The following is a 56,723-nucleotide window of genomic DNA, read 5'->3' as shown; positions in this document are numbered from 1 at the left end:
CCGGGCGTACGGCTGGCCGGCTGTGGCTTCGTCGCGGTGTCGCTGCTGCCGGGGCTGAAGTATCCGGCGAACCCGCCCGGGGTGGGCGAGCCGGCGACGGTGGGGAGCCGGACCTGGCAGTACAGCACCCTGCTGGTCGCGGCGATCGCGGTGACCGCCCTGCTCTTCCTGGTGCGCAACGGGCTGCTCCGCCGGGGCGTTCCGGCGCCGTACGCCGCCGCCGGGACCGCCGTGGCGGCGGTGGCCGGGTACACGCTGCTGCTGGCGCTCTGGCCGGGTAATCCGGACCCGGTGCCCGGTGACGTACCGGCGCAGCTGCTCTGGGAGTTCCGGCTCGCCTCGCTGGCGGAGCTGGCCGCGCTCTGGGCCACCCTGGGGCTGGCCTTCGGCCTGCTGCTCACCGCCGGCCGGACCCGGGCCCGGCTCCCCGACGCGACCGTGCACTGAGGTGTCCGCGACGGTGCCCGGTGCAGGTGTGGACCGGGCACCGGACCGGCTCGGCTGCTCCGTGACGCTCTGCCGGGGATGCTGCTGCGGCACGGTCCGGAAACATCCCGACGTGGACCATCCGGGGCAGCTCGCCCGGCTGCGCGCCGCACTCGGCCCGGCCAACCGGGTCCGGGTCAGTGACTGTCTCAATGTCTGTGACCGGTCCAATGTGCTGGTGGTGCAGCCCGCTCCGGCGGCACGCCGGGCCGGGGCCCGGCCGGTGTGGCTGGCCGAGATGCTGACCGGCGAGCTGCTCGACGACCTGGTCGACTGGGTCGACGCGGGCGGCCCCGGCCGGGCGCGCCTGCCCGACGCCCTGGCCGAGCGGGCCATGCCGGCTCCCCGGTGGGGGCACGCCCGCCGCTGAGCCCGCGGGCGCGGCCGGGGCGGGCGCTGGCTCGGTTGGCCGCCGCCGGGGCCGCCCGTCGGGCATCCACGGTCCGCGCGCGGCCCGACGTCGCGGCCTCCCGGCCTTCGCCAGGCGACATCCGGCACCTCCCGGCGGCGCGGATCTTGCCGGCCGGTTACCTCCGGGCGGCCGCCTGTTGAAGCCAGGCTCTGGTTGTTGCCATACTTTTGCAACTCTGTCAGCATGATCCACCATGAACACCGACCCGGCGCCGGTGCGTGCCGCGCTGCCGGCCGTTCCCCGGCCGGGTCGGCTGTGCCCAGCTCGTGTCAGGTGGGAGGCCCCCGTGATCCACTCGGCCCGGTTGTCGCGTCGGCCGTCGCGGCGCCTCGTCGCCGGATTCGCCGTCGGCGCCCTGCTGGTCCTGGCCGGCTGTGCACCGTCACCGCCGGCGGACGCCCCGGCCGCCGCCGACACCTTCGTGGTGGCCACCGGCACCGAGCCGGACACCCTGAATCCGGTGCTCAACTACGGCGTCGACGGCGCATCGCTGATCTTCGACGGGCTCGTCGCCCGGGACGCGGAGAACCGGCTGGTGCCGGGGCTCGCGACGGCACTGCCGACCGTCTCGGCGGACGGCCGCACCGTGACGGCCCGGCTCCGCGCGGGGGTGCTGTTCCACGACGGCACCCCGCTCACCGCCGCCGACGTGGTATTCACCTACCGGGCGGTGCTGGATCCGAAGGTCGACTCCACGCTCCGTTCCGACCTGGACATGCTGGCCTCGGTCGAGGCCCCCGACGACGCCACCGTGGTGTTCCGGCTCCGGTACGCGTACGCGCCGTTCCCGCAGCGCCTCGCCCTCGGCATCGTGCCGGCGAAGGCCCTGGCCGGGCAGGACGTCAACACGGCCGGGTTCAACCGCGCCCCGATCGGCACCGGCCCGTACCGGCTGGAGTCCTGGACCCCCGGCGACCGGCTGGTGCTGGCCGCCAACGACGCCTACTTCGGCGGTCGGCCGGCGAACCGCCGGGTGGTGGTGGCCTTCGTCGCCGATGACAACGTCCGGGCACAGCGGAGCCGCGCCGGGGAGTTCGACGCCGTCGAGCTGGCGCCGAAGCTCGCCGCCGGGTTCGACAACGACGCCGGGTACCGGGTGGAGCGGGTGCCGACCGCGGACTACCGCGGCGTGATGCTGCCGATGGGCAACCCGGTGACCGCCGACCCGGCGATCCGCCGGGCCCTCAACGTCGCCGTGGACCGGCAGGCGATGGTACGGGGGGTGCTCGGCGGTGCCGGCGAACCCGCGTACGGGCCGGTGCCGCCCGGCTCGGAGTACGCCGAACCGGCCGTCGCCGGAAAGCCCGGTGCCGACCCGGCCGCGGCGACCGCGCTGCTCGACGCCGCCGGTTGGACCCCGGGGGCGGGCGGAATACGGGTGCGGGACGGCCGGCCGGCCCGGTTCACCCTGATGTACCCGGCCGGGGACAGCCTGCGCAAGGAACTGGCCCTGGCGGTGACCGCCGACGCGAAGAAGGTCGGCATCGAGATCACCCCCGCCGGCCTGACCTGGGACGCGATCGACACCCGGCTCGGCGCGGACGCCCTGATCATGGGGTACGGCACGCCGTACGATCCGGACTTCGTCTCGTACAAGCTGTTCGGGTCGCGGTTCGCCGGGCAGGGCTACTTCAACCCGGGGCGCTACCGCTCCGAGGTGGTGGACCGGGCGTTGCAGCAGGGGCGGGACCAGGCGGACCCGGCCCGGCGCCGGGCGGCGTACTCGGCGTTCCAGAAGCAGCTCGCCGCCGACGTACCGTGGGTGTTCCTCAGCTATCTCCGGCACACCTACGTGGTGCGGGCCTCGGTCGCCGGGGTGACCCCGCGGGTCGAGCCGCACGAGCACGACGTGGCCAACAGTCTCTGGTGGAACATCCACACCTGGACCCGCCGGTGAGGCGGCGCCGGCCGCCCACCCGGCGCGGGCGGCTGGCCGGGGCCGGCGCGGTGGTACGCCGCCGGCTGCTGGTCGCGGTGCCGGTCCTCCTCGCCACCAGCGTCGGGATGTTCGCCCTCGGGGCGGCGTCGCCGATCGACCCGGCGAAGCAGTACGCCGGTGCGGCGGCGGCCACCGCGACCGAGGAGAACCTGGCGCAGATCCGTGCCAACTGGGGGATCGACGACCCGCTCCCGGTGCAGTACCTGCGCTGGATCGGCAACCTGTTCCGTGGCGATCTCGGCTGGTCCACCAGCCGGCACGAGCCGGTCGCCTCGGTGATCGCCGCCCGGGCCGGCTGGACGCTGCTGCTGGTCAGCGCGGCGCTCGCCGTCGTACTGGTGACCAGCCTGCTGCTCGGCGCGCTGGCCGCGTACCGCCGGGGTGGGCTGCTCGACCGGGGCCTGCGGGCGGCGGCCTACGCGGTCCAGGCGATGCCGGTGTTCTGGCTCGGCCTGGCCGCCATCGCCGTCTTCGCCCTGGCCCTGGGCTGGTTTCCCGCCGGCGGCCTGACCGACGTGACCGCCACCGGTACCTCCTGGGCCGACGTGGCACATCACCTGGTGCTGCCGGTGGCGGTGCTCGCGGTGGCGCAGGCACCGTGGTTCCTGCTCTTCGTCCGCGACGCGGTCGTCGACAGCCTGCGCGAGGACCACGTGCTCGCCGCCCGGGCCCGCGGGCTGCCCGGCCGCACGGTGCTGTTCGGACACGCGCTGCGCACCGCACTGCTGCCGTTCCTGACCCTGATCGGCACCCACCTGCCCGAGCTGGTCGGCGGTGCGGTGCTGGTCGAGACGGTCTTCTCGCTGCCCGGCCTCGGCGCGGTCACCGTGCAGGCGGCGCTCGGCGGCGACTTCCCGCTGCTGGCCGCGACCACCCTGCTCACCGCGGCGGTGGTGCTCACCGGCAACCTCGCCGCCGACCTCGGCTACGCCGCCGCCGATCCCCGGGTGCGACTCGATGCCTGACTCCGCCCCGCCCCGGACTCCCGCGCCGCCCCGGACTCCCGCCCCGCCCCAGCGGTCCGCTCCGGCCCGGCCGCCCGCCTCCGCCGGGCCGCCCGTCTCGACCCGGCCCCGACCGCTGTTCCGGCCCGCCCGGCTCCGGCTCCGGCCGGGACGGGGCGGCGCGGCGATCGCCGGCACGGTGCTGCTGCTCGCCGTCGCCGCCTGCCTGCTGGCGCCGTGGCTGTGGCCGCTGGACCAGAGTGCCGTCGCGCTGGACCAGACCCGGTTGGCGCCGTCGTGGACCCATCCCGCCGGCACCGACGACCTGGGCCGGGACGTCGCACACCGGGCCCTCTACGGGTTGCGGGTGTCGCTGCTGGTGGGGGCGGTCGCGGCGCTGGTCGCCACGGTGATCGGCGGGGTGGTCGGTGGCATCGCCGGTACCGTCGGCGGGCGGCTCGACCGGGCCCTGATGCGGATCGTGGACACCGTCGCCGCCCTGCCGCACCTGCTCCTGGGCATCTTCATCGTGGCCATGCTGCGCCCCAGCCTCGGTGCGGTGGTCGCCTCGGTCGGGCTCACCCACTGGCTCTCCACCGCCCGCATCGTCCGCAGCGAGCTGCTCAGCCTGCGTACCCGGCCGTTCGTGGATGCGGCGATCTCCGGGGGCGCCGGCCGGTTCCGGGTGCTGACCCGGCACCTGCTGCCGCACGTACTGCCCCGGCTGGCGCTGGCCACCACGCTGATGATCCCGCACGCGGTCTGGCACGAGACCGCCCTGTCGTTCCTGGGTCTCGGGCTGCCCCCGCACCTCGCCTCGCTCGGCAACATGATCAACGACGGCCAGGGGTCGCTGCTCGCCGGTGCCTGGTGGTCGAGCCTCGCCCCCGGGGCGGTCATCGTGGTGGTCACCCTGGCCATCGCGGTCCTCGCGGCGCGCTGGCGGGACCGGCTCGATCCTCGCGTCCGGGCGGAGCTGGAGCTGTGAGCGCCGGCCGGACGACCACGAGCGGCGTCGGGAGCGCGGCCGGTGAGGCCGCTTTGTCCGGCGAGGCCGCTGTTTCGGGCAAGCCCGCTGTGTCGGGCGAAGCCGGCCGGGCCGGCCCGGGGGGTGCGGCCGGCGCTTCCGCCGCGGCCGGTGCGGGAAGCGCTTCCGGTGTGGTCGGCGGGACCGGCGGGGGCGGTCCGGCTCCGCTGCTCTCCGTCGCCGGGCTCACCGTCGAGTTCCGGCTCCGCGACGCGCCCGTGCGGGCCGTCACCGACCTGGACCTGACCGTCCGGCCAGGAGAGCTGCTGGCGGTCGTCGGCGAGTCGGGATGCGGCAAGTCGGTGCTCGCCCACGCGCTGCTCGGGCTGCTGCCCGGCAATGCCGTGGTGACCGGGCGGGCCCTGCTGGACCAGCCCGACGCCGCCCCGGTCGACCTGCTCGGCTGCGGTGAGCGGCACCTCGCGACCCGGGTACGCGGTCGCCGGGTCGGGCTGGTCCCGCAGAGCCCGGCCACCGCGCTGAACCCGGTCCGCACCGGCCGGCGGCTGCTGGCGGAGACCCTGCGCGCGCACGGCCACCACCGGGCCCGGGCCGGCGCCGAGGCGGAACGGCTCGCCGCCGACGTCGGCCTCGATCCGGCCGACCTGGACCGCTACCCGTACGAGCTGTCGGGCGGGATGGCGCAGCGGCTGGTCACCGCCCTCGCCCTGGCGCCCGACCCGGCGCTGCTGATCGCCGACGAGCCCACCAGCGGGCTCGACCGTCCCCTGGTGGACCACACCCTGGATCTGTTGCGGCGCAGGTGCGAGGCGGGAGGTGCGGTGGTGCTGATCACCCACGACCTTGCCGCCGCCCGACGGGTCGCCGACACCGTGGCGGTGATGTACGCCAGCCGCCTCGTCGAGGTGCGGCCCGCCGACCGGTTCTTCGGCGCACCCGGGCACCCGTACGGGGCGGCGCTGCTCGACGCGCTGCCGGATCGGGCGTTCCGGGCGGTGCCGGGCCACCCGCCGATGCTCACCGCGCTGCCGGCCGGTTGCGCCTTCGCGCCCCGGTGTCCCCGCGCCACCGACGCCTGCGCCGACCAGCCGGCCCCGGCGGCGTACGGCGCCGGGACCGTCCGCTGCCACCATCCGTTGCCCATCGGAGGGACGCCGTGACCGGGTCCGCAGAGCGCGTGGCGGAGCAGCCTGTGGTGCCCGGGGCCGCGACGGGTGCCCTCGTCGCGGACGAGGTGACCGTCGCGTATGGCCGCCAGGTCGTGCTGGACCGGGTCAGCCTGAGCGTCGGCCGGGGCGAGACGGTCGGCCTGCGCGGGCCGTCCGGCGGGGGCAAGTCCACCCTGGTCCGGGTGCTCGCGCTGCTGCACCGGCCGAGCGCCGGCCGGGTTCGCCTGGACGGTACGCCGGTGAGCGGCGTCCGGTACGCCGTGCCGGTGGCGGTGCGAATCCGGGTCGCCGTCCTGTTCCAGAGCCCTCGCGCGGCCGCCGATCCGCGCCTGAGCCTCGCCGACCTGATCGCGGAGCCGTTGCGCGCCACCGGCCACCCCGCCGCGCGGGTACGCCCGCGCGTGGACGAACTCGCCGAACTCGTCGGGCTGACCCCGGACCTGCTCATCCGCCGCCCGCACGCGGTCAGCGACGGGCAGCTCCAGCGCGCGTGCCTGGCCCGCGCCCTCGTACACCGCCCCGACTACCTGCTCTGCGACGAGGCCACCGCGATGCTCGACGCCTCCACCCAGGCGCACGTCGCCGCCGTCGTCGGGGACTACCAGCGGGTGCACCGTGCCGGTGTACTGGTCGTCTCGCACGATCCCGCCCTGCTGAGCCGTTGGGCGGATCGGGTGGTTGACCTGCCGGTCGCCTGATCCACCCGGGCCGGCGCCTCAATCTATCCTGGACTCTTCCGCTGCGGCTCAGCTAATCGGTCCCCACCGGTGCGTGTCCCGTGCTGTGGAAACCTTCGGATCAGGTGTATTACATGAACCCTGTATTACATGAACCCTGCTGCCGTTTCCTCGACGTCGGCGAGGAACTCTTCGAGTTGCGGCTCGGTGAGGTTCGCGTCCTGCAGGAGTTTGCCGATGATGGCGATCTGGATCTTCAGAGCAGTGGCGGGTTGGATACTGTCGGCTAACTCGACCTCGCCGAGGGCTGCTCTGATCAAGCCTTCTGTCTCAAGGGCGGGAAGCTGATCGCCCTCCTCGTACTGGGAGCGGGTCTGGGCAACGAACCGCGCGACCTCGCGGGCGTCACTGGTCGAGTCGAACTTCCGGTTGACGGCGATAGCGAACGCGGCACCGATGACCTGCGGGCCACCCTGCCATCCCAGCTTGTCTAGCTCGATTATGAGGCGGTCGGCGGTACCCCAGTCACGACGAGCCATCGCGCGAATCAGGTCGCTGAGTTCGGTCCTCGTGCCCACGCTTCTTCATCCTCGCTATCGTGTCGCTGACTGTTTGGCTGAATCGTTGAATCGCAATCCCGGATATCAGAGCGACGACGACGATGTTTCCCGCCGCTTCGGGCGCGTCGATCTTCGGTCTGGAGGCCGGAACTGGCGCGCTCGGTGTGCCGGTCCCAGCCTGCTGGAGCCCTGGTGGGCTCGGACTATGACGGACGATGTTGACACCCTGCTGGACAGCCTCTGTCGAGGTCTTCGCGGTGTCCTGCAGGTTCTCCGCATCGCGCGCCATCCTACTCAAGTAGCTGGCGATGTTGCGTCGCGCGTTTGATCGTTCGACAGTGTCCGTGACCAGTTGCTCACCTGACGGCGCTGCGGAGTCGGCGGCTTGGTGGGTGGGGATTGAGCCGGGGGCGATCTTGTTGATGTAGGCGGTCAGGCTTTCGTTCGCCGTGGCGAGGAGTCGGGCGTACCGGGCAGCCTTCTCGCTGGCGGTGTGGCTGGCCGTGATGGCCTGGCGGATCGCGGGGTGGTCGGTGCCCTTGGCTGCCTCGGTGAAGTGTGCTTCGGCCTGGTCGGCGTCGGCCTGGGCGCGCAGGGCGGTGACGGCGGCGGCGTCCAGGCTTTCGAGTACGGCACGCAACTGGGCGACGACATCACCGACGCTGCCGGTCATCCGAGGCTCGTGAGGTAGGACTCGGCGCGCTCTTTGGCGGCGGCGAATCGCCCGACGGTCGCTTTGACCTCGTCCGCTGCCTGGGTCAGGCTCTCCCGCACCTTTTCGACATCGTCGTCTTGAGTGTCGTGTAGAAGTTGATGGGCCCGTGCGGTGGCTTCGGTCGCGTCAGCGGCAGCCTGCTCGAATGTGGAGCGGCCGTGCTCGATCGCCTCGATGCCGGGGCGGAGGGTGGCCTTGACCTCGTTGATCGTCACTGCCTGACCCGGATCAGCCGAGGATCTGGTTCACGGTGCTGGCCACGCTGGTCCTCCGGATCGCCGTCGTCGCATGGCTACTCATACGCGTCACCGGGACACAACCCGAGCAGGTATAACGTCCGATCGATGGCGGAACATTATCGGATGTCGTCAGCCCGCCGCAGTCCCGAGGCCGACAGCCCGAGCTGGTGACGGCGACAGCCCGCGCAGGCGTAGCGCGGATCCGGAGTGGTGCAGAGAATCGGCTGGAGCGGGTCGGTCAGCGGACCAGAGCGGCGGCTTTGACTCCGCGAACGAAGGCGGACCAGGTGTACGGGCGGAAGGCGAGGGCCGGTCCGGCCTGGTCTTTGCTGTCGCGTACGGCGACGATGTCGGTCAGGTTGTCGGCGACCTCGACGCACTCGCCGCCGTTGTCGCCGCTGCGGGTGCTCTTGCGCCACTGGGCGCCGGTCAGGTTAACCATGATGGACCTCCCCGACGATCTTTTCGATCATGTGCCTCGATTGTCCCTCATCCAAGGCGAGGGTGTTCAGCCCAGCCCACACGGATTCGTAGGCAGCCAGCTCGTTCGGGCGGTCGAGGTAGAGCGCCCCGGTCAGCGACTCGCAGTAGACGATGGGCGGCTCCGGCGTGCTCCGGTTGCCGGGTGGGAAGTTGAGCATGACGAAGGTCCCGGCGACCGCGCCATAGTGCAGCCCGGCGGCCAGTGGCAGCACCCGGATCGAGACATTGGGTCGCGCGCCTACTTCCAGCAGGTGGCAAAGCTGAGCGGCCATCGTTTCGCGGCTGCCCACGATCCGCAGCAAAGCCGCCTCGTGGATGATCAGTTCAAGCCTGGGCGCGGATGGCAGGCGCCGGGTCAGCAGAGACTGTCGTTGCAGTCGAACCTCAACCAGCCGGTCGCGCTCCTCCTCGGTCATCGGTGACCGGTGCTGGTAGACCGCCAGCGCGTAGTCCCTGGTCTGGAGCAGACCAGGCACCATCGCGTCGTAGAAGAACCGCAGGCGGGAGGCGGCCGCTTCGAGCCCGACGTACAGCTCGAACCACTCGGGGATGGCGTCGCCGTACGCGTGCCACCAGCCCTTGGCCCTGGTCTGGGTGGCCAGCCCGACCAGCGCGGTGACCAGCTCCGGGTTGACGTCGTAGAGCGCGCACATGGCCTTGACGTCGAGCGAGCGGACCACGCCGAGTCCACTCTCGATCCGCCAGACCTTCTGCCGGCTGCACTCCAGCGCGTCGGCCGCCGCGTCCAGGGTCACCCCGGCCTCGGTGCGTAGCTGCCTGAGCGTCCGGCCGAGTTGCCGGCGCGGCACGGTCGAGCCCATCTCCTCCGTCATGTGATCACTCCCCGCGTTCGATTCTGCAACATCCTGCCGCCCCCGATGAAACGTCTATCTGTTAGCCAAAAATAAGTCAATAGTCGGGGGTAATTTCCCGCGAGAATTCGTTGCCACCCACCCGTCATACGCTACAAGATGCGTTCCAGAGGTGACCGTCCAAACAGTTCTCGACCGGGTCGCCGCGCTGATCAACAATCCTCGGCGAAAGGACGCTGCTGTCGTGCGCGCACATGTCTGTCGTATTCTTTCCGGCTACTCATTCGATCACGATCGGCGAGACAACCAGCCGTACTGGGTCGAGCAGCGGTGAGCGGACCGATGACCGGCCGGGCCGTGGTCGCCGCCTGCCCGAGCTGCGACGGGCTGACCTTCACGCTGAGCGCCTGCGCCTGCGTCGGATACGGCAACCGGGTCCTGATCACCGACGATCCGGCGCCCCGGGAGCCGTACCAGGAATGCCGGGTGTGTCACGGCGTCGGCCGGGTCGCGAAGGCATGCCAGCGGTGCGGGCAGCGGGGTCAGCGGCGGGCACAGCTCGTGCTGACCGTGGCCAACGTGGACACCGGCGCGGTCGCCTCGGTGAACGTCGAGCCGGGCACCGTGCCGCCCCGGCCGGCGCCGGACGGCGGTTGGCACCTGCCGCTGGCGCCGCTGATCGACGAGCTGGCCGCGACCGTCGGCGCGGCCACCTGGTCGGATGCCTACGGGCGGTCGGATGCCGAGTCGGCGGTGCGGCTGCCCCGCGAGTGGAGTCCCGAGCTGCCCCACGACGAACGGCTCGCGCTGGAGACCCGGGCCCTCGCCGGGCATCCGGGCGAGAGCTGGCAGGTGTTCCTCGGCCGCAGCGTCGCGCCGCAGCCAATCGACCCGGAGCAGCGGCTCGGCCAGCTCTGCGCCCTCGCCGACCGGCTCTGCCTCGACCTGGTGCTGGAGGCCCGCCGACTGCACCACGACGACCTGCTCTGGGACATCCGCTTCGACGTGCCCGGGGCGGCGGTGCCGGCGAGCAGGCGCGGCACCGCGTACGGCCTGGCCGAGGCACTCGGCGCCGTCACCGTGCCGTACGCGATCTCCGGCATCTCGGCGCGCGGGATGACCGCGCCCGCCCGGTACCTCGTCCCGTCGGGCGCCCCGGCCCCCGGCCCGGCGCAGCCCGCCCGGGACCTGGACCAGGTCGAGCGTCGGGTGGTCGCCGACTGCACCGACCTGCGCACCGGAGAGCCGCTGCCCGGCGCCTGCGCGATCTGGCGGGACGGACACTGGTGGTACAGCAGTCTGCGGGCCACCGGTCAGACCGAACGGTTGATCGAGCGGGACACCGGCCAGACGGTGCGACGCCGCACCGACGTGCTGCGGCGCGGCTGGGAACCGCCGGATCCGGGCTGGCTCGGCGCCCCGATCGCCCACACCCCGTGCCCGGACTGCGATCCGGACAGCGGACTACGCGCCTGTGTCTGCACCATCGGTGCCCCCACGGTCGACCCCGACTGCGCCAGGTGTGGCGGCACCGGCCTGCGCGCCGGGGCGATGGCCTGCCACACCTGCCTGGACAGCCACCGGCTCTACCAGGCTCTGGTCGTCACCATCACCGACCTGGACCACCGGGTCGTACACCTCAACTGGCGGGCCGGCGACGCGGCGCCCGCACCGCTGGTCGCCACCCAACCGGGCGGCAAGCCGGTGGTCCAGCTACCCGACCAGTTCCGGCTGAGTTCCTACGCCGGCACCCTCGGCGTACGACCGGAGGACCTCACCGAGGCCGACGGCGGCTGGTCGGTCGACCAGGACCTGCGCGAGGGGTACGTCACGCTGCACGTCACCGACGTCGACCCGCTGACCCAGCACCTTGCCCACGCCGGCCGGGGCAGACCCGGCGCCCGGCTGATCGTGCTGGCCACCCCACCCGAGGTGCCGTCGCTGGCCCAGGTGATCCGGCTCGCCCTCGGCCTCGGCCTGACCGTCGACGTCTCGGTACGCGACGACCGGCACCACGCCGACGACCCGCTACGCGTGCAGGGCCTCTCCTGGCACGTCGAGATCACCGCCGCCGCTCCGGTCTGGGCGGCGGCGGAGGTCGCGCCGTCGAGCCGGCCGACCCTGGCCGGGGCGATCGCCTTCGCCCTCGACTACCTGGCGAGCGTGCTGGCCGAGGCGGTACCGGACGAGCCCGCGCAACCGATCGCGGTGCCGCGGGCGCCGGCAGCGGACCCGATCGCCGACCCGGAGCCGATGCTGCGCCGGCTCGGCGCTCACCAACCCGGGCAGTGGGTAACCGTCCACTTCTGGGCCACCGGCTGCCGGATCGATCTGCGTGAGCAGGGAACGCTCCGCCATCTGGCCACCGCCGCCGACCTGACCGGCGGTCTCGCCGCCCTCGGACTGGTAACCGGCTGAACCCTCCGGTGGCTGCCCCGGGAGCGCGGCGTACCGGGGGTGTCGCCGGCCGGCGCACCGACGGCGCGCCGGCCGGCGTCCGTTCACCGCGACGTGCCGCCGCGGCCCGTCCGTTCCTGTAGCTCCTCGATCTTCTTCGCCGCCTCGGCCTTGGTCAGGCCGTCCGGAATCTCCTCGCCCGCCTCCCGGGCCAGCGTGCCCAGGTACGACTCCTGGGCGGCGGTGGTCGGCTCGTCGCCGGTGACCCACTCGTCGGGGTCCTTTATCGCCGCTTCCGGGTTCTGTCGCTCGCTCATGATCACGATCACCTCTCCTCGAACGTGTGTGCCATACCCCGTCGGGCGGGACGTCATGCCTCGGCGGGACGCCGATCGGGATCGACGGCCCGGGACCGGTCGCCGTCAATGGCCTCAGGACGTGGTGAGAACCACCCGCTGGGCCACTTGCCCGCCATCCGCGCGTGCTGAACGCTGAACCCGCCGTACGGCCGCAGCGGCCACCCGGTGCGGTGGTACGTCGTCCGGGTCGAGCCGACGGGGAGCGTGATGGGCGGGAACGCGGCGCTCGCGGAGCTGTCCACACACTTCACCGGCGCCTCCGCGATCTTCACCACCTCGCCGCTCTACCGGGCGCTCTGCCCGGTGGTCGCCGCCGACACCACGACGATCGAACTGCTCACCCACCGGCGCCCGGGACAGCAGGCGTCCTACCTCTTCTTCGGCGCCGTGCACTACCTGCTGCTCGGCGGCGTCGGCCACGAACTCCGCACCTTCTACCCCTCGGTGGTGGGGCCGGCGGCGCGGGCCCCGGAGGCGGCCGGACCGGCCCTGGTCGACTTCTGCCGGACCTACCGGGCCGAGCTGACCGAACTCGTCCGCACCCGGCTCGTCCAGTCGAACGTCGTACGGCGGGCGGCCGGGCTGCGGTTCGCGCTGGCGGCGCTCCGGCGACGCATCCCGGGGCCGGTGCACTTGGTCGAGGTGGGGGCCAGCGCGGGCATCCACCTGCGGGTGGACCGCTACCGGTACCTCATCGGCGGACACCCGTTCGGCCCGCCGGACGCCGCGGTGACCATCCAGAGCGACTGGCTGGGCGCCGGCGTGCCACCGGACCTCGACGACGTTCCGGCGATCGCGAGCCGGATCGGGGTGGACCTGAACCCGGTACACGCCACGGACGAGGCGGACCGGCGCTGGCTGCGGGCGCTGGTGTGGCCGGAGGACCGGGCCGGGGCCGACCTGCTGGCGGCGGCCCTCGACGAGGTGGTGCGGGACCCGCCCCGGATCATCGCCGGGGACGCCGTCGACGTCTGCCCCGGCCTCGGCGCGGGCCTGCCGCCCGGCGAGCCCCGGGTGGTCTTCCACGCGGCGACCCGGATGCACGTGCCGGCCGCGCGGCGGGCCGCCTTCGACCGGGCGATCGACGCCATCGGCGAGGGTGGGCCGCTGTTCCACGTCTGGCAGGAGCCGGCGTCGGCGCCGCACCACGGCGAGGTGGCGGACGGGCGGGACGTCATCGCATTCCACGGGCCGGGCGACACCACCCCGGTCTCGCTGGTCCGGATCGACGGGCACCTACGCTGGTTGGCGCCGCTGAACGGCACGACCTAGTCGTACGGCGCCGGTACCGGCCCGCTCGTCGAGCGGCGCCGGTGCAGCGGGGTCGGTCGACGCGCGGGCCGGCGTACGGTGGTGCCCCGCCGAGCCCCAGGAGGAAGCTTCCGATGTCGTCCGACCCCGACGCCCTGATCAGGCAGCACCGGACCGCCGACGCCACCGTGACGGTGACCCTGGACGGGGCGCCGCTCGCCGGTCGGGAGGTGGTGGTCACCCAGCGCAACCACGAGTTCCTCTTCGGCTGCACCGGTTTCGAGTTCATCCCGCTGGCCAACGGGGAACTCGGGGCGGCGCCGGACGCCGGCCCGGACGGCGGGACGGGGTCGTCGGGCGAGCCGGAGGCGGCCCGGGCCGAACGCCTGGCCGAACTCTGGTTCGACCTGTTCAACTTCGCGACGCTGCCGTTCTACCTGGGACAGTTCGAGCCCGAGCGGGGCCGGCCGGACACCCGCCGGTTGCTGGCCACGGCCCGGTGGTTCACCGAGCGGGGCTGCCCGGTCAAGGGTCATCCGCTGGCCTGGCACAGCGTCACGGCGGAGTGGCTGACGGAACTCCCCAACCCCGACGTCGTCCGGGCCCAGGTGGAGCGGATCCGGCGCGAGGTGACCGACTTCGCCGGGGTGATCGACATGTGGGACGTCATCAACGAGGTCGTGATCATGCCGATCTTCGACCGGTACGACAACGGGCTCACCCGGATCTGCCGCGAGCTGGGGCGCATCCCGATGATCCGGACGGTCTTCGACGCGGCCCGGGAGGCGAATCCGCACGCCACCCTGCTGCTGAACGACTTCGACATGTCCGCCGCCTACGAGTGCCTGATCGAGGGGGTGCTGGAGGCGGGGATCCGGATCGACGCGCTGGGCCTGCAGAGCCACATGCACCAGGGCTACTGGGGCGAGGAACGGACGCTGGAGGTCCTCGACCGGTTCTCCCGGTACGGCCTGCCGATCCACTTCACCGAGACGACCATCGTCTCCGGGCACCTGATGCCGCCGGAGATCGTGGACCTCAACGACTACCAGATCCCGCAGTGGCCCAGCACGCCCGAGGGGGAGGAGCGGCAGGCGGACGAGATCGTCCGGCACTACCGGACGCTGCTGTCCCATCCCTCGGTGCGGGCGATGACCTACTGGGGGATCTCCGACGGCGGCTGGCTCGGCGCGCCGGGCGGCTTCGTCCGGGTCGACGGCACGCCGAAGCCGTCGTACGACGCACTCCACTCGCTGGTCAAGGGGGAGTGGTGGCTGCCGCCGACGACGCTCGGCGCCGACGAGCGGGGCCGGGTGCGGTTCAACGGCTTCCTCGGCGAGTACGAGGTGTCGGCCGCCGGCCGCAGTGTGACGGTCCGGCTGGACCGCCCCGGACCGGCCGCGCTCGACGTGGCGCTCTGAGCCGGTCCGGCCGGCGCGGCGGACCGCCCCGACGGGTGCCCACCGCGCCGGCCGGCGGCTCGCCGACGTCCGATGGCGTCGCGCCGGTGGTTCGGCGGCGTTCCCTGTGGCGGCTCAGTGGCGTTCCCTGGGCGGTTCGGTGGCATTCCCTGTGGCGGTTCGGTGGCGGGCCGGTGGCCGGCCGGGCCGGCTCAGCGGGTGCCGAGCAGGGCGTAGCAGAGCGGCACCCGGGGGCGTCGTCGGGCAGCCGCCACCAGCCCCGGCCGGTCTGCCGCATGTGCGGCCAGCGCGGCCAGGGCAGTTCGCTCTCCCGCAGCCGGGTGACGCCGATCCCCGCGCCGACCAGCGCGGTGACCACCTCGCCGAGGCCGTGCGCCCACTCGTAGCAGACGGTGGCCTCCCGCAGCGCCGGCCCGTCGGTGTAGGTGCGGGACGCGTCGATCCGGACGGGCCCCCGGCCGGCGAGGCAGTCGTTGCGCAGCACCAGGTCCCGTTCGTCCGGGGAGCGGGGGACCAGGCCGAGCGCGGCCAGCACCGGATGGAACTCCACCACGTACACCCGGCCGCCGGGGCGGAGCAGCCGGGCCAGCACGTCGGCCCAGCGGTCCAGGTCGGGCAGGTAGCACAGGGCACCCTTGCCGGTGTAGACCACGTCGAACCGCCGCCCGCCCAATGCCTCGACCGCGTCGTAGACGTTCGCCCGGACGTACTCGATCTTCAGGCCGGCCTGTGCGGCGAGCCGGCCGGCCTCGGCGACGGCCGCGCCGGAGAGATCCAGCCCGACGGTACGGGCACCGCGCCGCGCGAACGCCGCCGTCTCGGTGCCCAGGTGGCACTGGAGATGCAGCACGTCCCGCCCGGCCAGGTCGCCCAGGTCCGTCCACTCGTAGTCGGCGAACCAGCTCGCCGGGTCCTTCCGGCCGACGTCGTAGAACCGGCTCGCCGCGTGGATCGGGGTGCGCTCGTCCCAGTTGGCCTCGATGGTCTCCATCAGCCGGCGGGTGGTGTCGTCGAAACCGTCGGTCATGGAGCCATCCAGCCACAGCCGGGGCGCACCGTCCATCCGCCATGCGGCAGGCGCCGGGTGCGTCGTCTCGCCGGGACACCACCCCGGCCGCGCCGGGACGCCACCCTGTCGCGCGGCGGCTAGCTCCGCCCGCCGTCCGGCAGCCAGCGGACCGAGCGCTCCACCACCGGCGCCGGCACCTCGTGCCCGCCCTCGAACTCCTCGTAGCTCACCTGGTAGCCGAGGGTGCGCAGCCGGGGGACGATCCGCCGGCTGCACGGATCGACCGGCAGCACCGGATCGGCGCTACCGTGCGAGACGAACACCGGCGGCTGCCCGTGCGTCACCAGCGGCGCGGCGAAACCGGGGGAGAAGGCGAGCACGGCGTCGAACAGGTCGCCGTTGGTCAGGCCCAGCGAGAGCGCGTACGACGCCCCGTCGGAGAAGCCGCCGATCACGAACCGCTCCACCGGATAGGACTCGACGATCCGTTCCAGCACCCGGTCGATCCGGCGAACGTCGGGCCCGAAGCCGTCGATGATCAGGTCCCAGGTGCTCGCCGTCGCCTTCGGCGCCACCAGCAGCAGGCGGTGCTCGTCGGCGACGGAGAGCAGGAGTTCCAGTGCCTGTCGTGGCGAGCCGCCCGCCCCGTGCAACAGCAGCACCAGCCGGTACGGACGGCCGTCGGCCGGCGCCGGCACGTGGCTGAGCGCCAGCAGTTCCCCGGTCGGCCCCTCCTGGGCGAACAGCCCGGTCCTGGTGTCCGCCGTGACCGGCGGGTACGGCTGCACCGAGAGCCGCCCGTGTCGGGAGTTCTCCTCGGGCTGGATGTGCGGCAGGGCCGGCTCGCTCACGTCGGGCACGTCGTCTCACCTGCTCCTCCGGCCGGGGACGGGCTGTGCGAGGGCTACCCGGATCCGGGCCGGTTAAGCGCCCAGCGCGGAAGTAAGGAAGGGCCCCTTCTATCGCTTTTTGTATAGGAAGGGGCCCTTCCTAACACCTCGACGCGGCGGCGCGAGCGCGTTGGGCGTCGCGCCGTCCGGGTGGCGCGGCGTCCGGTCGCCTCAGCGGACGTGTACGAAGACCGGGTTCGAGTAGAACCAGAGGTCGGTCCAGGGGTTCTCCTTGCCGTCGGCGAGCGGCTCCGCCTCATCGGTGCTGGTGCCGCGTACCCGGGCGTAGAGGTCGCCCTGGACGTCGCGCAGGGTGTGCCGGATGACGTACTCGTTGCCCTGCCGGCGCCAGTCGCGCGGGCCGAACCGGCCGACGACCCTGGTGGTGGGGTTGGTGTCGGCGTCGGGGTTCGGGTTCGGGCCGGTGATCTGTCCGACGATCAGGTCGACCCGGCGGATCTCGGGCCGGTCGCCGTTGGCGTTGGTGCCCGACAGCGGCCGGAACCTGATCTCGATCTCCACGTCGTTGCGGGTGCGCCGGCTGACGGTCAGGGTCTGACCCGTCGGCGCCGCCTGGCCCCGGCTGCTGGCGGTGAGGTCGAGACTGGTGATCAGGTCACCGGTGGTGACCCAGATCCGCCCGTTGCGCAGCCCGTCCATGATGTCGGCGTAGTCCTGCCGGGCGTGCACGTAGGTCTTGCTGTACTCGCCGGGCCAGAAGTCGGAGCCGCCGCGGGTCCAGTGCACGTGCGAGTCGGAGGTTGCGGTGATCCACCAGCGCCGGCCCTCGCCGAGCAGCGAGTCCCAGAGCCCGCCGACCCGCGCCGTCATCTGGTCGAATCCGCCGTGGGTCGGGTAGTTGCCGTACCCGCCCCGGGAGCCGCCGTTGAGCGGGCCCGCCTGGTGGCCGGGCGCGCCCTCGAACCCGACGTAGATGTCCGGGGCGAGGTTGTTGCCGTTGCGGAACTCGTGCGGGGTGTCCTGGCCGTAGACGCCGAGCCCGGTCGCCGACCGCGACGCGTGGTGGGCGATGACCAGCGGCTTGCGCGGCATCCCCTTCGCGGCCTTCAGGAACTCGATCATCTTCGCCTCGGTGTCCCGGCCCGGGTCGGTGGGGAAGGCGTCGTACTTGTTGAAGCGGCTCTCCAGCTCGAAGAGCTGCTTCGCCTCGTCCGCGTGGTGCGGGATCATCAGCGTGTGGTGGTCCAGCGCGGGGGTGTCGAACTCCATCCCCCAGAACTGGAGCACCTCGGGTACGAGCTTGCGGGAGCGCAACAGGTCCGGGTACGCCTGCTCCAGGTTGACCTTGGAGTGGTTGGGGCCGCCGTGGTCGGTGCACATGGCCCAGGTCAGGCCGAAGTTCTTCGCCATGATGGCGTTGGTGACGATCGGGTAGACGGCGTCGGCGCCCTTGTGGAAGACGGGCGGGTTGGTCGAGGTGTCGAAGTCGCCGCTGTACTCCGAGTGCACGTGGTGGTCGCCCGCCCGCCAGACCCGGTTGCGGGAGTCGCCCCGCTGGGCGTCACCGCGCTCGTCCGGTGCCGCCTGTGCCGGGCTTCCGGCCGCCAGCGGGCCGGCGGCGACGAGCGTCGCTCCGACGCCCGCGTACTTCACCAGTTGACGCCGGGAGAGCTGCGAACGCTCGGCGTCTTCGATGTCCTTCAAGTCGGTGCCTCCTGGAACCAGCCGTGCCGTGTCAACCAGGAGTCTCGGAGGACGCGCTGAACCGCCGATGAACGAAGATCACGACGGTCAAGAACAACTGACTCTGGGCGGCTGAATCGGCGGCGGTCACCGTGCCTGGCCACGTGCTCCGGAATGCGGAGGAGGGCTTCCTCCGCCACCCGGGAAATGGATCGCCGGCCGGTGCGGAATAGGCCAATGCGTGAATGCCTGAATGCGAGGAGTTACCGCCCGCTCACTGTCGGCTCAGCCGTACGGACGGGCCGACGCCGGAGAACCCGCTGATCGGCGGGTATTTCCACTGGGGACGCTGGGCGCGGCGAATCAGTGTGGGAGTCCGGCCGCCGTGCGATTTTGTATTTGTCCGACATGGCCCTCCGGGTCGCCGTCGAATCAATGACAGTAGGTGGACGATCCAGATATCGCGCAGGACGCTGGCTCTAGTCGACCGAGACCGGCAGAATGCGCGAGCCGAGTCGGCTGGTCCGCGCCGATCGCGGACACACGGGGGTTTTCCTGGACGCGGAAACGCACGGCTGTCGCCGTGCGCGCTCGTTGCCGCCGTCTGCTCCCCGTCGGGCGATCCGGCCCGGATGCCGGTCATCACGAGGGAGGAACGACTGATGAAACGGCACATGCGCGAGGACTACCTCGTCGTGGGGGAGGGGTTGCTGTCCTTCGACGACCGGCACGAACCGGTCGCGAAGCGCCCCTCCACCACGGCCGAACTGCGCAAGTTCCGGTTCTCCCGGCTCGGGCCGCAGGGCCAGGCCCTGCCCCAGGAACTGCGTGAGGCGCTGGCCCGGGCGATGGTGGCGGGTGTCTCCGCCGACTCGGCGGACCCGGCCGTGCCCGCCGGCTTCACCTATCTCGGCCAGTTCGTCGACCACGACCTGACCATGGACGCCACCGCCACGGCGCTCGGCTCGGACGTCTCGGTCGACGACCTGCTCCAGGGCCGCTCCCCGGCGCTGGACCTCGACTCCCTGTACGGCCGGGGGCCCGGTGACAGGCACGACCGCGTCTTCTACGCCGAGGACGGGGTGCACCTGAAGACCGGCAGCACGGCGGCGGTGAGCGGCACCGGAGCGGACGAGGTGACCAATGTGGACCGGGAGGGGTTCGACCTGCCCCGGTCCGGGCTGGGGTCCACCAAGCGTGAGCGGCGGGCCGCGCTGATCCCGGACGCCCGCAACGACGAGAACCTGGCCGTGGCCCAGACCCACCTGGCCTTCATCCGCTTCCACAACCGGGTCGTGGACCAGTTGGCCGCCGGTGGGTTGTCGGGGCCGGCGCTGTTCCGTACCGCCCGTTCGGTGGTGGTCAAGCACTACCAGTGGATGCTGCGGACCGACTTCCTGCCCCGCATCGTCGCACCGGCCATCGTGGACGACGTGTTCACCAACGGGCGGCGCTTCTTCGAGGTCTCCCCGGGCTACGACCGGCGGGGCCGGGGCCGCTGGGCGCAGCCGGGAGACCGGCCGACCATGCCGATCGAGTTCTCGGTGGCCGCCTACCGGCTGGGCCACAGCATGATCCGGGCGGTCTACGAGTGGAACCGCGTCTTCAACACGGCGGCGGGGCCGAACCTCCCGCCGGGCACCCTGGAGCTGCTGTTCCAGTTCTCCGGGACCAGCGGGACGCTCTCCCCGGACGGTACCCTCGACGACCCGGAGTCGGGCTCGTTCGAGCGGCTGCCGACCAACTGGATCGCGGACTTCCGCCGGTTGTACGACTTCGCGGAGGCCGGGCGGGACGACCTGGTGATCCCCGAGGGGCAGCCGGGGCTCAACCTGACCCGGCGGATCGACACCCGGCTGGTGGATCCGCTGAAGAACCTGCCGCTCGGCTCCTTCGGTGGCGCGGGTGCCCCGCCGGAGATCGAGCGGAACCTCGCCTTCCGCAACCTGACCCGGGCGGTGATGGTACGGCTCGCCAGCGGGCAGCAGATGGCCGAGTTCCTCGACATGGTGCCGCTCAAGCCCGACGAAATCCTGGGCGGGCGGGACGGGGCCAGCCTGGCGGAGCTGAGCGACGCGCAGAAGGAGGCGGTCACCACCAACACTCCGCTGTGGTTCTACATCCTCCGGGAGGCGGAGTTCAACGGTGGCCGGCTGGACGGGGTCGGCGGGCGGATCGTCGCCGAGGTGTTCCACCGGGCCATGGAGGGCAGCCGGGTCTCGATGCTGCGTGACGAGAGCTGGCGACCGACGCTGGGGCCGGACAGCGACACCTTCCGCATGGTGGACCTGCTGCTCTTCGCCTTCGAGGGCCGGGCGGAGCTGCTCAACCCGCTGGGCTGAGCCGCCGACGGGTAGCCGCCGGTGGGGTGGGGAGTTCCCGCCCCACCGGTGCCGGGGCCGTGTGCGCCGACGGCCGGCCGCGCCGGGTCAGGTTCCGACGGCGCCACGCCGTACCCGGCGGAGCGTTGAAACGATATGAGAAACGAATTCGTTGGGTAGTTCAACTATCCTCCCGATCCGTCCGCTTGCCGGTGCGCCGCCGGTGGCTCCCCCCGATCGATCGGGATCGTTCTATTGACCGGCGCGGCGCTGAGCACCGACAATCTGTCAAAGCTTCATCGATCAACCACCGGTGGTAGGTCCCGGGCCGCGGCTGCGACGTCGGGTACCACGGAACGGAGCCGCGATGAAACGGTTCACAGGTGTCGGCGGGCAGCGTTCCAGCCGGCGTACCCTCCTGCTCGGTGCGCTCGGCGGAGCCGGCGCCCTGGCACTGCCCGCCTGCGGCAGCGCGGTGGGCGCCGGGCTGGCCGGGACGGAGCTGCATCCCGGCGCGGTCGAGTTCTGGAACCTCTTCGGCGGCGGCGACGGGGCCCGGATGCAGCAGATCCAGGACGGCTACCGGCGGGCGAACCCCGGAATCCGGCTCGAGGCCGTCACCCTGCAGTGGGGGGACCCCTACTACACCAAGCTCTCCCTGGCCACCGTGGGCGACCAGCCGCCGGACGTGGCCGTGGCGCACCTGACCCGGATGAAGACCATGGTCGAGGCGGGCCTGCTGGAGGAGTTGCGTCCGGCGGACCTCGCCCGGCACGGCATGGCGCCGGAGATGTTCAACCAGCGTGCCTGGCAGGCCGGGCTGGTCGACGGCCGGGCGTACGCCGTCCCGCTGGACACCCACCCGTTCGTGCTCTTCTACAACACCGACGTCTGCGCCAGGGCGGGCCTGCTGGACGCGGACGGACGGCTCAAGCCGCTCGCCGGGGAGGACGCCTTCGTCGACGCCCTCGACCGGGCCAAGCGGGTCACCGGCCAGTACGGCGCGACGCACGGGATCAACAACGACCCGGCCTCACCGTGGCGGCTGTTCCAGACGTTCTACTCGCAGCTCGAAGGGGAGATCCTCGCCGACAACGGGACCCGGGTGGTGCTCGACGACGCGAAGGCCGCCCGGGTGCTCGACCATCTCCGGATGCTCACCGTCGACCGCCAGCTCATGCCCCCCGGCATCGACTACCAGGGCGCGATCGCGATGTTCGCCGGCGGCCAGGCGGGCTTCCACCTCAACGGCGAGTGGGAGATCAGCACCTTCCAGACCGCGAAGATGCCGTTCGGGATGACGCTGGTGCCGAACGTCTTCGGCGGGCCGCACGCCGTGCAGGCCGACTCGCACACCCTGGTGCTGCCGATCCGGCCCGACCGGGACCGCGCCCGGCTGGACCGGGCGCTGCACTTCGTCCGGTCGGTGCTCGACCAGAGCCTGGTCTGGGCGGAGGGCGGGCACGTACCGAGCTGGCAGCCGTTCGCCACCAGCGACGCGTACCGGCAGCTCAGTCCGCAGTCGAGCTATGCCGCCGCCGCCGACACCGCGGTCTACGACCCGCCGGCCTGGTACTCGGGCTCCGGCTCCAACTTCGAGACCGTGCTCGGCTCGGCGGTCGGCGCGGTGGAGGCGGGGAAGGTCTCCACGGCGGCCGCGATCGCGCAGATCAGGTCGCAGCTGACCGCCCTCGCCCGTACCCCGTCGCCGGTCTGAGGCGCAAGGAGGTTCACCGTGGCCACCACCACCCGGGCGCTCGACCCGGCCCGCACCACGGCGGTGCCGGCGCCGGCCGGCGCCGGCCGCCCGACCGGGCACGGCCGGCCCGCGCTGCTCTTCCTGGCCCCGTTCCTCGGGCTCTACCTGCTCTTCATCATCGGACCCGCGCTGTACGGGGTGGTGATGAGCTTCTTCCAGACCAGCCTGGTACGCCCCGGACTCGGGCGGTTCACCGGTCTGGGCAACTACGCCGAGGCGCTGGCCAGCACCGATTTCTGGCTGGCGCTCTGGCACACCGTCTGGTTCACCATCCTCACCACCCCACCGCTGGTGGTGCTGGCGCTGCTGTTCGCGCTGCTCGCCGAGCGGGTCCGGCGCGGGCGCTGGTTCTTCCGGCTGGCCTTCTTCCTGCCGTACGTGCTGCCCTCGGCCGTGGTGTCGCTGATCTGGGTGTGGCTCTACACCCCGTCGCTGGGCCTGCTCAGCCAGTGGGTCGAGGCGGTCGGGCTGACCGCGCCGAACTGGCTCGGTGACCCGGACTGGGCAATGATCTCGCTGGCCGTCACCACGGTGTGGTGGACGCTCGGCTTCAACTTCGTGCTCTACCTCGCCGGGCTCCAGGACATCCCCCGGGACCTCTACGAGGCCTCCTCGATCGACGGGGCCGGCCCCTGGCAGCAGATCCGCCGGATCACCCTGCCGCTGCTGCGGCGTACCACCACGCTGGTGGTGGTGCTCCAGATCGTCGCGTCGCTGAAGGTCTTCGACCAGATGTACATCATGACCAGCGGCGGGCCGAACTTCAGCACCCGCTCGGCGTTGCAGTACGTCTTCGACGTCGGCTTCACCGACTACCGCACCGGGTACGCCGCCGCCTCCTCCACGCTGTTCTTCCTGCTCGTGCTGGGGGTCTCGGCGGTGTGGCTGGTGCTGACCCGCCAGTACCGGGAACCGACCCGGCGCCAGGACCAGGAGGTGTGAGGCGTGTCCACGATCACCCAGCCGACCACGGCCGACCGGGAGGCCGGCACCGACGTCGCCGCCGCCCGCCTCGCCAGTTCGGTCGACCGCCGGATGAGGCTCTTCAACCGCTGTTGCCTCGGCGTCCTCGTCGCCTTCGCGCTGGTCTGGCTGGTGCCGCTGGCATGGGCGGTCGACACGGCGCTCAAGCCCAACGCGGAGACCATCAGGACGACCTGGCTGATCGACGATCCGACCCTCGCGGCGTTCTGGACGGTGCTGACCGAGAGCGACATCGTGCACTGGTACACGTCCAGCTTCGTCACCTCGGCGCTCGCCGCGCTCGGCACGGTGGTCACCGCGAGCATGGCCGCGTACGCGCTGTCCCGGATGCGGTTCCGCTACCGCCGGGTGGTCTTCTGGCTCATCCTCTGCGGCATCATGATTCCCAACCAGGTGCTGATCGTGCCGCACTTCCGGCAGTTCGCCAGCGTGGACCTGCTCAACACGTACTGGGCGGTGCTGCTGCCCCAGGTGCCCACCGCGATCGCGGTCTTCATCTTCAAGCAGTTCTTCGACGCGCTGCCCCGGGACCTCGACGAGGCGGCCCGGATGGACGGGGCCGGCTTCTTCCGCACGTACCGCCAGGTGGTGATGCCGCTGTCCCGGCCGGTGGTCTCCGCCGTGGCCATCTTCAGCTTCGTCTGGAGCTGGAACAACCTGCTCTGGCCACTGCTCGCGGTGAGCAACCCCAAGCTGATGACGATCCCGGTCGGCGTGGCCACCGTGCAGGGCACCTACGGCATCCGGTACGCCGACACGATGGCCTCGGCCATCCTCGGCGCGCTGCCGCTGGTGCTGGTGTTCCTGCTCTTCCAGCGCCGGATCGTCGAGGGCATCGCCGGTACCGGCCTCAAGGGCTGACCGGCGCACAATCGGGGTCCGAGGAGTCGTGCCACCACCCACCGATGGAGGAACCCGTGCACCAGGCCGCACTGACCGTGGATCCCGCCTTCCGGATCGGCGACGTCGACCCGAGGCTGTACGGCTCGTTCGTGGAGCATCTGGGCCGGTGCGTCTACGACGGGATCTACGAGCCGGGGCATCCCGCCGCCGACGCCGACGGGTTCCGCCGGGACGTCGCCGACCTGGTACGGGAGCTGGGTGTGCCGGTGTTGCGCTATCCCGGCGGCAACTTCGTCTCCGGCTACAACTGGGAGGACGGGATCGGTCCCCGGGACCAGCGCCCACGCCGGCTCGACCTCGCCTGGCGGTCGATCGAGACCAACGAGGTCGGCGTGGACGAGTTCGCGGCCTGGGCGCGCCGGGTCGGCAGCGAGCCGATGATGGCGGTCAACCTCGGCACCCGGGGCGTGGAGGCCGCCTGCAACCTCCTCGAATACACCAACCACCCGTCCGGGACCCACTGGTCGGACCTGCGCCGCCGCAACGGCGCCGCGGACCCGTACGACATCAAGCTCTGGTGTCTGGGCAACGAGATGGACGGCCCGTGGCAGACGGGATTCTCCACCGCCCGGGAGTACGGGCGGCTGGCGGCGCAGACCGCGCAGGCGATGCGCCGGGTGGACCCCTCCATCGAGCTGGTCGCCTGCGGCAGCTCGGGCAGCGGGATGCCCACCTTCGGCACCTGGGAGGCGACGGTGCTGGCCGAGACGTACGACCTGGTCGACTACGTCTCGGTGCACAGCTACTACGAGGAGCACGCCGGCGACCGGGCGAGCTTCCTGGCCAGCGCCGTCGACCTGGACCGGTTCATCGAGTCGGTGGTGGCCACCGCCGACCACGTCCGGGCGGTCGGGCGGCACACCAAGCGGATCAACCTCTCGGTGGACGAGTGGAACGTCTGGTACCAGAGCAGGTTCGCCGGTGAGGAGAACCTCGACTGGGCCCGGGCACCCCGGCTGATCGAGGACACGTACTCGGTGGTCGACGCGGTGGTCGTGGGCGACCTGCTCATCTCTCTGCTCCGGCACGCCGACCGGGTGAAGATCGCCTGCCTGGCGCAGCTCGTCAACGTGATCGCCCCGATCCGCACCGAGCCCGGTGGAGCCGTCTGGCGGCAGCCGACCTACCACCCGTTCGCGCTGACGTCCCGGTACGGTCGCGGCACCGTGCTGCGGGTGGAGCCGACCGGCCCGGTGCACGAGACGGGGCGGCACGGCGCCGTGCCGACGCTCTCCGCGACCGCCGTGCTCGACGAGGAGGCCGGTGAGCTGACCCTCTTCGCCGTCAACCGCGACCAGGACCGGCCGCTGCGCCTCGACGCCGACCTGCGGGCCTGTCCGGGGCTGGCGGTGGGGGAGCACCTCGCCATCTGCGACGAGGAGCCGGAGGCGACGAACAGCGCGGACGAGCCGGACCGGGTCACCCCGAGGCGGCTGCCCGATCCCACGGTGGCCGACGGGCGGCTGGAGGTGCTGCTGCCGCCGCTGTCCTGGAGCGTGATCCGGCTGCGTCGGGCCGGCTGACCCCGCCGACCGCCGGGCCGTCAGGCTCTCGGCCCGCCCGGGATCGACCGGTCCCGGGGCGGGCCGCCGGGCTGGGCCCCCGGCCGGGCTGCCGGCTACCGGGCGGTCACGACGCACTCCGGATCGGTGCGGGGCCGGCCGCGTACCACCTCGGCCGGTGGCCGGCCGTCCGCTCCGCCCGTACGGTGCCGATGGCCCAGGCGAGCATGGCGCAGCCGTCGGGTCGGCACTGCTTGCACCGGCCGGTGGCCCGGTGCGGATCGGTGGCCTCCGCGTGCTGGGTGATCACCCGCCCGGCCACCCAGAGCACGAGCCCCGGGCTGAGTCGACGGTTGTCCTTGGACATGCCGGTCCTCCCTGAGATGGCAGACCCCGGCCACGGAGCGCACGTCACGTGGCCGGGGTGCTTACCGTGTGATCGCGTCCGTTGCCGACCGAACACGAGCACGCAGCGATGGTAACCGTATACGTCTAGAACGTCCAGAACGTACCTGATGACCAGGGCGTTCAGGTCGTCTGTAGCCTCGAAGGCATGATCAACCCCATGTCGCCGACGCCGCTCTACGTGCAGCTCGCGGACCTGCTCACGAAGCGGATCGAGGACGGCGACCTGGCGGCGGGGCAGCTGCTGCCCAGCGAGACGCAGCTGCGCCAGCAGTACGGCGTGGCCCGTGGGACCGTACGCTCGGCCGTCGCGCTGCTGCGCGAACGCGGGTTGGTCGTCACGCTCCCGCAGCGCGGGACCTACGTCCGGGAGAAATGACGGCCCGCGCGGCGGGCGCACCGAGCAGGCCGGCACCGGCGTGCCCGGTGTTCCGACGCCTGATCCCCGTGGTCTCCGCCTCCGGTCGACCGGCGCGGCCGGCCGGAGAAATCTGCGGCCGGGTGTCGATCCGGCCGGCGACGGTTCGTATGGAGGGTGGAGGCCGGCACGGTGCCGGCGCGGAACGAGAGGAACGCCCGGATGAAGCAGTACCTGCTCAGCATCTACCAGCCCGACGGGGACCCGCCGCCGCCGGAGACGCTGGACCCGATCCTGCGGAACCTGGAGGCGCTGAACCGGGAGATGAAGGCGGCCGGCGCGTGGGTCTTCGCCGGCGGGCTGCACCCGCCCAGCACCGCGACCGTGCTGCGGGCCCGCGACGGCGAGGTGCTGATGACCGACGGGCCGTACACCGAGGGGAAGGAGCATCTCGGCGGGTTCACGGTGATCCGGGCCCCCGATCTGGACGCCGCGCTGGAATGGGGCGGCAAGCTCGCCCGGGCCATCGGCCTGCTGCCGATCGAGGTACGCCCACTCGAGGACGAGGCCGACGGGTGTGACCGGCCACCCTCCTGACCTTCCCGCGGCCCAGATCGAACGGGTCTTCCGGGCGGAGTACGGGCGGGCGGTCGCCGTCCTGGTCCGGCTCCTCGGTGACATCGACGCCGCCGAGGAGGCGGTCCAGGACGCCTTCGCGGCGGCGCTGCGGCACTGGCCGTCGCGCGGACTCCCGCCCAGCCCGGCCGGGTGGATCATCACCACCGCGCGGAACCGGGCGATCGACCACCGCCGCCGCGAGGCGTCCCGGACGGACCGGCACACGCAGGCGGCGTTGCTGCGCAGCCCCGACGAACCAGCCGAGGAGGACGCCGTGCCGGACGACCGGCTCCGGCTCATCTTCACCTGCTGCCATCCCGCGCTGGCTGCCGAGGCGCGGGTCGCGCTGACGCTCCGGCTGCTCGGCGGGCTGAGCACCGCCGAGGTGGCCCGGGCCTTCCTGGTCGCCGAGCCGACCATGGCCCAGCGGCTGGTCCGGGCCAAGGGCAAGATCCGCCACGCCCGGATCCCGTACCGGGTGCCGGCCGACGCGGACCTGCCGGACCGGCTCCGGACCGTGCTGGCGGTCGTCTACCTGATCTTCAACGAGGGGTACGCGGCGAGCAGCGGGGACCGGCTGATCCGCGCCGAACTCTGCGCGGAGGCGATCCGCCTCGGACGAGCGCTGGCCGAACTCATGCCGGACGAGCCCGAGGTGCTGGGACTGCTCGGGCTGATGCTGCTGGTCGAGTCACGCCGGCCGGCGCGTACCACCGGGGACGGCCGGCCGGTGCGCCTCGCCGACCAGGACCGTGCCCGCTGGGACCGCGGCCTCGTCGCCGAGGGGCAGGCGATCGTCCGGCGGTGCCTGCGACGGGGACGGCCGGGGCCCTACCAGATCCAGGCCGCCGTCAACGCCGTGCACAGCGACGCCCCGAGCGCGGCGGCCACCGACTGGGCACAGATCCGGCAGCTGTACGACCAGCTCCTCGCCCTGGCCCCGAGCCCGGTGGTGGCGCTGCACCGCGCGGTCGCGGTCGCCGAGACCGACGGTCCGGAGACCGCTCTCCGCCTCGTCGACGACCTCGATCTCGACCACTACCAACCGTTCCACGCCGTCCGGGCCGACCTGCTCCGGCGGTCGGGGCGGGCCGCCGAGGCGGTCCGGGCGTACGACGCGGCGATCGCCCGGACCGGCAACGCCGCGGAACGCGACCTGCTCCATGACCTGCGGGCCGCCCTCGGCGGGGGATGACGGGGGCCGGTGGCGGCCGGTGGCGGAGCGGCCCGGCGGACCGGCGATGAACGGTGCGTGAAGCGGGGCGGAAACCCGGTCCGCGGGGTGGTGGCCACCGCCGGGGACAGGCGCGCGGTCCGGCCGGCCCGCTCACCGGAAAGAATCCGATCCTCGCAGGTCAGCACCCTGGCGCCGGCCGGCTCCCGGCGGTGCGCGGTACGGGCCGGCGGGTGGCACACGGGTTGGGCGGAGACGCCGGGCATGGCACGATCTTGGGGCGAGCGGGCCGCCGTCAGTGGGCGGCCCGACGGCTGAAGAGGGTGTCCATGCTGACAGGCAACCGTCGTCCGGACGTCGTCGTGGTCGGTGCGGGCTTCGCCGGGCTCAGCGCGGCACGTCGGCTACGGCAGCAGGGTCTGTCGGTGACCGTGCTGGAGGCCCGCGACCGGGTCGGTGGCCGGACCCTGAGTCGTACCCTCCCCAACGGCATCACGATCGACCTCGGCGGACAGTGGATCGGCCCGAAGCAGCTGAAGATCGCCCAGCTGGTGGCCGAGTACGGCATCGAGACCATCCCCACCTTCGGCGACGGCAACGAGCTGAGGCGCTACGACGGCGAACTGCTCACCAGGACACCCGAGGCGGCGCAGGCGCTGTTCGACCGCGTCGACCAGCTCACCGTCCAGCTGCCGCTGGCGGCACCCTGGACCCACCCGCAGGCGGCCGAGTGGGACCGCCAGACGTTCGCCTCGTGGCTCCAGCGGGAGGCGGCGGAACCCGCCGCGGCCAGGTTGGTCGGGCGCGGCGTCTCCGGCGGGCTGCTCGCCGGGGACGCGGGCGACCACTCCCTGCTCCAGACCCTGTTCTACGTGGCGAGCGGAGGCGGGATCGCCTCCCTGATGGACTGCGAGGGCGGTGCCCAGCACGAGCGCATCGTCGGCGGGTCCCAGGTGGTCGCCGAGGCGATGGCCGCGGATCTGGGTGCCGCGGTGCGCCTCGACCAGCCGGTCCGCCGGATCATCCAGCATCCCGACTCGGTCACCGTGGTCACCGACGACGAGTGGTACACCGCGCAACACGTGGTGGTGGCGATCCCGCCGGTACTGGCCGGGCGGATCGTCTACGAGCCCGGCCTGCCCGCCGCCCGGGACGGGCTGTGCCAGCGGATGCCGGGCGGGTACGCCCTGAAGGCGCACGCGTTCTACCGGCACCCGTTCTGGCGGGACGCCGGTTGGTCCGGCTGGGCGCTCACCGACGAGGGCGTGGTGAGCGAGACCTTCGACAACTCACCGCCGGACGGCAGCTTCTACGACCTGGTCGTCTTCGTCTACGGCGCCGAGGCGCACCTGCTCCGTCGGGAGAGCCCGGACCGACAGCGGACGCTGATCGTCGACAACCTGGTCACGCTCTACGGGGAGCGGGCGCGCGAGCTGAGTGACTTCCTGATCTTCGACTGGACGGCGGAGCCGTGGACCCGGGGCTGCTTCTCCGGCCATCTCACCCCCGGTGGCTGGACCGCCTTCGGTCCGGCCCTGCGCGAGCCCGTGGGCAGGCTGCACTGGGCCGGGACCGAGACCGCGGTGGAGTGGAACGGCTACCTCGACGGGGCGATCGAGTCCGGCTGGCGGGCCGCGGCGGAGATCATTTCGTCCTCGACGTAGTCCCAGTCGCTCACCACCCGGATGGGTGTCCGGGCGATGCCGTTGTACTCGGTCGCCGACACCCAGGTGTACGCCCCCATCATCGGGCTGACCACGAGGTCCCCGATCTCCAGGGCCGGTAGCGGGCAGTCGGTGGTGATCACGTCCACGCTGTCGCAGGTCGGGCCGGCCAGCACGCTGGGCGTCAACGGCAGCTGCCGATCCCCGTCCAACTCCTTGAACGCGATGACGGGCGGGGTCACCTGCTCGAAGATGACGTTGGAGTAGCTGCCGTACACCCCGTCGTCCAGGTAGTACCACGGCCGACCGTTGCGGACGCTCTTCCCGACCACCTCGCTGATCAGCGTCATCGACGACGCCACGACGAACCGGCCCGGCTCGGACAGCAGCCGCATCCGCTGGGCGAGCGGCTCCAGCAGCGGGGTGATCCCCGCGGCGATCTCCGCCAGGGTGGGTGCCGGTTCCAGGTACGGCACCGGGAACCCGCCACCAATGTCGAACATGGTCATCCGGAAGCCCTGCTCGCGCTCCACCCGGTCGATCAGCCCGGTGGCCTGCTCGATCGCCTCGACGTAGGCCTGGGCAGTGTGGATCTGGCTGCCGACGTGCAGGCTGAAACCGGCCACGGCAAGCCCCCGGTCCCGGACGTAGGAGACCAGCTTCTCCGCCTCCTCCGGGGGCACCCCGAACTTGAAGGAGAGGTCGCTCTTCGCCTCCGGGTTGCGGAAGCTGAGCCGGACCAGAAGCTGAACCTGCCCGGCGTAGGGCACGAACTTGTCCGCCTCGGCGTAGTTGTCCACGACGAACGTACGCAGTCCATGACGGAACGCGTAGACGATATCGCGCATCCGCTTGATTGGGTTGGTGTGAATGCAGCGCCCAGGATCGATGCCCCGCGCCTTCACCATGTCGACATCGCTGTTGGTCATGACATCGAAATACCCGTCACACTCGTCCACGGCGGCGACGGCGGCGGAATGCCGGAGCGCCTTGATGGCGAAATGGTGTTCCACCATCGGCAGGGCCCGCTGCAACGCCTGGTACTGCCGGCGGATGTTCCGGGGCTCCAGGATCAGCAGCGGGGAGCCGAAGGATTCCACCAGGGACAGCGCTGGCATGTTCTGGATGTCCGTGGCCAGGGCGCGACGTACCCGCGCACGGAAGTCGTGTTCCACGAATGTCCTCTTGGAAGCGTGTCGGCGGAATGCCAACGGTGAGCACGCGGACTCGACGCGTTACCTGGGTCCGCTCGTCCGTCGTCCTCGCTATCGGGGGTCGGTGAGGAACACTATCCGCGCTCATGATCTTGCTCAAGGACTCGGGATGAATCATCTGTGAAGTTACCCGGACGTCTGATTAGCGACTCAGTGGACAGTTCGCGCCAAAAAGAAGGGCGCCACCTGCGCGATCTACCCGCCGGGCCGTGTCGGGCGGCGGGTCGGCGCGGTGGAGGAAGCGGCAGCGATCACACGACCGAGCCTCGGGTCCCGGGCATGACGACGCCCGCCGTCCCTTGCCCCCGGACGGCGGGCGTCGTCGTGCGCGACCCGGAACTCAGCCGCCGGCGACCGACGGAAGGACCTGGACCTCGGCGCTCGGCGGTACGGCCGTCGCCAGCCCGCCCGTCTGCCGGCAGTCCTCCCCGTCCACATAGACGTTGACGTAGCGGCGCAGCCGGCCCTGCTCGTCGCGAATGCGCCGGCCGAGCCGGGGCCAGCGCGCGTCCACCTCGTCCAGCACCGCCGCCAGCGTGCCGGCCGTCTCCACGGTCAGCCGGCTCTGACCCGCCGCCTCGACCCGCAGCGCACCGGGCACCAGGACCGTGACCACCTCACACCTCCGCGGCGCGGACGCAGAGCACGTCGGGCAGGTGGGCGGCGACCAGGGACCACGAGTCGCCCTCGTCCCGGCTGGCGTAGACCTCGCCGGAGCGGGTGCCGAAGTAGACCCCGGCCGTGCTGCTGTCGTCGGTGCACATCGCGTCCCGCAGCACCGCCGGGTAGTAGGGACCGCTCGGCAGCCCGGCGGTGAGCGGCTCCCAACTGCCACCCGCGTCGCTGGACCGGTAGACCCGGCAGCGCCGGTCGACCGGGAACCGCTCGCCGTCGGCGGTGAGCGGGAAGTTGTAGATGACGCCGCTGCGGTGCGGATGCGCCACCATCGGGAAACCGAAGTCGCTCGGCAGCCCCTCGGCGATCGACTGCCACGTGCCGCCCCCGTCGACCGACCGGTAGACACCGTGGTGGTTCTGCGCGTAGAGCCGCTCCGGATCGGCGGCGTCCCGGGCGATCTTGTGCACGCACTGCCCGAACTCGGGCCACTCCTCGGGCAGGAAGTAGGCCCGGATGCCGCTGTTGCCCGGCGTCCAGCTCGCACCGGCGTCGTCGGTGCGGTAGACCCCGCCGGTCGACATCGCCACCACGACCCGGGCCGGGTCGGTCGGGTGCGGCAGCACGCTGTGGATCGCCTGGCCGCCGAAGCCGGCGCCCCACTCCTCCCGGTGCGGGTGGTCCCAGAGCGGGCGGACCAGCTCGTAGCTGACCCCACCGTCGACCGAGCGGAACAGCGCCGACGGCTGGGTGCCGGCGTAGACCAGGTCCGGCTCGTCCGCCGGGCCGGGCGCCAGCTGCCAGACCCGCTCCAGGGTCGCCCCGGTCTCGACGGGGAAGGACAGCGGCGCCTCGTCGGGCTCCCGCCAGGACGCGCCGAGGTCGTCGCTGGTGCCCACGCTCGGCCCGAAGTGCGAACTGGTGACCCCGGCGAGAAGCCGGGGCGTCGCCCGTCTCTTGTCGATGGCGACGGAATAGACCCCCGTCATCGGGAAGTGCGGCCCGCTGAGCTGCCAACTCGCCCGGCCGTCGTCGCTGCGGGCCAGGAAGAGCCCCTTGCCGGTGCCGATCGCGAGCAGGGTTGTCGTCATGATCGTCCTCCGATCCGGCGCGCGTCGTCGCGGCCTGCCGGACAGTATGTCGACCGACACCGACAGAAACCGACTTCCACGCTCGGGCCTAGACTCGCGGTATGCGGGACCGTCGGGGGATGGCGCTGTGGGCGGTGTTCGGGGCGATCGCGGTCGTCTCCTCGGTGCTGGTGCTGCGGCGCCCGGACTGGGACCGCCTGTCGGACCTGCACATCTACTACGGCGCGGTGCGACATCTGCACGCCGGCCACCCGCTCTACGACTACGTCGCGGAAAACAGCGGCCCGTTCACGTACCCGCCGTTCGCGGCGCTGGTGCTCTCGCCCGTCGCCCTGCTGCCGGAGGGCGTCGTCCAGCTCGGCTGGCTGGCCCTGACCTGTGCGGCGGTCGCCGCCATCGCGGTGGCGGTCGGCGGCGCGCTCGCGCTGGCCCGGCAGCGGCGGCCGGTGGCGGTCGCCGCGATCGCCTGCGCCCTGCTGGTCAGCGCCCCGGCCCAGAGCAACCTGCGGTTCGGGCAGGTCAGCGTCTTCATCGTGCTGCTGGCCCTGGTCGACGCCATGGGATTGACCCCGGCCCGGTACCGGGGGGTGCTGGTCGGGGTCGCCGCCGCCGTGAAGCTCACCCCGCTGCTCTTCGTGGTCTTCTTCCTGTTCTCCCGCCGCTACCGGGACGCCGGTCGCGCGGTCGCCGCCTTCGCGGCCTGCGCCGCCGTCGGGGCCGCCGTCCTGCCGGCCGACAGCTGGACCTTCTGGACCGGAACGTTCCTCAACACCTCCCGGGTCGGCAACCTCGCGTCCCTGGGCAACCAGTCGGTGCACGGGATGCTCCTGCGCGCCGGGGTGGACGGCGCCAGCTTTCCGCTGCTCTGGGCGGCGCTGGTCGCGGTGATCTGCGGCGTGGCGCTGCTGCGGGCCCGGCAGATGGCGCTGGGCGGGGAGCCGGCGCACGCCGCCGTGCTCGTCGGCTGCGCCACCGTGGCCGCCTGACCGGTCTCCTGGACCCACCACCAGATCTGGCCGGTGCTGGCGGCGATGCTGCTGATCGCCGCGCACGGCCCGCTGCGCCGGGCGGCCGGCGCCGCGCTCCTGCTGGTGATGGTCCTCTCCCTCGGCGCCCTGCTCAGCCAGGTCTCCGTCACCCCCGGACTCCAGTTCCTCTTCGAGAACGCCCGTGTTCTCGGCACCGTCACCGTCTGCCTGGCCGGGTTCGGCGGCGTCGCGGTGGCGGTCGCCGCCGCCGGACGCCGGATCCCGAACGCCCGCGGCTGGCTGCGGGTGGGCACCGGCCTCGCCGCCGCGGTGGCGTTCGTCGCCGTACAGCCGCTGCCGGCCGGCGCGGATCCCACCTTCAAGGCGTACGCGCTGGCCGACGTGCCGAACCCCCGCTACTTCTACGTCTGTCGCAGCCAGGCCGAGTGCGCCACGTTCGGCGCGGGCCGGCCGATCGGCTTCGGCATCGTCAGGGAGAAGACCAAGGTACGCGTCAACGGCGTGGTCGACTCCCGGGTGTCCCGGCTGGAGTACCAGTCGGCCCCCGGGGGTGCCGCCCGGGTCATCCCGCTGCTGGAGGTCTACCCGGGGCAGCGGCTCTTCTCGTTCCGCTCCGCCACCCTCGCCCACGGCCGGCTGGTCGCGTACGGCGTGGACGGCAGCCCGCTGGCCGAGTACACGAAGGAACTCGACGGCCGGTGAGCAGCGGACGACCGGGGAGCGTACGGCGTCAGTCGGCGAGCCGGGCCGGGAAGCCGCCGGTGGCGAGGGGCCCCCAGTTCTCGATGGTCACCCGGATCAGCGACTTGCCCTGCTGCCGCATCGCCTCGCGGTACTCGTCCCAGTTCGGGTGCTCGCCGGAGATGCAGCGGAAGTAGTCCACCAGCGGCTCCAGCGCCGCCGGCAGGTCCAGTACCTCGGCGGTGCCGTCGACCTGCACCCACGGCCCGTTCCAGTCGTCGGAGAGCACGCAGACCGAGACCCGGGGATCACGGCGCACGTTGACCGCCTTGGCCCGCTCCGGGTACGTCGAGACGACGATCCGGCCCTCGGTGTCGACCCCGCACGTCACCGGGGAGGACTGGGGCCGGCCGTCGGGACGGGTGGTCATCAGGATCGCCCGGTGCCGGGGGCGGAGGAACTCCACCAGGTCGGGGCGGCCGACGCGGGTGTTGGTGGCGATGGTGCGGCTCATCGCTCGTTTCTACCAGGCACCGGTCGCCACCCGGCACCGGGCGGGGCGTTCTTTCCCGGTCCTGCGCGCTGCGAGTTGACCGGGCCGGCGAACGCCGGGAGGGTGGCCGGATGAGGCGGAGCGGGGTACCGGCATGAGCGGCGGGGGCGAGACGCGGGACGGGGTGCCGCTGACCAACCTCGACCAGCCGCTCTTCGAGGGGGCGGACGCGACCAAGCGGGACCTGGTGGACTACCTGGACGCGCTCGGCGACCGGCTCGTCCGCCAGTTGGCCGACCGGCCGCTGTCGGTGGTCCGGGTGCTCCGCGGGCAGGCGCCGTTCATGCAGAAGAACGTCCCGAGGTACACCCCGGAGTGGGTGCCGACGGTGCGGCTCTGGGCCGAGAGTTCCCACCGCGAGGTGTCGTACGCGCTCTGCAACGACCGCCGTACCCTGCTCTGGTTCGCCAACCAGCGGGCGGTGGAGTACCACCCGACGCTGAGCCGGGTCGACCGCCCGGATCGGCCGACCCACCTGGTGCTCGACCTCGACCCACCCGAGGGCGGGGCGTTCCCTCTGGTGGTCCGCGCCGCCGAACTGGTCCGGGAGGTGCTGGCCGACGCCGGCCTGACCGGCGTGGTGAAGACCAGCGGAGCCAAGGGACTGCACGTGTTCGTACCGGTCGAGGATCGGGCGACGGGGGAGGAGCTGGCGGCGGCGACCCGCGCGGTGGCGGCGCGGGCCGAGCGGCTGGATCCGGCGCTGGCCACCACGGCGTTCATCCGCGAGGACCGGGACGGCAAGGTGTTCCTCGACTCCACCCGGGCCGGCGGGGCGACCGTGGTGGCGGTCTACAGCCCGCGCCTGCGCCCCGGCGTGCCGGTCTCGTTCCCGCTGCCCTGGACGGAGCTGGACCGTGTCACGCCGGCCGACTTCACCCTGCGTACGGTGCCGGGGCTGGTCGGCGCCGGCGATCCGTGGACCGAACGGATGCCGGCACCACAGCGGCTCGACGCCGGCCTGGTCGAGGAGGGCAGGACGATCCCGGTCGCCCGGGTCCAGGCGATGCACGAGGGCAAGCGGCGGGCCCGTGCCCGCCGCGCGAACCAGTGACGGGCGCGGTCACCCGCCGTCCGAGGGGCGGCCTACGACCCGGGGCAGGTACTCCGGCGGTCGTCAGCCGGCCGTACCGGGTCGGCCCGCCCCGTTCGTGGCGTGGAGCGCCCGCAGTACCCGGAGTTCGTGCCCGGTCGGCGGTTCGCTGGTGCGCAGGTCGGCGGAGACGGTCAGGTCCCAGCCGGTGGCCGCGCGGGCCCGTTCGACGGTGGCCCCGGGATGCAGGTGGGTCAGCACCAGTTCGCGGCTGGCCGGGTCGGGTGCGAGTACGCCGAGGTCGGTGATGACCACCCGGGGGCCGCCGCCCCGCAGGCCGAGCCGTTCCCGGTCACCCGGGCCGGCGCCGTGGCCGACCGAGGTGACGAAGTCCAGGCGCTCCACGAAGGTGCGCGGGTTCTGCCGGAGGATCACGATCACCTCACGGCAGGACGCGGCGATCTCGGGTGCCCCGCCGGCGCCGGGGAGCCGGACCTTCGGGTCGGCGTAGTCACCGCCGATCACCGTCGTGTTGATGTTGCCGTACCGGTCGAGTTGGGCGCCGCCGAGAAATCCGACGTCGATGCGGCCGGGCTGCAACCAGTAGTTGAAGACCTCCGGCACGCTGACGACCGCGTCGGCGGTGTCGGCCAGCACCCCGTCGCCGATCGACAGGGGGAGCCGGTCGGGCCGGGCGCCCAGGCACCCCGACTCGTAGATGAGCGCCAGCCGGGGCGCGTGGGTGGCCCGGGCGAGGTTGGCGGCGGTGCTCGGCAGGCCGATGCCGACGAAGCACGAGGAGCGGTCCGGTAGCTGCCGGGCGGCGGCGACGGTCATCATCTCGTCGGCGCTCCAGGTGGTGCTCATGCGTCCCTCCCGGCGTCCCGTGCCGACCGGGCCGCCGGGCCGGGGTCGAGGACGTGTTCGGTCATCCAGGCCCGGAACACGTCGCGGTCCCGGCTGATCGCGTCCCAGGCCTGGTAGAAGTCGTTGTCCCGGACGGAGTAGCCGTGCGCGTACGACGGGTGGGCTCCGCCGGGGGCGAGGGCGACGGCGGTCAGTGCCCAGGTCGGCAGCACCACCTGGTCGGGCACCGGTTCCAGCGCGTCCACGATCTCCTCCACGGTGACCAGCGAGCGGCGGGCGGCGAGCACCGCCTCCTTCTGCACCCCGGTGATCCCCCACAGCTGCACGTTGCCGGCCCGGTCGGCGCGTTGGGCGTGCACCACGGTGACGTCCGGGTTGAGCGCCGGTACGGCGGTGAGCACCTCGCCGGTGAAGGGGCAGGTGACCGGCCTGATGGTGCCGGTGTGCCGGGGCAGGTCGGTGCCGGTGTAGCCGCGCAGCACCGCGAACGGCAGTCCGGAGGCGCCCGCGACGTACCGGTTGGCCATGCCGGCGTGGCTGTGTTCCTCAAGGTCCAGCGGGTTCGGCCAGCCGCGCTCGACGGCGTCCCGGAACCGGTGCAGGGAGCCGACGCCGGGGTTGCCGCCCCAGGAGAAGACCAGCCGTCGGGCGCAGCCCATCCCGATGAGCTGGTCGTAGACGAGGTCGGGCGTCATCCGGACCAGTTCCAGGTCGCGGCGGCCCTGGCGGATGATCTCGTGTCCGGCGGCGAACGGGATCAGGTGGGTGAAGCCCTCCAACGCCACGGTGTCCCCGTCGTTGACCAGCTCGGCCACGCCCTCGGCCAACGAGACGATCTCAGCCATCGGTTCCCAGTCTCCCGATTACGTGTCGTCGCCGCCGGGTCGGACGGCGGCGGCGGGCGGACCGCGTGCCTTCGTTCGTTTTCCGTACGGTTGTTCTTAGAACGAACGTAGCGTGGGGCATCCGGACTCGTCAACGTGCCCGCCCGGACAGTTGCGGTCGTCGCTGTCCCGGGAGTACCGTCGATGAGGAATTCACCAACCGTTGAATATGTTGATCGGAGCGGGGTGACCGGGATGACCGAGCAGACGACCTGCGTCGTCGTCGGGGGTGGACCGGCCGGAATGGTGCTGGGGCTGCTGCTGGCCCGGGCCGGCGTCGAGGTGACGGTGCTGGAGAAGCACGCCGACTTCCTCCGCGACTTCCGTGGCGACACCGTGCACCCGTCGACCCTGCGCCTCCTCGACGAACTCGGGTTGGCGGAGCGCTTCGCCGAGCTGCCGCAGAGCCGGTTGTCCCAGGTCGCCTTCCCGCTCGGCGAGGACCGCGAGGTCGTCGTCGCCGACTTCCGCCGCCTGCGGACGCCCCACCGCTACGTCGCGATGGTGCCGCAGTGGGACCTGCTCAACCTGCTCGCCGGAGCGGCCGGCGAGGAACCGTCCTTCACGCTGCGGATGCGGACCGAGGGCACCGGGCTGCTCCGCGAGTCCGGCCGGGTCCGTGGCGTGCGCTACCGGGGGCCGGACGGCGAGTTGGGGGAGATCCGCGCGGATCTGACGGTCGCCTGCGACGGCCGCTGGTCGACCGTCCGGCAGCAGGCCGACCTGCGGCCGAGAGAGTTTCCGGTGCCCATCGACGCCTGGTGGTTCCGCCTGCCCGGCGACCCGGGCGACCGCCTGAACGGGCTGGCCCCCCGAGCCGGTCGTGGCCGGTTCGCCGTGGTCATTCCGCGCGAGGGCTACCTCCAGGTCGCGTACATCGCCCGGAAGGGCACCGACGCGGAGCTGCGGGCCCGGGGGATCGGCAGCTTCCGCCGGGACATCGCGGAACTGGCGCCCGGGCTGGCCGACCGGGTGGCCGCGCTCGCGTCGATGGACGAGGTCAAGCACCTGGACGTACGGCTGAACCGGCTCGACCGGTGGCACCTCGACGGGCTGCTCTGCCTGGGCGACGCGGCGCACGCCATGTCGCCGGTCGGCGGCGTCGGGATCAATCTCGCCGTCCAGGACGCGGTGGCCGCCGCCACGCTGCTCGCCGGGCCGCTGCGGCGCGGCGCGGTGACCCCCGCCGAGCTGGCCGGGGTACGCGCCCGGCGACTGCTGCCGACCGTCCTCGTGCAACGGATGCAGCGGCTCATGCACCGCAACATGGTGATGCCGATCCTGGACGGCCGGCGGGCGGGGCCGCCCGCGCCCGTCCTCGCCCTGTTGCGGCACTTCCCGCCGATGTCCCTGGCGCTGGCGTACCTGATCGGCGTCGGTGTACGCCCGGAGCACGCGCCGGCCTTCGCCCGCCGTCCGCCCGCCGCCCGGCGAGGCATAGAGGATAGCTGATCTCCGGTCGCCAAGTTTTGCTGGCAACGCATCAACTTTCGTCGAAGCGAACGAAAGTTCCTCCATCTGGGACTGTTCCTAGTGTCGATCCGTCGATAGGGTTGCCCCATCCGTAACCGGCGTGACACCTCACCGCCATAACCAACCCCCTTCGTTTCCCGGCGCGGAATCCCCCCATCCCCGGAGGAGACATGGCTCGATCGCTACGGCGACGGCTGGCCACCCTGGCCGTCGCCGTCCTCACCGTCCCCCTGACCATCGCCACCTCGGGAGCCACCGCCGTGGCGGCCCCGGACACCGGCGCCAGCCGGCCGGCGGGCGCCAGCCCGACGACGACCGACCTCGGCCCGGAGAACGGCCCCGCCGCCCTGCGGTCCTCCGCCCGGGCTCCCGGCAGCTTCCGGGTGCTCGTCTTCACCAAGACGGCGGGCGAGCGCCGACCCTCCATCTCCGACGGCGTCAGCACCATCCGGGGCCTCGCCGAGGCGAACGGCTTCGCCGTGACGGTCAGCCAGGACGCGTCCGCGTTCACCGCCGACAACCTGGCGAAGTTCCGGGCCGTGGTCTTCCTGAACACCACCGGCGACGTGCTCAACCCGGCCCAGGAGGCCGCGTTCGAGGCGTACGTCAAGGCGGGCGGCGGATACGTCGGCGTGCACGCCGCCGCGGAGACCGAGTCGGACTGGGCCTTCTACCAGCAGCTCGTCGGCGCCAAGGTGGCCGGCGTGGCGGCGGTGGAGCCCGGCAACGTCGACGTCGCCGACCGGGCGCACCCGTCCACCGAGACGGTGCCGCGCACGCTCACCCTGACCGAGGAGTGGTACAACTTCACCGCCAACGTCCGGGGCAGCGCGCACGTGCTCGCCACCGCCGACCCGGGCAGCTTCGGCGGTGCTTCGATGGGCTGGGACCACCCGATGGCCTGGTGCAAGGACCACCAGGGCGGCCGCTCCTGGTACACCGGCCTTGGCCACTCCATCGAGACGTACCGGACCAGTGCCTTCCGCAAGCACCTGCTCGGCGGCATCCAGTGGGCGGCCGGCGTGGTCGAGGGCGACTGCGGCGCCACGGTGGTGGCCAACTACGAGAAGGTGACCCTCAACGACGAGCCCGGCGAGCCGATGTCGCTGGCCGTGCTCCCGGACGGCCGGGTGCTGCACAACACCCGGGGCGGCGAGATCCGGCTCTACGACCCGGAGACCTCGGCCAGCCCGGTCATCGCCACCGTGCCGGTCTACAACCACGACGAGGACGGTCTACAGACCGTCGCGATCGACCCGGACTTCGCCACCAACCGCTGGGTCTACATCTACTACTCGCCCCGGCTGAACACCCCGGTCGACGACCCGGCCACCCCGGGCGTCAACGAGGGCGACGCCCCGGCGACCAGCAACGACCCCAGCGTCTGGGAGAAGTTCAAGGGCTACAACCAGCTCTCCCGGGTCAAGTTCGTCAACGGCGCCACGCCGAGCCTGGACATGTCCACCGAGCAGCAGATCCTCCGGGTCGACGTGGACCGCGGCATCTGCTGCCACGTGGCCGGCAAGGTGAAGTTCGACGGTAGGGGCCTGCTCTACCTGATCACCGGCGACGACACCAACGCCGGTGGCTCGGACGGCTACACCCCGATCAACGAGTCCCCGACCCAGGGGCCGGGCTACGACGCCCAGCGCTCCTCCGGCAACACCAACGACCTGCGCGGCAAGGTGCTCCGGATCCGGGTGAAGCCGAACGGCACGTACACCGTCCCGGAGGGCAACCTCTTCCCGGAGGCGCAGGACCACGCGGGGAAGACCCGGCCGGAGATCTTCCTGATGGGGCTCCGCAACCCGTTCCGGTTCGACGTGGACCGCAACGGCATGCTGTACGTCGCCGACTACTCGCCCGACTCGCGTACCGCCAACCCGGCGCGGGGACCGGAGGGGACCGGCCGGTGGTTCGCCACCAACAAGCCCGGCAACTACGGCTGGCCGTACTGCTACTCGCCGAGCCTGCCGTACGTCGACTACGACTTCGCCACCCGCACCTCCGGCGAGCCGTTCAACTGCGGGGCACCGGTGAACGACTCGCCCCGCAACACCGGACTGAGCGTGCTGCCGGCCGTGCAGCAGCCGCAGTTCTGGTACACCTACGAGGCGCGTACCCCGTGCCCCGGGGCGTACCTGGAGAATCCGCCGACGACCTGCGACTTCAAGTGGCCGGTGCTGGGGACCGGCGGCGTCGGCCCGCACGGCGGACCGATCTACGACTACGACCCGGCCAACGACTCGGACACGAAGTTCCCGGAGTACTACGACAACGCCGTCGTCTTCGGGGAGTTCACCCGGGACAAGCTCTTCATGATGCGTACGGACGGCCGGGGCAACCTGGTCGGGGTCGAGCAGTTCCTGCCCGGCTTCGTCTTCGACAACCCGATGGAGATGGAGTTCGGCCCGGACGGCAGCCTCTACGTGCTGGAGTACGGCGACGGCTTCTTCCGGCCGAACCCGGACGCCCAGCTCGCGGTGATCCGCTACGTCAAGGGCACCCGCTCGCCGGTCGCGGCCTTCACCGCCACGCCGACGTCCGGACCGGCGCCGCTGACCGTGCGGTTCGACAGCACGGGATCGCACGACCCCGACCCGGGCGAGTCGATCTCCTACGCGTGGGACTTCGACAGCGACGGCACGGTGGACTCCGCCGACCCGAACCCGTCGTACACGTACCCCGCCAACGGCACGTACGCGGCGAAGCTCACGGTCACCGACTCCAGCGGGCGGACCGCCGTACTGACCCGGACCATCACGGTCGGCAACACCGCGCCCACGGTGACCGTGACCACCCCGGTGGCCGGCAGCTTCTTCGAGTGGGGCGACCCGGTCCCGTTCACGGTGACGGTGACCGACCCGGAGGACGGGGAGATCGACTGCTCCCGGGTGACCGTGTCGTTCGTGCTCGGCCACGACACCCACGGCCACGAGCACGGCTCGACCACCGGCTGCACCGGGACGTTGCAGTCCCCGGCCGACGGCGGCGACCACGCGGGCGGCTACCTGTACGGCGGGATCAGCGCCACCTACACCGACCTCGGTGGCGGCGGGCAGGCGGCGCTGACCACCATCGGCCAGGCGGTCATCCAGGTACGCCGCCAGCAGGCCGAGTTCGCCCAGGTGCAGCAGGGGGTTTCGGTGGCGACCACCGCCGACACCGGGGGCGGCTCGCACGTCAGCGGCGTCGACCCGGGTGACCACATCGCGTTCGACCCGGTCAACCTCGGCGGCGTCGGCGCGGTGACCCTGCGCCACTCCGGCGGCTCCGGCCCCGGCTCGACCGTCGAGCTGCGGGTCGACTCGCCGACCGGACCGCTGGTGGCCACCGGCACGCTGCCGGCGACGGCCAACGCCAGCACCTTCACCAGTACGGCGGTCCCGGTCAGCTATCCGGCCGGCACCCACCGGCTCTACCTGGTGTTCCGGGCGGCGACCGGCGGCCCGACCACCGGCCTGGTCAACCTCAACTGGGTGGAGTTCGGCGCGGCCGGGTCCTGATCGGAGCGTCCGGGCCACGGGGCGGGGGAGGAGCGGTTTTCCTCCCCCGCCCCGTGGCGCCTTCGGCATGCCGGCGCGCCGGAGGCGGCGGCGTAGCCTCGGAGCCCGTGGACGACAACGGCTGGACCTGGGACGAGAGCCTGTACGGCGGCAGCGCCCCGTACTACGCCGTGGGGCGGGTGCCGTACCCGGAGGCGCTGACGAGGGCGCTCGGCCGGGGCACGCTGCCGGCCGGCACCCCGGGCGACGAGGAGGAGGTCATGCGGGCGGCCGGTTTCGGTAACCCCCGGCGGGTCGAGGTCGGTGGCGCCCGGGTGGTCACGCGTACCGAGGACGAGGTGGTGGCGGCGGTGTTCTCGCTCTCCAGCGCGGCGCCGCAGCTCTTCGGCGACCGGGTGGCCGAGTTCGAACGGGACCTGCGCGAGTTGTTGCGTGCCGTGTCGCCCGAGGGCCGTTTCGCCGAGCGCACCCGGGACGTCGCGATGACCATCTGGCGGCCCTGACCACTCTCCGGCAAGGCGTGAGCGCGCATCGTCACGACAAAATGGATATTTATCCCGCCGCATGGGGCGGACTTTGCAGGGTCGAAGGATGGTACTACCGTCAACGCCGGCTGATTGCCGCGAATGGGATCATCACGACTGACGGGATCATGGTGACTGTCCTCAAGCCACGCCGTAGCCGATCCGCCGCCACCCTCGTCGCCGTGGGTGCGGCCGTCCTGCTGCTCACCTCGGCCTGTGGCGGGGGCGGCGGCACCGAGCAGGTCCAGTGGGCCGACGGAGAGCCGGTCGCGGAGTCCCCGTCCGCGCCGGCGTCACCGACCACGCCGAGCGCCAGCCCGACCCCGACCGCCGCGGCCCGGACCAGCCGGCCGCCGGCCACCACGGCCGCCGTACCGACGCCCAGTCGGCGGAACACCGCCGCCAACACCGCCACCGTCCGCGTCAGCCTGAGCGGTGGGCTGGCCTGGCAGAACGGGTCGTTCAGCGGCCTGCACCAGGAGGGCTGCGGAGATCCCGCCTGGGGACTGGTCTCCATCCGGGTGTCGGATCCCCGCAACGTCACCGCCGCCGCCTTCCGCTACCAGGTGCGCACCCCGACGCCGTTCAACGGCCGGGTGTCCGCCCGGCGGATCAACAGCGGCGGGGACTCCTGGCTCGGTTCGCTCGGTCCGTTCCGGGCGGACCCGAAGAACGCGGCGGGCGGGCGGATCACGGTGACCGCCGAGGTCACGTTCAGGGACGGCACCAGGAAGACCGCCCAGACCAGTAGCACGCTCAAGCCCTGCCGGCGCTGACCGCCGATCACCGGTCGCGGTTGCCGCCCTCGTCGTCCCGGTCCCGGCCGGACCGGTCGTCATCCGTCCGGCGGGACCGGTCCTCACCCGTGCGGCCGGGCACGTGCGGGCCCGTGGAACCGGGCGGCGGGTGCGGACCGGTCAGACCCGGCGGGTGCGGACCCGTCTGACCGGGCCGGTCGTCCCGCTCGGGCACGCGGTCGGACGGCGGCGGGCCGGGCTCCGGCTTCTCCGCCAGGATCTTCCGGCAGTAGGCGTCGACGTTGGCCCGTCCACCGGCCGCCTTCGCCAGCGCGGTGAAGGCCGCACTGTCGCCGGCCCCCCCACGGTCGCCGCCGTTGCCGGCGAGGTGCGCGCGGCAGAGCCCGGCGAGGGACGGTGCCGGACTGCGGCCGCGGTCACCCCGGGTCGCGCCCGGCGACGCGGCACCGGACGTCCCGGGTACCGCCGTGCTGGCGCCGGTCGCCGATGGTTCGGACCCGGGCGCCCCGGTGCGGGCCGGGGCCGCACTTGTCGGCGCGGGGGGAGGCGGCTTCTCATCACGGGGGACAAGGGTCTCGGCCGCCAGCGCCGCGCCCGCCGTCAGGGTGGTGGCGGCGACCGCGATCCAGGCCCCCGCCCCGGCGGTGATCCGCCGCCGCCGGCCGGGCGCCGGGGACGGGACGTTCCCGCTCCGGGCCTCCCGGAACGCGGCCAGCGCGGCCTGCTCGCCGTCCAGTTCGCCGGGCCGGGGCGCCGCCGCCGCGGCCCGGAGCACCGCGACGAGCGGCTCGGGTGCGTCACCGGGCGGCTGCGGAGACCACCCGGGTCGGGCCGGAGCGGGCTCGCGAGCCTCGGCCCGGCCTCCCTCGGGAGCGGTCGGGTCAGGCTCGCCGACCCCGGCCCGGCCGCCCTCGGGAGCGGTCGGGTCAGGCTCGCCGACCGGGGCTGGTGGGCCCTCGGGGCCGCCCGCGAAGGAGTCGAGCAGTCGGTCGACGGCCTCCCGGTCCGGCCGCCCGCGTCGGCGGAACGCCATCCTCACACCCCTCAGCGTCATACCCGACGCGCCTTGACATCCTCGACATCCGCACCGGAGCGGGCCCGGGGAACCACTCGGGGGACGGCCGTGCCGACCTCCTGCTCCGACTCCGGCGACGGCGGCTGGGTCTCCCCGAGCATCCGGGCCAGCCGTCGCAGGCCCCGGTGCGCCGCCGTGCGTACCGCACCGGGGCGCTTGCCCAGCACCCGCGCGGCACTCTCCACATCGAGGCCGAGCACCGTGCGCAGCAGAACCGCCTCGGCCTCCATCCGAGGAAGCGTGGCGATCAGCGCGACGGCCGTGTCGGTGCCCAGTCCCTCGGTGGCGCGTTCGGCGGTGTCCTCGGCACCGGCCAGTCCGGACAACTCCTCCACCGGGACCGGCAGTGCCGGGTGGCGCCGCTGGTGGCGCAGGTGGTCCAGGGCCCGGTTACGGGCGATCCGGGTCGCCCAGGCCCGGAACCCGGCCGCACCGGAGTAGCTGCGCAGGTCCCGGGCGATCTGAAGCCAGGTCTCCGAGGCCACGTCCTCGGCGTCCGTACCGACCAGTGCGGTCAGGTATCGCAGCAACCCCGGATGGAGGGTGCGGTAGAGCAGGCGGAATGCCTCCTCGTCCCCGTCCTGCGCCGCCCGGACCGCCTCGGTCAGGTCAGTCGGCACGGTGCATCGGCCCGTTCTCCCGTCCCCGGTGATCGCCGCCCCACGGTAGGGGGGCGCGGTCCCGGAGGCAAGGCGGGGCCGCCCGCGGCAGAGGTGAGATATCCCGGTACGGCGGGCCGGCGGGTCCGGGTAACACCGGCGCCCCGTTCGACGCCACGGTGCCGGCGTCGTCCCCGCCGGCGTCGATCCGCTGGATCGGGCGGCAGCGCGTACCGGGCGACGAGCGGGCCCTTCCTCACGCCCGCCCCGTGCCCAGCAGGCGCTTCTGCAGCGCCTCCAGCGGACCCAGCGGAAAGCGGCGCAGCCAGAACGAGGCGGCGACGGCGAGCGCGGTGCAGACCGCCGCCCACAGCCCGAACACCCACCACGGACGGGCGTCGGCGAGCGTCGCGGCCAGACCGAAACCCCAGCCGTAGCAGAGCACCGCGCAGGTCAGGTTCTGCAGGACGTAGCAGGACAGGGCGGTGCGGCCGACGGCGGTGAGCCCGGCGGTCACCGGGCCGGGCCGGGCCAACCGGTCCAGCAGCGTCCCGACCAGGCCCAGATAGCCGATGGTGACCAGCGGTGGGAGCACGTACCGGTCGATCAGGAAGAAGTCCGGGCCGGCCAGGGTGGTGGCGAGGTTGAGTGGCAGGCCGGCGCCGAGCCCGATCCGGAGCATCCGGCGCCGCAGTCGCCGTCCGGTCTCGTCGGCGCCGAACGCGCCGGCCCGGAACAGCCGCACGCCGAGGAGGAAGAGGAAGACCAGCAGGCCGAAGGTGATGATCGGTTCGATCCGCAGGGCCAGCGCGTTGTCCAGCCGGAACCGGAGCTGGTCGAGGTAGCCGCCGTCACTGAACAGCTCCGCCAGGCGCGGGTCCGCCGACGCGGCCGGTCCGCCGCTCGAGGTCGGGTCCCCGTTCGAGGTCGGGTCGGCCGTGCCCAGCAGAGCGGCGGTGCCGAGCAGCATCAGGGCCAGGTGCAGGCCGCCGGCGACCCACATCGCCACGGTCTGGGCACGCCCGGAGCGGCCGAGCAGCCAGGCCACCACGAGCGCGGCCACCGCGTAGCCCATCAGCACGTCGAAGGCGAAGACCAGCACGAAATGCGCGGTGCCCTCGGCGAAGAGCAGCGCGGCCCTACGCGGGTACCGGCCGGGCCAGCGTTCGCCCCGGCGCAGCGCCGAGCGGTGCTGGATCGCCAGGCCCACCCCGAACAGGATGGTGAGCATCGCCAGGAACTTGCCGTTGGCCAGGAACCGGAACGCGGTCTCGACCGGGTTGGCGGAGAGCGTCATCACGCTGCCGGTGTCGACGAGCACCCCGTACTCGGCGGCGGGATGGGTGAAGATCCAGACGTTGGTGGCCAGGGTGCCGAGGATGGCCACCCCGCGCAGTACGTCCAGCAGCACCAGGCGGCCGGTGCCGGACCGCTCCCGTCCGGCGGTCGGCAGGGCGACCTCCATCGTGCACACTCCCCGTGTCGGCGTCCCGCCCAGCGTCGCCGGGCAGCCGATCCGGTACGTCGTCCGGGATGCCGAACTCCGGATAGTGCTTTCGATGGACCCAGCCGGTCAGCGGGGTTAGGAGGGGCCCCTTCCTATACAGAAAGCGATAAGAAGGGGCCCTTCCTTACACCTCAGTTGACGGTGATCGTGAAGGTGGAGGTGGTGTTCCGGATGTTCTGGAAGTTGTTGCTCATCCGGAGGTTGTTGAAGACCGCCGAGCCGACCGCCGGGCCCTGACCCGGCTCGGGCATCTCGTTGGCCCAGATCCCGAAGCCGGACTTGGCGTCGTAGGCGTCGCCGCTCTTCTGGGCACCGGTGATCGAGATGTTGGTGAAGACCGTGTCGGTGACCGGGTTCTCCGGACTGCTGCCGGTGTACTTGGTCTGGAACATGATGCCGTGGTACGTCGGGTCGACGATGTCCACGTCACTGACCCGGATCGCCCGCATCTCCTTGGAGGCGGAGAAGACCCAGATCGCGGGGAAGGTCTGGGCGCCCCAGAAGTGGCCCCCGGACCGGACGATCGAGGCGTTCTCGATCCTCGTCGGCCCCGGGCCGAATCCGACGAACGGATATCCGAAGTCCAGCGAGCTGATGGTGATGCCCGAGTAGGTGAGCTGGTCGGCGATGTACATGTTGCGGAAGATGTTGTTCTCACCGCCGTACACCGCCACCCCCGCCGCCCGCCAGGTCAACGTCGCGGTCAGGTTCTCGAAGACGTTGCCGGTGTTCGCCCCGCCGCCCGCGTCGGTCGCGGAGAAGAGCGCGAACGCGTCGTCGCCGTTGCCGCGCCCCTCGACGTTGCTGACCAGGTTGTTCGTACTGCCGTTGGTCATGTTCACCGCGTCGGCGAAGGTGTTGCGGATCCGCGAGTTCTTGATCGTGATGTTGCTGACGTGGACGCCCCAGAACATGCAGACGGTGTGCTCGACCCAGACGTTGTCGAAGGTCAGGTTCGAGACGTTCGACAACTCGCCCCAGACCTTGCCCGGCCCGTCGATCCGGGACGTGTAGTTGCCGAAGAAGGCGACATGCTCGAAGGAGGAGCCGTTCGCCGAACTCTCGACCCGGAAGCCGGCATCGGTGTTCTCCTGGCCCGGAGGAGTCTGGAAGCGGGTGTACCACATACCCGCGCCGATCACCTTGACCGGCTTGCCGTAGATCTGGAACTTCTGCGAGGTGCTGTAGGTGCCGGCCGGCAGGTAGACCCCGACCAGGTTGCCGGTGGTGTCCATCCGTACCCGGTCCAGGGCGTTCTGCACGTCCTGGTGACCGGTGCCGGTCGGCGTGGTGTAGCGGGCCGGGTCGGGGTTGGCGATCGGCGACACCTGCTCGGTGTTGACGAAGTCGATCGCGTACGTCGTGGTGTTGGCCGGGTCCTTCTGGAGCCGGATCCGGCTGCCGGCCGGGATCGACGAGTTGAGCATGACGTTCGCCTCGTCGTAGATGTGCCGCGGCCCGCCGGCGCCCGGCGAGTTGCCGGGACTCGCCTCGTTGCCGTAGAGCCAGGCGTAGCGGGAGGTCAGGTCGATCGCCTTGTGGAAGGTGCCGTTGACGTAGACGTTCAGCGTCGAGTTGATCCCGCCGCCGCCGGAGGCGTCCGGGATGGAGAAGCGGGTGACCAGCGTGTTCGTCGCGGCCCTGGTCGTGAACTCGACGTAGGCGCCGTTCGAGTTGAGGGTCACCGCCCGCCGGCCCGAGGCCTCACCGGCCAGGTCGCCGATGGTCCGGTTCGGGCCGACGATCGCCGCCCCGCCGCCGAGCACCCCGTCCTCGGCCTCGTACATGTCGTACGGCATGTTGGCGCCGCGCCCGACGAAGAACGGGGTGTCGCTGGTGTTGTTCGGCTGCTTGACCGGCAGCTCGTTGGCGTCGGCCGCGAGCACGGTCCGTACCGTGTACCGGCCGTTGGCGGCGGTCCAGGTGCCGAGGTTGACCGGGTTGGTGGTGGCCCCGGCCGCGATGGCGCCGTTGTAGGAACCGGTGAGGGTCCGCACCGTGCCGCCGCTGGCGTTGAGCACGGTCACCGTGATCCCGTGCGCGCCGCCCGCCGAGGCGACCGTGCCCTGGTTGCGCAGTGCGACCGAGAAGGTCACCGTGCCGCCGCCGGCGGGGTTGTTCGGCGTCCAGCTCGGCACCGCCACCAGGTCCGAGCTGGCCACCGGGGCGACGGTCAGCGAGGACGGGCTGGTGAAGGTGTTGTTGGCGTCGTTCTGCTCAACGACCGTGTTCGACTCGTCGACCCGGGCGGTCACCTGGTAGGTGCCGGCGGTGCGCGGACCGGCGTTCGCGGTGACGGCGGCGGTCGCCCCGGCGGCCAGCGCGCCGACGTTGGCGGTGCCGGCCAGCGTCGTACCCAGGTAGAAGGTGACGGTGGTGGCGCCCGACGCCGCGGTGCCGGCGTTGCGGACCGTCGCCGACAGCGTGACCTGGTCGGTCTCCACCGGCGAGGCCGGGCTCCAACTCGCGGCGGTGACGGTCAGGTCCGGGTTCGGTGCCGGCACCCCGATCACCTGGAACTCGGCGACCTGGCCGGCGGGCGCGCCGGAGTTGCCGGTGATCTGAAGCCGTACGTCGGCGACGTCGCCGCTGACCGGGATGGTCACGCTGTTGCCGGTCGCCGGGTTGAAGTTGTAGAGGGTGGCGGCGGCCAGGCTGGTGAAGGAGCTGGCGTTCTGCCCCCGGCCGAGCACCTGGATCGTCTGGCTGCGCGGACCCCAGGACGGGTCAGGGTTGATCCTGACCACCACGGAGTTGACGGTGGCGTTGGCGCCGAGCTGCACGGTCAGGGTGTTCGGGTACGCCCCGCCGGCACCTTCCCAGTAGGTCGCCAGGTTGTTGTCGTTGGCGTTCGTGGCGACGAAGGTGTGCACGGTCGACGAGGCGGTGATCGGCTTGCCGACGGCCAGGTTCGAGCCGCCGCCCGGACCGCTCCCGGTACGGGTGACGGTGTTGCTGTTCGCCGACACGTTGCCGGCCGCGTCCCGGGCCCGTACCTGGTAGCTGACCGTGGCGCTGGTCGGCTGGGTGTCGGTGTAGGTCAGCACGGTGCCGAGGTTGGCCCGCAGCGTGCCGTTGGTGTAGACGTCGTACCCGGTGACGCCGACGTTGTCGCTGGCGGCGTTCCAGGTCAGCCGGATCTGGCCGCTGGCGGGCTGGGTGTAGGCCAGGTTCGTCGGCGCGGCCGGCGGCTGGGTGTCGCCGCCGCCGGTGGGCCCGTGCACCTCCAGTTCGGAGAGTTGGGCGGACGGCCAGCCGGTGTTGGCGGTGATGTGCAGCCGCAGGTACCGGGTGGTGGTCGTGGGCAGGTTGACGGTCACGGTGTTGCCACTGGCCGGGTTGAAGGTGTAGCCGGCCGCCGCGACGAGGGTACTGAACGTCGTGCCGTTGCCGCTGTTCTGCACCGACAGGGTCTGGGTACGCGTCTCCCAGCCGGGCGGCAGCTTGAGCACGAGCCGGTTCACGCTGACCGCGGAGCCGAGGTCGGCCTGGATCCACTGCGGGAAGGCGTTGCTGTTGCTCTCCCAGTAGGTCGCGGCGTTGCCGTCGCCCGCGTTGCCCGCCGAATACTCGCCGTGTGAGCTGCTGGCGGTCAGCGTGGCGGCGACGGCGACCCGGATCGGGGTCCCGCTGTCGGGACGGGCGGCGGCCGGGGTGGCGGAGAGGGCCCCGCTGGCCAGGAGTAGTCCGGCGGTGAGCATCGCCGTGATCAGGCGGGCCCTCACCGGCCGGGGGTTCGTGCCGTTTCGCTGGCGGCTCATGGCGTTTCTCTGGCGGCTCATTGCGTTCCTTTGGCGCTCGTCGGAACCGACTGGGGTGCTGCGAGGAGGACGGGCCTGGTCGGCCTCTGGCCCGGCCGCCGCTCACCGCCGAAGGAGAGCGATGCGCCGTCCGTCCCGCTCGCCGTCGCCCCGGCCCCGCCGTGGGCCGCTGCGCAAGGACGTCGGGGTAGCGGTGGTGGATGGCGCTCTGTTCCAGGGCCCCACCGAGCCAAGTGATGGTGAGTTGAGCAGCGTCTTGCCCCGAAGTTGCGCTGCGCGGTCCAAATGTTGCAGACCTGCTACGGTCGCGTCAACACTTCGCGCCGATCGTCCTGTGTCGATCGGCACCCGGATGGCCAATTTATCCGCATCGATCGTTATTCGCGGGTTTTCCCGGGCCGGCCGCCCAGGCGTAGGAGGGGGTCGCGGAACTGTAGAGCTGCCCCGCCTGTGCGCCCACCGTCAGGTCAACCTCATCGCGCCGCCGCCCGGCCGCGCCCTCCGGGCTGCGTTCCCCGGGCTGCGTTCCCCGGGCTGCGTCCCCCCGGGCTGCGTCCCCCGGGCCGCGTCCACCGGGCCGCGTCGGCCGTGCCCCGTCTGTGCGCCCAGCTCTACAGCGTGCCAACAGGCCCTCGGCGTCCGCGCTGACGAGGTGATTCATCGGGGGAACGCCCTACCGCACCGGCGATCACGGCTTGAGGGATGGAGCCTGGGCTGGTAGACATCGGATGTCTTTCCCTGCCGTCGATCGTGGAGTAGCGGATGACCGAGTTCATCGGCCTGACGGCCATCGTCACCGGAGGCGCCTCCGGGATCGGCCTGGCCACCGCGCAACTCTTGGCCGGACGGGGCGCCCGGGTGGCGTGCCTCGACCTGAAACCCGAGGCGGTGCCGGCGCCGCTGCTCGGATTCCGCGCCGACGTCGCCGACGACTGGCGGTCGGTACGCGCCGGGGTACAGGCCGCGGTGACCGCGCTGGGCCGGCTGGACATCCTGGTGAACAACGCCGGCATCGGCGCGCAGGGCACCGTGGAGAGCAACCCCGACGACGAGTGGCACCGGGTACTCGACGTCAACGTCGTCGGCCTGGTCCGGGTCACCCGGGCCTGCCTGCCCAGCCTCCGGGCTTCGCCGCACGCCGCGATCGTCAACACCTGCTCCATCGCCGCCACCGCCGGCCTGCCGCAGCGGGCGCTCTACAGCGCCAGCAAGGGCGCGGTGCAGTCGCTGACCCTGGCCATGGCCGCCGACCACGTACGCGAGGGGATCCGGGTCAACTGCGTCAACCCGGGCACCGTGGACACCCCGTGGGTGCGCCGGTTGCTCGCTGCCGCCGCCGATCCCGACGCCGAACTGGCCGCGTTGCGTGCCCGCCAACCCACCGGTCGGCTGGTCAGCGCCGAGGAGGTGGCGACCGCCATCGTGCACCTGGCCAGCCCGGTCTCGGCGTCGACCACCGGCGCCGTACTGGCCGTGGACGGGGGGATGCAGGGCCTGCGGCTGCGCCCGCCGGCCGCCGACTCCCGACCGGTCCAGCGCTGAGGAGGTACGCGTGGAGGACAGGCCGGACAGGGGCGGGCCGGTGAGCGCCGGCACCCGACTGGGCCGCTCGACCGTGACGGTCGGGCCGCTGGGCCTGGGCACCGCCGGCATCGGCAACCTCTACACCGCGGTCGACGGCGCCACCGCCGCGGCGACCGTGCACGCCGCCTGGGACGCCGGGATCCGCTACTTCGACACCGCGCCGCACTACGGCCTGGGGCTGGCCGAGCGCCGGCTCGGTGCCGCCGTCGCCGGCCGGCCCCGCCAGGAGTACGTGGTGAGCACCAAGGTCGGCCGCCGGCTGGTACGGGATCCGGCCGGCGCCGGGCGGCGTGACGAGAGCTTCGACGTGCCGGCCGACCACCGCCGGGTGTGGGACTTCAGCGCCCACGGGGTACGCCGCTGCCTTGCGGCCAGCCTGGACCGGCTCGGCCTGGACCGGGTGGACCTGGTGCTGATCCACGACCCGGAGGACCACCAGGAGACGGCGATCGAGCAGGCGTACCCGGCCCTGCACGACCTGCGGGCCGAGGGGGTGATCGGGGCGATCGGGGTCGGCTCGAAGCGCGGGGACGTGCTGCACCGGTTCGTCCGGGAAACCGACGTCGACGCGGTGATGCTGGCCGGCCGCTACACCCTGCTCGAGCAACCCACCCTGGACGGCCTGCTGCCGGCGTGCCTGGACCGGGGCGTGTCGGTACTCAACGTCGGTGTCTTCAACAGCGGGCTGCTGGCCGTCGAATCGCCGCACGCCGGCCTGCCGTACGACTACGGCGACGCGCCCGGCCCGATGGTCGACCGGGCCCGCGCGATCGCCGAGGTCTGTGCCCGGTACGGCACCTCGCTGCCGGCCGCCGCACTCGCGTTCGCCGGGGCGCACCCGGCGGTGGCCTCGCTGGTGGTCGGCGCGCAGGGCGCCGCGCAGGTCGAGCGCAACGCGCGGCTGGCCGCCGCCCCGCCGCCCCCGGCGCCTTTCTGGGCCGAGCTGGTGGAGCGCGGGCTGCTCCGGCCCGACGCCCCCCACCCCGCGGACAGGGTACGGGCGCCGTGATCGTCGACGCGCACCACCACCTGTGGCGGATCTCCGACGGCTACCGCTGGCTCGACCAGCCGGAGCTGGCGCCGATCCGGCGTACCTTCACCCCGCAGGAGCTGCGCCGCGAGGTGACCGGGGCCGGGGTGGACCGGACGGTGCTGGTGGAGGGGGGACGCTGCGACCAGGCCGAGGCGGAGATCCTGCTCCGGTACGCCCGGGACACCGACGTCATCGCCGGGGTGGTGGCCTGGGCCGACCCGACCGACCCGGGGCTCGCCGACACCCTGGCCGGCTACCGCGAGCTGCCCGGCGGCGAGCTGCTGGTCGGCATCCGGTCGCAGGTGCAGGGCGAGCCGGACCCGGACTACCTGGACCGCCCGGAGGTACGCGCCGGGCTGCGTACCGTCGCGGCTGCCGGACTGGCGTTCGACCTGGTGATCCGGGCGGACCAGCTGCCGTCGGCGGCCCGGGTCGCCGAGGCGGTCCCGGAGCTGCGGTTCGTGCTGGACCACCTGGGCAAGCCGAGGATCCGCGCGGGCGCGGCCGGGCACGCGGAGTGGGCCGGCCCGCTCGGCGCGCTCGCCGCCCGGCCGAACGTCACCGCGAAGCTCTCCGGACTGGTCACCGAGGCGGACTGGCGACGGTGGACGGTGACCGACCTGCGGCCGTACGTCGGCACGGCGGTCGAGCGGTTCGGCCCGGAGCGGCTGATGTTCGGCTCGGACTGGCCGGTCTGCCTGCTCGCCGCGCGGTACCCGCAGGTGCGCGACGCGCTGGTCCGGTCCCTGCCCCCGCTGTCGGCGCAGGAGCGCGACCAGGTCTTCGCCCGCACCGCGGTCGAGGCCTACCGGCTACCGCTCTGAGCCGGGAGGATCTTGGTATCCAGGGCGGGGCGCGGGCCGAGCGGTGCGGCTCGCCTGCTGGTCAGGCCCGCGTCGCCCGAATCGGCCCATGAGAGGATGCGCGGATGGGAAAGCAGCAGGACGTCGGCGGATCTGACCGTCATCGCGGGCAGAGCAGCGCCGCCCACCAGGCCATGGGCGGGAACGTCGACGCGCGGCTCGCCCTCGCCCGGGACCCCTCGACGCCGCCGGCGCGGCTCTACCAGTTGGCATCCGACCCGTCGGCCCTGGTCCGCAAGGCGGTGGCGGCCCGACCGGACGCACCGGCGGAGGCGCTGCGTCCGCTGACCCGGGACGGCGACCGTGAGGTCCGTCAGGCGGTGGCGAGAAACCCCTCGACCTCGGTGGGCAACCTCCTGCGGCTCGTCGCCGACGCCGACCGGTGGGTCCGCTGGGCGGTCGCCGGCAACCCCGGGTGCGACGAGTCGGTTCGCCGGGCCATGTCACGGGCACCCGACAAGGAGCTTCGCGGTCTGCTCGCCGAGCTGCCGACGCTGGAGCCCGACCTGGCCGCGACGCTGGTCAACGACGCCTCACCCGAGGTACGGGAACGCCTCGCCACCCACACCCAGGACCCCGAGGTGATCACCGCCCTGATGGCCGATCGCACCGTACGGGTCCGCAAGGGGGTTGCCCGCAACGTGCGGACCACCGCCGAGCAGCGACGCGTCCTCGCCCAGGACTCCGCGGTCGACGTCCGTGCCGCGCTCGTGCGCTCGGTCGAGCTGGAGGAGGCCGAGCTGCGACGCCTGGTCGAGGACCGTGCGGTGGAGGTCCGGCTGGCGATGGCGACCTCCGAGGTCACCCCGGGGCACATCCGGGAGGCGCTGCGCAGCGACCCCGACGAGACCGTGGCCACGGTGGCGCGGGAGTTCGGCCAGGCACCCTTCGGCGCCCCGGCGGTACGGGCGCCCCGCGTCGCCCACCGCCGCGTCGGGAAGACCGGGCCGGGCCGTCCGGGCGGCCACTCCCGCTAGGGTCGCCTCGCCTTATCTTTTCGACGTGCCCACGCGGCGGAGCAGGGTGTTCCGCAGGTCGTCGGGGAGGCCCTCGATCTCGATCAGCTTGGGCAGCAGCTCCGGTTCGGTCAGGCAGGCGCGGAAGGCGTCCGCGATGGTCACGCCGTGCCCGGGGCGGTCCAGCACCGTCACCGGGTCACCGGCCCGCACGTCGCCGGGCTCGACGACCCGCAGGTACGCCCCCGGGCGGTTCTCCCGGGTGAACGTCCGCACCCACTGCGGCTCGGCCATCCTGGCCTGGAACGTGGCGCACGGGATCCGGCCGAAGGTGGGTTGCAGCACGAGGTCGTCACCGATCCGCCACATCTCGCCGATCACCGCGCCGTTGACGTCGACGCCTGCGGTGGTGAGGTTCTCACCGAAGAAGCCGCCGGGCAGTACCCGGTCGAGCCGCGTCTCCCACCAGTCGTAGTCCTCGCGGGCGTACGCGTAGACGGCCTGGTCGTCGCCGCCGTGGTGCTCGACGTCGAAGATCTGGTCGCCCACCAGGCCACTGTGCAGGCCGACGGTCTTCGGTCCGGGCGCGCGTACCGCCACCGGCCCGTCGACGGGCCTCTTGTTGATGCCGGTGATGCCGACCCGCTTCGCCGTGCTGACTTCCGGCACGGCGAGGTTGACGGAGAGGATTGTGCCCATCCCCCGAACCTAACCGCCGGGCCAGGTGGAGCGCTGCGGTTTTTCGGCCGGGTCAGCGGTCCAGCGTGTCGGCGGGGGCCATCACCCGCAGCGCGTTGGCGTCGAGCCCGATCCGGATCGGGGTCTGGCCACGGATCTCGCCGTCGACCTCGACCGCTGCCGGCCGGTCGGTCTCCAGCCAGAGTTCGCCGGTGGCGAGGAACGGTTCGTCGTCGAGCGTGCGGCGGTGGCCGGTCGCGGCGTTGCGGGCCGTCGCGCCCAGCAGGTCCCGGCGGGTCCGGCCGCCCACCGGGTACGCGATCAGCAGCCGGTCGTCGGCGTTCGCGTCCGCGGTGATCGGCCGGCCGGCCTGGAAGCCGCCGTTGGCCACGTACA

Annotated in this window: 51 protein-coding genes and 1 pseudogene; 30 read left to right on the top strand and 22 right to left on the bottom strand. The window is 72.5% G+C overall.

The genetic code is table 11. From position 1 onward, the window contains the following. The 7 genes from ACQEUR_RS22120 to ACQEUR_RS22090 all read left to right on the top strand — a co-directional run. The coding region (locus tag ACQEUR_RS22120; RefSeq protein WP_433034380.1) for a CbtA family protein at nt 1-447 on the top strand (447 nt) is incomplete at its 5' end. A 1-nt stretch (nt 448) separates the two neighbouring features. After that, on the top strand, nt 449-856 hold the full coding sequence (locus ACQEUR_RS22115; protein ID WP_433034378.1) for a hypothetical protein: 408 nt from the start codon (nt 449-451) through the stop codon (nt 854-856). A gap of 328 nt (nt 857-1,184) precedes the next feature. After that, nucleotides 1,185-2,795 carry an ABC transporter substrate-binding protein gene (locus tag ACQEUR_RS22110; RefSeq protein WP_433034376.1) on the top strand — a complete coding sequence of 537 codons (1,611 nt, stop codon included), beginning with the start codon at nt 1,185-1,187 and terminating at the stop codon, nt 2,793-2,795. Beyond that, nucleotides 2,765-3,802, top strand: coding sequence for an ABC transporter permease (locus ACQEUR_RS22105; RefSeq protein ID WP_433034374.1), 1,038 nt, complete (start codon nt 2,765-2,767; stop codon nt 3,800-3,802). The genes ACQEUR_RS22110 and ACQEUR_RS22105 overlap by 31 nt, the downstream gene beginning before the upstream one ends. Next, entirely contained in the window at nt 3,795-4,769 is a 975-nt protein-coding gene (locus ACQEUR_RS22100) for an ABC transporter permease (RefSeq protein WP_433034373.1), read from the top strand. Before ACQEUR_RS22105 ends, ACQEUR_RS22100 begins: the two co-directional genes overlap by 8 nt. 170 nt (nt 4,770-4,939) lie before the next feature. Beyond that, nucleotides 4,940-5,929 carry an ABC transporter ATP-binding protein gene (locus ACQEUR_RS22095; protein ID WP_433034371.1) on the top strand — a complete coding sequence of 330 codons (990 nt, stop codon included), beginning with the start codon at nt 4,940-4,942 and terminating at the stop codon, nt 5,927-5,929. Nucleotides 5,930-5,946: 17 nt separating this feature from the next. After that, complete coding sequence (locus tag ACQEUR_RS22090) at nt 5,947-6,636, top strand: ABC transporter ATP-binding protein (RefSeq protein WP_433034369.1); 690 nt, start codon at nt 5,947-5,949, stop codon at nt 6,634-6,636. Nucleotides 6,637-6,761: 125 nt separating this feature from the next. Here ACQEUR_RS22090 and ACQEUR_RS22085 read toward each other — a convergent pair whose 3' ends face one another. The 5 genes from ACQEUR_RS22085 to ACQEUR_RS22065 form a co-directional block, all read right to left on the bottom strand. After that, a complete protein-coding gene (locus tag ACQEUR_RS22085; protein ID WP_433034367.1) occupies nt 6,762-7,193 on the bottom strand; it encodes a hypothetical protein in 432 nt (143 codons plus the stop codon). Further along, nucleotides 7,141-7,848: a hypothetical protein gene (locus ACQEUR_RS22080; RefSeq protein ID WP_433034365.1), complete on the bottom strand. Its 708-nt coding sequence runs from the start codon at nt 7,846-7,848 to the stop codon at nt 7,141-7,143. The genes ACQEUR_RS22085 and ACQEUR_RS22080 overlap by 53 nt, the downstream gene beginning before the upstream one ends. Then, the gene (locus tag ACQEUR_RS22075) at nt 7,845-8,105 is read right to left on the bottom strand and encodes a hypothetical protein (protein ID WP_433034363.1); all 261 of its coding nucleotides are present in this window, start codon (nt 8,103-8,105) and stop codon (nt 7,845-7,847) included. The genes ACQEUR_RS22080 and ACQEUR_RS22075 overlap by 4 nt, the downstream gene beginning before the upstream one ends. A 262-nt stretch (nt 8,106-8,367) precedes the next feature. Continuing rightward, nucleotides 8,368-8,571, bottom strand: a complete 204-nt coding sequence (locus ACQEUR_RS22070; protein ID WP_433034361.1) for a DUF397 domain-containing protein — start codon at nt 8,569-8,571, stop codon at nt 8,368-8,370. Further along, the gene (locus ACQEUR_RS22065) at nt 8,564-9,445 is read right to left on the bottom strand and encodes a helix-turn-helix domain-containing protein (protein WP_433034359.1); all 882 of its coding nucleotides are present in this window, start codon (nt 9,443-9,445) and stop codon (nt 8,564-8,566) included. Before ACQEUR_RS22065 ends, ACQEUR_RS22070 begins: the two co-directional genes overlap by 8 nt. A 309-nt stretch (nt 9,446-9,754) precedes the next feature. On the opposite strand from ACQEUR_RS22065, the gene ACQEUR_RS22060 reads away from it, so the two are divergent. After that, a complete protein-coding gene (locus ACQEUR_RS22060) occupies nt 9,755-11,842 on the top strand; it encodes a hypothetical protein (RefSeq protein WP_433034357.1) in 2,088 nt (695 codons plus the stop codon). 83 nt (nt 11,843-11,925) lie between these two features. On the opposite strand, the gene ACQEUR_RS22055 is transcribed toward ACQEUR_RS22060, so the two are convergent. Next, a complete protein-coding gene (locus ACQEUR_RS22055) occupies nt 11,926-12,138 on the bottom strand; it encodes a DUF3072 domain-containing protein (RefSeq protein ID WP_433034355.1) in 213 nt (70 codons plus the stop codon). Nucleotides 12,139-12,387: 249 nt separating this feature from the next. Here ACQEUR_RS22055 and ACQEUR_RS22050 point away from each other — a divergent pair, with 249 nt between their 5' ends. Together ACQEUR_RS22050 and ACQEUR_RS22045 are read left to right on the top strand one after the other, a co-directional pair. Then, a complete protein-coding gene (locus ACQEUR_RS22050) occupies nt 12,388-13,452 on the top strand; it encodes a DUF2332 domain-containing protein (protein ID WP_433034353.1) in 1,065 nt (354 codons plus the stop codon). A 113-nt stretch (nt 13,453-13,565) separates the two neighbouring features. Next, on the top strand, nt 13,566-14,852 hold the full coding sequence (locus ACQEUR_RS22045) for an endo-1,4-beta-xylanase (RefSeq protein WP_433034351.1): 1,287 nt from the start codon (nt 13,566-13,568) through the stop codon (nt 14,850-14,852). Here the strand turns inward: ACQEUR_RS22045 and ACQEUR_RS22040 are convergent. From ACQEUR_RS22040 to ACQEUR_RS22030, 3 genes are all read right to left on the bottom strand, one after another. After that, a complete protein-coding gene (locus ACQEUR_RS22040; RefSeq protein WP_433034349.1) occupies nt 14,752-15,879 on the bottom strand; it encodes a methyltransferase in 1,128 nt (375 codons plus the stop codon). The genes ACQEUR_RS22045 and ACQEUR_RS22040 overlap by 101 nt on opposite strands. 119 nt (nt 15,880-15,998) lie before the next feature. Next, nucleotides 15,999-16,721, bottom strand: coding sequence for an alpha/beta hydrolase (locus ACQEUR_RS22035; RefSeq protein WP_433034347.1), 723 nt, complete (start codon nt 16,719-16,721; stop codon nt 15,999-16,001). 201 nt (nt 16,722-16,922) lie between these two features. After that, entirely contained in the window at nt 16,923-18,416 is a 1,494-nt protein-coding gene (locus ACQEUR_RS22030) for a phosphoesterase (RefSeq protein ID WP_433034345.1), read from the bottom strand. 641 nt (nt 18,417-19,057) lie between these two features. On the opposite strand from ACQEUR_RS22030, the gene ACQEUR_RS22025 reads away from it, so the two are divergent. The 5 genes from ACQEUR_RS22025 to ACQEUR_RS22005 all read left to right on the top strand — a co-directional run bounded on the left by ACQEUR_RS22025 (nt 19,058) and on the right by ACQEUR_RS22005 (nt 25,885). Next, nucleotides 19,058-20,737 carry a peroxidase family protein gene (locus tag ACQEUR_RS22025; protein WP_433034343.1) on the top strand — a complete coding sequence of 560 codons (1,680 nt, stop codon included), beginning with the start codon at nt 19,058-19,060 and terminating at the stop codon, nt 20,735-20,737. Between the two features lie 346 nt (nt 20,738-21,083). After that, complete coding sequence (locus tag ACQEUR_RS22020) at nt 21,084-22,433, top strand: extracellular solute-binding protein (protein ID WP_433034341.1); 1,350 nt, start codon at nt 21,084-21,086, stop codon at nt 22,431-22,433. 18 nt (nt 22,434-22,451) lie between these two features. Next, on the top strand, nt 22,452-23,417 hold the full coding sequence (locus ACQEUR_RS22015) for a carbohydrate ABC transporter permease (protein WP_433034339.1): 966 nt from the start codon (nt 22,452-22,454) through the stop codon (nt 23,415-23,417). 3 nt (nt 23,418-23,420) lie between these two features. Continuing rightward, entirely contained in the window at nt 23,421-24,320 is a 900-nt protein-coding gene (locus ACQEUR_RS22010) for a carbohydrate ABC transporter permease (protein WP_433034337.1), read from the top strand. A 44-nt stretch (nt 24,321-24,364) separates the two neighbouring features. After that, the gene (locus ACQEUR_RS22005; RefSeq protein WP_433034335.1) at nt 24,365-25,885 is read left to right on the top strand and encodes an alpha-N-arabinofuranosidase; all 1,521 of its coding nucleotides are present in this window, start codon (nt 24,365-24,367) and stop codon (nt 25,883-25,885) included. Nucleotides 25,886-25,991: 106 nt separating this feature from the next. Here the strand turns inward: ACQEUR_RS22005 and ACQEUR_RS22000 are convergent, their stop codons facing one another. Next, nucleotides 25,992-26,231 carry a hypothetical protein gene (locus tag ACQEUR_RS22000; protein ID WP_433034333.1) on the bottom strand — a complete coding sequence of 80 codons (240 nt, stop codon included), beginning with the start codon at nt 26,229-26,231 and terminating at the stop codon, nt 25,992-25,994. Between the two features lie 186 nt (nt 26,232-26,417). Between ACQEUR_RS22000 and ACQEUR_RS21995 the strand changes: the two genes are divergently transcribed. The 4 genes from ACQEUR_RS21995 (at nt 26,418) to ACQEUR_RS21980 (ending at nt 30,083) form a co-directional block, all read left to right on the top strand. Beyond that, entirely contained in the window at nt 26,418-26,648 is a 231-nt protein-coding gene (locus tag ACQEUR_RS21995) for a GntR family transcriptional regulator (RefSeq protein ID WP_433034331.1), read from the top strand. 201 nt (nt 26,649-26,849) lie between these two features. Beyond that, nucleotides 26,850-27,224 carry a YciI family protein gene (locus ACQEUR_RS21990; RefSeq protein WP_433034329.1) on the top strand — a complete coding sequence of 125 codons (375 nt, stop codon included), beginning with the start codon at nt 26,850-26,852 and terminating at the stop codon, nt 27,222-27,224. Next, complete coding sequence (locus tag ACQEUR_RS21985; RefSeq protein WP_433034327.1) at nt 27,205-28,440, top strand: RNA polymerase sigma factor; 1,236 nt, start codon at nt 27,205-27,207, stop codon at nt 28,438-28,440. The genes ACQEUR_RS21990 and ACQEUR_RS21985 overlap by 20 nt, the downstream gene beginning before the upstream one ends. A gap of 308 nt (nt 28,441-28,748) precedes the next feature. Continuing rightward, nucleotides 28,749-30,083, top strand: coding sequence for a flavin monoamine oxidase family protein (locus ACQEUR_RS21980; RefSeq protein ID WP_433034325.1), 1,335 nt, complete (start codon nt 28,749-28,751; stop codon nt 30,081-30,083). Here ACQEUR_RS21980 and ACQEUR_RS21975 read toward each other — a convergent pair. From ACQEUR_RS21975 to ACQEUR_RS21965, 3 genes are all read right to left on the bottom strand, one after another. Further along, nucleotides 30,017-31,258, bottom strand: a complete 1,242-nt coding sequence (locus ACQEUR_RS21975; protein WP_433034323.1) for a type III PLP-dependent enzyme — start codon at nt 31,256-31,258, stop codon at nt 30,017-30,019. The genes ACQEUR_RS21980 and ACQEUR_RS21975 overlap by 67 nt on opposite strands. Before the next feature lie 379 nt (nt 31,259-31,637). After that, nucleotides 31,638-31,913, bottom strand: a complete 276-nt coding sequence (locus ACQEUR_RS21970; protein WP_433034321.1) for a MoaD/ThiS family protein — start codon at nt 31,911-31,913, stop codon at nt 31,638-31,640. A 1-nt stretch (nt 31,914) separates the two neighbouring features. Then, on the bottom strand, nt 31,915-33,003 hold the full coding sequence (locus ACQEUR_RS21965) for a WD40/YVTN/BNR-like repeat-containing protein (protein ID WP_433034319.1): 1,089 nt from the start codon (nt 33,001-33,003) through the stop codon (nt 31,915-31,917). Between the two features lie 101 nt (nt 33,004-33,104). Here ACQEUR_RS21965 and ACQEUR_RS21960 point away from each other — a divergent pair, with 101 nt between their 5' ends. Together ACQEUR_RS21960 and ACQEUR_RS21955 are read left to right on the top strand one after the other, a co-directional pair. Then, nucleotides 33,105-33,989, top strand: a complete 885-nt coding sequence (locus ACQEUR_RS21960) for a glycosyltransferase 87 family protein (protein ID WP_433034317.1) — start codon at nt 33,105-33,107, stop codon at nt 33,987-33,989. Between the two features lie 33 nt (nt 33,990-34,022). After that, on the top strand, nt 34,023-34,694 hold the full coding sequence (locus tag ACQEUR_RS21955) for a hypothetical protein (RefSeq protein WP_433034315.1): 672 nt from the start codon (nt 34,023-34,025) through the stop codon (nt 34,692-34,694). A gap of 28 nt (nt 34,695-34,722) precedes the next feature. Here ACQEUR_RS21955 and ACQEUR_RS21950 read toward each other — a convergent pair whose 3' ends face one another. Next, nucleotides 34,723-35,187: a PPOX class F420-dependent oxidoreductase gene (locus ACQEUR_RS21950; protein ID WP_433034313.1), complete on the bottom strand. Its 465-nt coding sequence runs from the start codon at nt 35,185-35,187 to the stop codon at nt 34,723-34,725. 133 nt (nt 35,188-35,320) lie between these two features. On the opposite strand from ACQEUR_RS21950, the gene ligD reads away from it, so the two are divergent. Further along, entirely contained in the window at nt 35,321-36,280 is a 960-nt protein-coding gene (ligD, locus tag ACQEUR_RS21945) for a non-homologous end-joining DNA ligase (RefSeq protein WP_433034311.1), read from the top strand. Nucleotides 36,281-36,343: 63 nt separating this feature from the next. On the opposite strand, the gene ACQEUR_RS21940 is transcribed toward ligD, so the two are convergent. Next, the gene (locus ACQEUR_RS21940; RefSeq protein ID WP_433034309.1) at nt 36,344-37,126 is read right to left on the bottom strand and encodes a CoA-transferase subunit beta; all 783 of its coding nucleotides are present in this window, start codon (nt 37,124-37,126) and stop codon (nt 36,344-36,346) included. Further along, complete coding sequence (locus ACQEUR_RS21935) at nt 37,123-37,971, bottom strand: CoA transferase subunit A (protein ID WP_433034307.1); 849 nt, start codon at nt 37,969-37,971, stop codon at nt 37,123-37,125. Before ACQEUR_RS21935 ends, ACQEUR_RS21940 begins: the two co-directional genes overlap by 4 nt. 234 nt (nt 37,972-38,205) lie before the next feature. Between ACQEUR_RS21935 and ACQEUR_RS21930 the strand changes: the two genes are divergently transcribed. From ACQEUR_RS21930 to ACQEUR_RS21915, 4 genes are all read left to right on the top strand, one after another. Next, nucleotides 38,206-39,462 (top strand): FAD-dependent oxidoreductase, encoded by a 1,257-nt coding sequence (locus tag ACQEUR_RS21930; RefSeq protein ID WP_433034306.1) that lies wholly within the window; start codon nt 38,206-38,208, stop codon nt 39,460-39,462. A 191-nt stretch (nt 39,463-39,653) separates the two neighbouring features. Beyond that, nucleotides 39,654-42,989 carry a ThuA domain-containing protein gene (locus ACQEUR_RS21925; protein WP_433034305.1) on the top strand — a complete coding sequence of 1,112 codons (3,336 nt, stop codon included), beginning with the start codon at nt 39,654-39,656 and terminating at the stop codon, nt 42,987-42,989. A 107-nt stretch (nt 42,990-43,096) separates the two neighbouring features. After that, nucleotides 43,097-43,492 (top strand): hypothetical protein, encoded by a 396-nt coding sequence (locus ACQEUR_RS21920; protein WP_433034303.1) that lies wholly within the window; start codon nt 43,097-43,099, stop codon nt 43,490-43,492. A 203-nt stretch (nt 43,493-43,695) separates the two neighbouring features. Continuing rightward, a complete protein-coding gene (locus ACQEUR_RS21915; RefSeq protein ID WP_433034301.1) occupies nt 43,696-44,289 on the top strand; it encodes a hypothetical protein in 594 nt (197 codons plus the stop codon). A gap of 7 nt (nt 44,290-44,296) precedes the next feature. Here ACQEUR_RS21915 and ACQEUR_RS21910 read toward each other — a convergent pair whose 3' ends face one another. From ACQEUR_RS21910 to ACQEUR_RS21895, 4 genes are all read right to left on the bottom strand, one after another. Then, on the bottom strand, nt 44,297-45,304 hold the full coding sequence (locus ACQEUR_RS21910) for a hypothetical protein (protein ID WP_433034300.1): 1,008 nt from the start codon (nt 45,302-45,304) through the stop codon (nt 44,297-44,299). A gap of 17 nt (nt 45,305-45,321) precedes the next feature. After that, nucleotides 45,322-45,966, bottom strand: coding sequence for an RNA polymerase sigma factor (locus ACQEUR_RS21905; protein WP_433034298.1), 645 nt, complete (start codon nt 45,964-45,966; stop codon nt 45,322-45,324). A gap of 235 nt (nt 45,967-46,201) precedes the next feature. Continuing rightward, nucleotides 46,202-47,410, bottom strand: a complete 1,209-nt coding sequence (locus ACQEUR_RS21900) for a DUF418 domain-containing protein (protein ID WP_433034296.1) — start codon at nt 47,408-47,410, stop codon at nt 46,202-46,204. A gap of 173 nt (nt 47,411-47,583) precedes the next feature. Beyond that, nucleotides 47,584-51,213 carry a discoidin domain-containing protein gene (locus tag ACQEUR_RS21895; protein WP_433034294.1) on the bottom strand — a complete coding sequence of 1,210 codons (3,630 nt, stop codon included), beginning with the start codon at nt 51,211-51,213 and terminating at the stop codon, nt 47,584-47,586. Between the two features lie 762 nt (nt 51,214-51,975). On the opposite strand from ACQEUR_RS21895, the gene ACQEUR_RS21890 reads away from it, so the two are divergent. The 4 genes from ACQEUR_RS21890 to ACQEUR_RS21875 all read left to right on the top strand — a co-directional run bounded on the left by ACQEUR_RS21890 (nt 51,976) and on the right by ACQEUR_RS21875 (nt 55,670). Next, the gene (locus ACQEUR_RS21890; RefSeq protein ID WP_433034292.1) at nt 51,976-52,755 is read left to right on the top strand and encodes an SDR family NAD(P)-dependent oxidoreductase; all 780 of its coding nucleotides are present in this window, start codon (nt 51,976-51,978) and stop codon (nt 52,753-52,755) included. A gap of 10 nt (nt 52,756-52,765) precedes the next feature. Further along, on the top strand, nt 52,766-53,806 hold the full coding sequence (locus tag ACQEUR_RS21885) for an aldo/keto reductase (protein WP_433034290.1): 1,041 nt from the start codon (nt 52,766-52,768) through the stop codon (nt 53,804-53,806). Beyond that, a complete protein-coding gene (locus ACQEUR_RS21880; RefSeq protein WP_433034288.1) occupies nt 53,803-54,654 on the top strand; it encodes an amidohydrolase family protein in 852 nt (283 codons plus the stop codon). Before ACQEUR_RS21885 ends, ACQEUR_RS21880 begins: the two co-directional genes overlap by 4 nt. Before the next feature lie 104 nt (nt 54,655-54,758). Beyond that, nucleotides 54,759-55,670, top strand: a complete 912-nt coding sequence (locus tag ACQEUR_RS21875) for a hypothetical protein (RefSeq protein ID WP_433034286.1) — start codon at nt 54,759-54,761, stop codon at nt 55,668-55,670. 12 nt (nt 55,671-55,682) lie between these two features. Here the strand turns inward: ACQEUR_RS21875 and ACQEUR_RS21870 are convergent, their stop codons facing one another. Further along, complete coding sequence (locus ACQEUR_RS21870) at nt 55,683-56,348, bottom strand: MOSC domain-containing protein (RefSeq protein ID WP_433034284.1); 666 nt, start codon at nt 56,346-56,348, stop codon at nt 55,683-55,685. A gap of 52 nt (nt 56,349-56,400) precedes the next feature. Further along, nucleotides 56,401-56,723 (bottom strand): annotated as a pseudogene (locus ACQEUR_RS21865) (diacylglycerol/lipid kinase family protein); the annotation flags it as partial.

The sequence above is a fragment of the Plantactinospora sp. CA-290183 genome (assembly GCF_050936375.1).
Taxonomy (GTDB): domain Bacteria; phylum Actinomycetota; class Actinomycetes; order Mycobacteriales; family Micromonosporaceae; genus Plantactinospora.
The sequence above is the reverse complement of the archived record's forward strand: the minus strand, read 5'-3'. Positions and strand labels throughout refer to the sequence as shown.

Excerpts from the sequence above, each read along its gene's own strand:
- ACQEUR_RS21875 (WP_433034286.1), top strand. The coding sequence starts at position 54,759 with ATGGGAAAGCAGCAGGACGTCGGCGGATCTGACCGTCATCGCGGGCAG.
- ACQEUR_RS21925 (WP_433034305.1), top strand. The coding sequence starts at position 39,654 with ATGGCTCGATCGCTACGGCGACGGCTGGCCACCCTGGCCGTCGCCGTC.
- ACQEUR_RS21960 (WP_433034317.1), top strand. The coding sequence starts at position 33,105 with ATGCGGGACCGTCGGGGGATGGCGCTGTGGGCGGTGTTCGGGGCGATC.
- ACQEUR_RS22050 (WP_433034353.1), top strand. The coding sequence starts at position 12,388 with ATGGGCGGGAACGCGGCGCTCGCGGAGCTGTCCACACACTTCACCGGC.
- ACQEUR_RS21935 (WP_433034307.1), bottom strand. The coding sequence starts at position 37,971 with ATGGCTGAGATCGTCTCGTTGGCCGAGGGCGTGGCCGAGCTGGTCAAC.
- ACQEUR_RS21890 (WP_433034292.1), top strand. The coding sequence starts at position 51,976 with ATGACCGAGTTCATCGGCCTGACGGCCATCGTCACCGGAGGCGCCTCC.
- ACQEUR_RS21950 (WP_433034313.1), bottom strand. The coding sequence starts at position 35,187 with ATGAGCCGCACCATCGCCACCAACACCCGCGTCGGCCGCCCCGACCTG.
- ACQEUR_RS22070 (WP_433034361.1), bottom strand. The coding sequence starts at position 8,571 with ATGGTTAACCTGACCGGCGCCCAGTGGCGCAAGAGCACCCGCAGCGGC.
- ACQEUR_RS22055 (WP_433034355.1), bottom strand. The coding sequence starts at position 12,138 with ATGAGCGAGCGACAGAACCCGGAAGCGGCGATAAAGGACCCCGACGAG.
- ACQEUR_RS22080 (WP_433034365.1), bottom strand. The coding sequence starts at position 7,848 with ATGACCGGCAGCGTCGGTGATGTCGTCGCCCAGTTGCGTGCCGTACTC.
- ACQEUR_RS21990 (WP_433034329.1), top strand. The coding sequence starts at position 26,850 with ATGAAGCAGTACCTGCTCAGCATCTACCAGCCCGACGGGGACCCGCCG.
- ACQEUR_RS22025 (WP_433034343.1), top strand. The coding sequence starts at position 19,058 with ATGAAACGGCACATGCGCGAGGACTACCTCGTCGTGGGGGAGGGGTTG.
- ACQEUR_RS21910 (WP_433034300.1), bottom strand. The coding sequence starts at position 45,304 with ATGGCGTTCCGCCGACGCGGGCGGCCGGACCGGGAGGCCGTCGACCGA.
- ACQEUR_RS21965 (WP_433034319.1), bottom strand. The coding sequence starts at position 33,003 with ATGACGACAACCCTGCTCGCGATCGGCACCGGCAAGGGGCTCTTCCTG.
- ACQEUR_RS22045 (WP_433034351.1), top strand. The coding sequence starts at position 13,566 with ATGTCGTCCGACCCCGACGCCCTGATCAGGCAGCACCGGACCGCCGAC.
- ACQEUR_RS21930 (WP_433034306.1), top strand. The coding sequence starts at position 38,206 with ATGACCGAGCAGACGACCTGCGTCGTCGTCGGGGGTGGACCGGCCGGA.
- ACQEUR_RS22000 (WP_433034333.1), bottom strand. The coding sequence starts at position 26,231 with ATGTCCAAGGACAACCGTCGACTCAGCCCGGGGCTCGTGCTCTGGGTG.
- ACQEUR_RS21980 (WP_433034325.1), top strand. The coding sequence starts at position 28,749 with ATGCTGACAGGCAACCGTCGTCCGGACGTCGTCGTGGTCGGTGCGGGC.
- ACQEUR_RS21870 (WP_433034284.1), bottom strand. The coding sequence starts at position 56,348 with ATGGGCACAATCCTCTCCGTCAACCTCGCCGTGCCGGAAGTCAGCACG.
- ACQEUR_RS21900 (WP_433034296.1), bottom strand. The coding sequence starts at position 47,410 with ATGGAGGTCGCCCTGCCGACCGCCGGACGGGAGCGGTCCGGCACCGGC.
- ACQEUR_RS22100 (WP_433034373.1), top strand. The coding sequence starts at position 3,795 with ATGCCTGACTCCGCCCCGCCCCGGACTCCCGCGCCGCCCCGGACTCCC.
- ACQEUR_RS21895 (WP_433034294.1), bottom strand. The coding sequence starts at position 51,213 with ATGAGCCGCCAGCGAAACGGCACGAACCCCCGGCCGGTGAGGGCCCGC.
- ACQEUR_RS22040 (WP_433034349.1), bottom strand. The coding sequence starts at position 15,879 with ATGACCGACGGTTTCGACGACACCACCCGCCGGCTGATGGAGACCATC.
- ACQEUR_RS22005 (WP_433034335.1), top strand. The coding sequence starts at position 24,365 with ATGGAGGAACCCGTGCACCAGGCCGCACTGACCGTGGATCCCGCCTTC.
- ACQEUR_RS21995 (WP_433034331.1), top strand. The coding sequence starts at position 26,418 with ATGATCAACCCCATGTCGCCGACGCCGCTCTACGTGCAGCTCGCGGAC.
- ACQEUR_RS22020 (WP_433034341.1), top strand. The coding sequence starts at position 21,084 with ATGAAACGGTTCACAGGTGTCGGCGGGCAGCGTTCCAGCCGGCGTACC.
- ligD (WP_433034311.1), top strand. The coding sequence starts at position 35,321 with ATGAGCGGCGGGGGCGAGACGCGGGACGGGGTGCCGCTGACCAACCTC.
- ACQEUR_RS21940 (WP_433034309.1), bottom strand. The coding sequence starts at position 37,126 with ATGAGCACCACCTGGAGCGCCGACGAGATGATGACCGTCGCCGCCGCC.
- ACQEUR_RS22065 (WP_433034359.1), bottom strand. The coding sequence starts at position 9,445 with ATGACGGAGGAGATGGGCTCGACCGTGCCGCGCCGGCAACTCGGCCGG.